Genomic DNA, 57671 nt, shown 5'->3' with positions numbered 1-57671 from the left:
GCAGGATATGAGTTGGATCTGATGGAAAACCATCAACGGCAATATAATTGGGCCGAGAACCGAAGCCGGGAACAGTATAGAGGCCATGGGCACACCAGAGGCTAAACTCTTTTTAGAACCGCAAAACAGAATGACGATACGATCCTTATGTGAAAAACCGAGCCATCCTGAAACATACCACGTGCCTGTTAGGATCAAGGCAAGCACACCACATGCGACCACCAGCACCGCAACCAGATCGCCAACGCTCACCTTCGACCACAATCCCTCGACGATCGAAGCCGAGAAAGCGGTGTAGACGACCAGAAGGATAGAGCTTCGATCCACACGTCCGATCCATAGCTTGTGCCGATCAATGAAACCGCCGGTCCATGGTCGTGACAAGTGGCCAAGTACAAAAGGCAGAAGCAATTGCGAGGCGATTTTCTGAACCGCATCGAACGACACACCGCCAACGTGTTCGGCGGTACCGGCCATCAGAGCGCCGGCCAGTATAGGTGTCAGAACGATACCCAGCAGATTCGACAGCGAGGCGCTGCAAACGGCTGCTGCGACATTTCCTCCGGCGATCCCGGTAAAGGCTATCGACGACTGTACCGTCGATGGCAACAGGCACAGGAATAGAAAGCCGCTCAGGAGCGACGGGGCGATCCAAGCCGCCAGCGTGGCGTTTAAGGCCAACCCGATTAGCGGAAATAGAATGAAGGTCGTCGCCAGCACGAGCAGGTGAACGCGCCAGTTGGCCAACCCCGCGACGACAGCCTCGCGCGATAACTTGGCTCCATGCAGGAAGAACAAAAGAAAAATGGCGGCGTCGGTAACAACTTCCATTGTCACCGCAGCCCGTCCCCGGACCGGCAGAACACTGGCCAGGATCACCAGCCCCAGCATAAGGACGATAAACGGGTCCAGGCCCTGAATGAGGGGTTTGCGAGGTGCAGCCATTTTGTGCCCCTTACAAATCGAGCACGAGGCGCGAAGACTTCGCCCCGGAACAACAGACCATCATGGTCTGGCCGGAGGCTTTTTCGGCATCGGTCAGGACGCTGTCCCGATGATCCGGTGTGCCTTCAATGACCCTGCATTCGCATGCACCGCAAATGCCTTCCGCACAGGAGTGCGGCACATTGATCCCATGCGATTTAAGGGTCTCAAGGATGGTCTGCCCCGCAGGCACGGTGAACGCGCCGCCCGTGCGCGCCAGTTCGACTTCGAAACCACCTTCCGTGACGGCCTCGGACGCACCGGCAAAGCGCTCTAAATGAATGGTTTCGGATGGCCGCACTGCCCCCGCCGCCACATAGGCATCCAGCATGCCCCTGGGTCCACAGGCATAGAAGTGAGTGCCTTCGGGAGCATTTGCGATAATCCGAGCCAGATCCAGCCGTGCCCCGCCATCGGCCTCGAAAGCCGTTTCGAATGCAATGCCGTTGGTGTCCAAGGTCTCACGCAGGGTATCGAGCAGCGGCGCGGTTGCCGCCTTACGTGCGCCATAGTGAAAACTGAATGGCTGCCCCAAGGCCAGCAGTCGCTGCGCCATCGCCCATAAGGGGGTAACGCCGATACCGCCTGCGATAAACACGGAAAACGGGGCGTCCTCGACCAGATGAAAGTGGCAGCGCGGCGCGCTGACAATCAGGATGTCGCCGCATTCGACCCATTCATGTAGATGTTTCGAGCCCCCGCGCGTGGCGGCGTCCAGCGCGACGGCGACCATATAGCGGTGGGTCTCATCCGGCGCATTGAAAAGTGAATACTGCCGCACCAGTCCTTCGCGCACCACGATATCGATATGAGCACCCGCCTCGAATGCCGGCAGGGAATGACCGTCTATTGGTCGCAAATCGAAAACGCGCACAGCCCCCGCTTCGCCCGCGGGGCCCGTATCCACAATGGCTTCTACCCGCACCCTCAAATCCGCACTCATGACACAACTCCGCATAGTCAGACGCTGTCACAGCATAGGCGCAACCTCCTGCGGATGACTTGTCGGTGCAGGCACTGAAAGTTGCCTGTAGACTTGCACCTACAGGATGGGCTTGAGGTAACAACCGAAGGCGCAAGTTTTGAAGCGCCTGTGATCAAGACGATAGCCGTGTTCAAATCCTAAAGCGTGATTACCGGACTTAATCCGGTGGTCACGGCGGGAGGGGCCTCCTTTTCACCCCCCTTTTATCGGCCCGCGTGTATCTCCCGCTGTGACGCTTTTTTGACGAAGCCATGTTGCACTGCCGCACGACGTCTTGTCTGTACGCGCACAGAAGCTGTTCAGGATTGACGGATTTTCCGTTTGCCCTGTCAATAACCCAACGGAACGAAGGCTTCTCGTTATCGGCCGCAACGCAGTCTTTGCTTCCTGACATTTCAAAGAAATCGTTACCAGAAAAGCCTTTTGCATGGCTTTTGACCGTCAATGCCCGCACCGGGGCAAGGGATCTGACATGTTGCGCTTTACGACCAATGCCTATCCTAAGGAGCAGCGCTGGGACTCCTGGCGTTTTGCATTGCAACGCAAATCCATCCTACTGGAGGCGATGAACGCGGACACGGCCTATGGCGAACTGGCCAGCTATCAAAGTCAGCAAAAGCTGGAATTCATCTGCGTTTCCTCAACGCCTCAGATCCTTAAAATCGACATGACCGAGCGCGCCGATCAGGTGTGGCTGCTCTCGCTGCTTGAAGGCGATCTGCGGCTCACTGACGGCGGTCAGGTGACGGTCGTCGCGGAAGGTGGTTTGATCTTTGGCGATGGCAATGCTGTGGCGGGTCTCGACCTCCACCGCGATCACCGTTTTCTGCTGGTGACGATACCCAAAAGCTTCCTGTCGCTGCGCGTGCGCAATCCCTTGCCCGGCGGCATCAACCCAATCGCGAGCGACATCGGCGCCGGGCGCATCCTGTCGGGGATGTTGCGTTCCGTCGCCGACACCATCAACGAGCTGAATACGGATCGTATCCGTCCGGTCGAACTCAGCCTACCCGAATTCCTCCTCACCGCCCTGATGGAGGATGCCCCTTCGAAGTCTCTGGGCGGGGCGGCCGGCGCACGCGCCATGTTGCTGGAGCGTGTGTTTCAGACGATCGAAATGCACCTGTCGGATCCAAATCTGAATCTGCAACAGGTCGCCGCCGAGCACGGCATATCCATGCGGTACTTACAAAAGCTGTTCGAAAGCGTGAATGAAAGCTTTGGTCATTACGTTAAGCTCCGACGGCTGGAGCGTTGCCGGATGGATCTGCTGAGCCCTCTCCATGCGCAGAAGTCAATCTCCGATATCCTGTTTCAGTGGGGCTTCAATGACTCCGCCTCATTCAGCCGGGCCTTCCGCGAACAGTACGGCATTTCGCCGCGCGAATACCGCAAATCTCCCCCGGCCCACGACAGCGCAGAAGCCCCACGCCGCGGTCGCCCACAGGAATCGAAAGAGAGCCGTTTCCGCGAAGACCTGGCCTTGAGCGACGAAGGCGAAGACGCTCTCGAAGACGGTGTCGAAGCGGTGGAGGTCGCGGAGGTCTACCCTCAGCGCAGCGTACGCCACCACCTCCTGCCGGCGACGCCAGAGACCATCCACTGGGGCTATCTCAGCCGACACCTGAAACCGGCGTTACGGGTGCAATCGGGCGATTACGTCACTATCGAAACCCTGACACACCATGCCGGCGACGATTACGAGCGCATGATCGAAGGGGATGCCGGTGCCGAAGCCGTCTATCACTGGACGGCGGACGAAAAGACCGTAGACCGTCGCGGCGCGGGCCCTATGGATGCCTCGGCGGTCGGACGCGGCGCGGGCGAAGGCTTCGGGGTGCATATCTGCACCGGGCCGATCGCCATTGCCGGGGCCAAGCCCGGCGATATTGTTGAGGTCCGGTTTCTGGAGATCAAAACGCGCCCCTCACACAACCCGAAATTCGCCGGGCGCAGCTTCGGCAGCAATGTCGCGGCCTACTGGGGCTTTCACTATAACGACCTGCTGGAAGACCCCAAGCCCCGCGAAGTGGTCACCATCTATGAGGTGGAAACCGGCCATGAGCGCTGTTGCGCCCATGCGGTGTACAATTTCCGCTATACACCTCAGACCGATCCCTTTGGCACGCGTCACGACCGCTACGACTATCCGGGCGTTGTCATCGATCCAGATACGATTGAGCGCAATTTCGACGTGTTGCGCAATGTCGAGGTGCCCGTGCGTCCGCATTTTGGGTTCGTCGCCCTGGCCCCGGCGCACGACGGTCTGATCGATTCGGTGCCTCCCGCCAATTTCGGCGGCAATATAGACAACTGGCGTCTGGGACCCGGCGCGTCGATCTACCTGCCGGTCAATGTCGCCGAAGGCCTGTTGTCGCTGGGCGACCCCCACGCCTCTCAGGGCGATTCCGAGCTTTGCGGCACGGCCATCGAATGTTCGATGACCACCCTGGTGCAGATCGTGCTGCACCCGAAGTCGGCTCAACGCGACCCTTTACGCGATCTCGACTACCCGTTGATCGAAACGAAGGACGAATGGATTGTGATGGGCTTTTCACAGCCCAACTATCTACGCGAACTGGGTGATAAGGCGCAGAGCGACATCTACAAGAAGGCCTCGGTCGAGGGGGCCCTGCGCGATGCGTTCCGCAAGGCCCGGCGCTTCCTTATGACCACACGCGGCCTGACCGAAGACGAAGCGGTTTCGCTTCTTTCGGTCGGGGTCGATTTCGGCGTGTCTCAGATGGTCAATGGCAATTGGGGCGCACACGCCATCATCCGAAAAGCCCTGTTCACGCACTGATCCGCGGCACACGGTCGCAGCAAGAGGTCGTGCGCGCCTGGACAAGACCCTTGGTGGTAATGGTCTTAGCTGAGACGCTGAGATCAGGAGACCACCATGACCGTGTCGCGTAAGATCGTCGTTGTCGGCAGCCTCAATATGGATGTGACGCTGGGCGTCAATCTGCTGCCAAAACCTAATGAAACTATCATGGGCCACGAGACGCGACAGGCGGTTGGCGGCAAAGGCCTCAATCAGGCCGTCGCGCTGGCGCGACTGGGCTGCTTTACGGCCATGATCGGTGCGGTCGGCGATGATGTGTTCGGCGCCCAGGCCCGGCAACACCTCATCGACAACCGTGTGGACGTCAGCCACGTGAGCACTCTTGCCGGGTTACCGACCGGCATGGCGCACATTCTGGTCGCCCGCGACGGTCAGAACATGATCACCGTATCGCCAGGTGCCAATGCCGGGCTTACGCCGGCAGCCGTCGAAGCCGCCGCCGACCTCATTGTTGAAGCCGACGCCCTTGTGGTGCAGCTTGAGGTACCGCTGGAAACGGTTCGCCGCGCGCTCGAAATCGCCCGTGCCCACAGCGTCCTTACCGTGCTGAACCCAGCCCCGATCATCCCGTCCGCCCTTAGCCTTCTGCCACTGGCCGATGTCGTCACGCCCAATGAGACCGAACTGGCGCAGCTGAGCGGCATAGACGGTCTGGGTGATGCGGCGCTGCACGCGGCCCTGCACAGCCTGATCAAGGCGGGGGCCGGTCGGGCGCTGGTCACCTTAGGGGGCCGTGGTTGCGCCGCACTGGTCGATGGCACGCTGGTGCACCTGCCCGCGTATAAGGTCTCTGCCGTCGACGCCACGGGGGCCGGTGATGTCTTCAACGGCGCGCTGGTTTCGCAACTGGCCGGCGGCGCGAAATGGCTTTTGGCCCTGCGCTATGCGCTTGCCGCCGGGGCCTTGTCGGTATCGCGTGCCTCCGCCGACGCCGCCCCAACGCCTGCGCAGATCGACGCCTTCATGCGCGAAGTCGCCTAAGCGTACCAGATAGGAAGAAAGCGCCTCTGCGGTCATCGCAGAGGCGCTTTTTCTTATTTAACAGTGGCCGCTTCCAACGCGTCCAGCCGCGCCTTTTCAAAATCGATGGCGGGGGCAATGCCATCTTTGGCAAAGTGCATCAGCGCACGCGACTTCACCGTATAGCGCGGCCAGTTTTTAAGCCCGTCGCCGTTCGGGTCGCCGGTCTTGGCGAAATTGGCCCAGTAGCGGTTCATGGTTCTGGCCATCGTCAGGTCCGCGGCGGTCCATACGTGGCGCTGAGTGCGGCTTTGACGAATATCGAAGACCATTTCGATCTCATTTTCATGCCCGGCTCCTGGCATTTTGGCTCGCAATGTCTCTGGTACATAAGAGAAGCGATAGAGCCAGACCTTGCCCTTATTCTGCGCTGTCTGCTCCGCGCGCCATCGCGCAGGAAGGGTCATGGCGTATTCGCCCCATAGCCGCTTTTCGGCTATTTCACGCGCCGTTCCGTCTGCCATGTAGAGCTTCACCACGCCCTCGCCCTTGGTCCCAAGACTCTCGATTAGCTTCTTCTCCGCCCCCGGCAGCCAGCGGATCAGACTTTCCTCGTAATCATTTGCCCCGACCAGATAGGGTATGTCAGCGACATGACCGGCCTTATAGGCCTCCGGTGTCGATTCACGGACGATCTGGCCGTCGGCTATGACGCTTTCGGGCACGAGTACGGGCGCATCAAGCACGGCGGCCGCCGGAAGAGCGCGTAAGGCGGCCAGCGTGGTTGCCCCCTTCTTGTCCCCCCACGCCTTCCCGTCGGCCCTGGCTTTGTCGAGCGGCTTGACGAATCCGTTGGTGCCGCCGGACTGGGCAATGGCTTTGTGGAACAGACCGCGCGCCTTCGGAGACGCCATCAGGAAGTTGACCGAGGAGGCCCCCGCCGACTCGCCGAAGATCGTGACATTGGCGGGATCCCCCCCAAAAGCGGCAATATTATCGCGCACCCATTCCAGCGCCTTGATCTGATCCATCAGACCGTAATTGCCGACATCCTCCCCCTCGCCTTTCAGTTCGGGGTGAGCGAAAAAGCCGAAGCGGCCTACACGATAGTTCAACGATACCATGACGACGTCCTGCCTGGCAAAGGCCGTGCCGTCATAGCTGGGGTAGGACGCCGCCCCCATGATGAAGGCGCCGCCATATATCCACACCATCACGGGGCGCTTGCGGCCTGACGTATTTTCGGGTGCCCACACGTTGAGATAGAGGCAGTCTTCGGACTCTGGATTGACGAAGCCTGGCCCTGGCGGGTTTTCCATATCCATCTGCACGCAATCGGGTCCAAAACTGCGTGCTTCGAGCAGACCACTCCACGGTTTGACGGGCTGAGGTGCACGCCAGCGTAAATCACCGACCGGGGGGGTGGCGAAAGGTATGCCGAGATATCGTGAGACGCCGTTTTCGCTGGTCCCTTCGATGCGCCCGGCACTGGTCGTCACAACAGGCCCCGCCAGGGCCGAGGAGGCCATGAGCAGATAAAGCGGTACACCAACGCGTTTGAACATATGAGAACCCTTGCATAGAAAAGCGGTTAAGCGGATCAGGGGGATGCCCCCGATCCGCTCAGCCGGACAGATTGCTGTGGCCGTGATCTGACAAACGGTCAGAACGTACGGCTGACCTTCAACGAGACGGTACGTCCGATGCCTGGGAGCACGTTGGCATTGGCATCCGTATCGGAATTGGCGAGGAAATATTCTTCATCCAACAGATTGTTGACGTTCAAGTCGAAGCGGTACGGACCGGAGATATAGTAAGCACCGGCGCGGACCAGCGTGTAAGCGGGAAGGACGATGGCACCGGGCAGGAAGCCGCCCGTTTCCGACGCATAGGTCACGCCACCGGTCACGCCCCATTTTCCGCGCACGTCGTAGGTGGCAAACAGCGAGCCACTGGTTTCCGGCGTGGCATGGAGGTAGTATCCGCCTTTAAGCTGCGGATAAAGGTTGGCATTTGAGAAGGCGTAACCGCCGTAGCCGTCGGTACAAGCGATCCCGGCCAGGCACGAGGGAACCGTAATAAAGAAGCCGTTGCCGGCGGTCGGCTGGATCTTGGTCTTCTGCTTCGTAAGCGTTGCCGTCAGGCCGAAGCTTTCAGTGACCAGCCAGCGCAGCTCGCCCTCAAGCCCCTGGGTGCGAAGCGCCACAACCGTCTGGACGCCTGACGGTGGGGTCGAGAGATACGAGCGGTCCTGATCGTAGGCCGCGATCGAGGCGAAGAGGCGACCGCCGTACTGCGAGGTCTTGGCGCCCACTTCGCGCAGACGCGATCCGCCGAGATAAGCGTCGTTGAGAATAAGGGCCGGCGCGAGTCCACCGCCCTGATCGATCTGCAGCGACTTGGCGCGGGCATAGGTGGTGTAGACCGTCGCCCAGTCGAACTTGTAGGCTAGGGATGCGTTGTAACTATAGGCGTTCTTCTCATCCTTACGGCGCGCGCGAGTTACGCCGACCTCGGTGCCGATATTCAGAGCATTGACCTGATATTCGTCGGCACGCCCTCCAAGCGTAAGGCTGACCGGACCCCATGTGCCATCGGCCAAGGTGAACAGGCCCATATTGTGGATCTTGGTGGTCACATCGGTCGCCCACTTGTAGCCTGCGACGAACGGATTGTTAAAGCGGTCGTCAGGCGTTGGCCCAACGCTCAGATCGCGGCGGTCTTCGGAGATGACGAAGTCGTTGAGCGACCCCTGGACGTGTGCATGGGTGAAGCGGTGGCTAACGCCCGATACCGTTTTCCATTCGATGGGGCCAGTCTCGAACTCTTTCAAATAGCTGATACGCTGTTCGCTGAGTGTCGACATATATTGGCTGCCGAAACCGTAGCTCTGGTAGTTTTTCGAATCCAGCGTATTGAGGAAACCCTCAATCTTCAGCTTGCCACCGAGAAGCTCGCGCGATGCACCGGCATAGAGTGTGTGGGTCGTCGCTTCGTTGAGATCGACGCCTTCATCGATGAAAGTGGTGCGCGGTGACAGTTTGACCAGCTTCACCGTCGCCGGATCCAGCTTGGTGAAGTTGTTCGGAGTGGGGGTAACCCCAAAGGCCGGCGCGGTGTAAAGAAGCGTGGAGCCCCCTGCCGTGCCGTAGAATTGCCCGGCTGTGATGAACGGGGTCGAACCATTGTTGATCTTGGCGATCGGACGGCCAGAGATATAAAGACCTTCGTCGATCAGTTGCTGGGTGACGCGGTTCCAGCCAATATTCTTCAGATAGCCATCCGAGTGGATAAACTGATAGCTTGTCTCCAAAGACCACTTTTCACCGAGTGCGCTGGCAAAGGAAATCTGCGCCACTTCGGACTTCGGGTGCATGCCCGTGTAAAAGCTGTCCGAATCCTCAACCTTGGCGAACAGATGCAAACCGGCGTCATTAGTGCCCCAGTTTGCGGGCAGAGACAGGTTCCCCGTCAGAACTTTTTCGCCATAGCTGCCAACAGTGACCGACACGTCACCGCCCGTCTTACTGACGTACTTAGTGTTCTCGCCATAGCCGGTCTTCGGGATGAAGTTCATGAAGCCGCCGACCTGCCCAGACCCATAGACCGGCGAGGTCGGGCCCCGCACAATTTCGATTGAGGACGTCGCGTCGACAGGGGTCGGATAGTTGGCGAAGTTCGACAAACCCTGAAAGCCGTTATAGTAATTGTCGGCCATGGTGCCGCGGATGTTCAGGCTGCCCGGGACGCCAAAATAGGATCCGGTATAGGTGCCGGCGGCTACGGCCGTGAAGTCGTAGACATTTTTGATAGAGTAGCGCGACAAAAGCTTGTCGGAAATTTCAGTCACCGCACGTGGCGTATCGACGAGCGGTTTGTCGATGCCAAAGACACTGGAAGTCGAGCGCTTTTGCTTGACGCCGCCGAGGTCACGCGCACCGGTGATGATGATCTCCGTCGGCTCTTCGCTTGTCGCGGCGACGTCCTGTGCCTGAACAGGCACCGTCATCAGGCCGGCCAGGGCCGACACGCTCAACAAATAATATTTTAACAAAGTATGCTTGCTGTTCATTGCCATATCCCCTTGGTCAAATTGAGCGTGTTTGCTGCGGGCGTCAGCCCTTTTTCCCCTTTGACCATCCCCACACACACAACGGCAGGCCTAAGGCTCGTCAGAAAAGTGTCACACAAAACCTTCACGGTCTTGAGGTGGCACGCCCTGTAACTTGCGATTTGCCTAAGCCCTGCAGCCCTATGGCTACTTTTTCAGCCGATACGCGCCGACTGGGTCCGTCACTCATGCGTCTGTGGACAAGTGCATCGGCCGAAACGGCGCGACCGCGACCTTGAAGCCCCTGTCTGTGGCACCGGCAGACAATTTTTCAGACGCCTTCCGACAAGACCCTTACTCATGGGTTAACGACAATCGCGCCCGCAAAAACGCGCATCGACAGCGCGGGCCGCGTCTAAGATTTTTTCGCTAATTCAGAGCATTATAGGCATGAAATGGTTTATTACGGGCGTTTCCAAGGGCATTGGCCTGTCTATTGCGCGCGCCGCCCTGACCCGCGGGGATCAGGTTGTAGGGACGGTGCGCGGTGCAGTTGACCAGATCGCATTCAATGCCCTGAGCCCCGGAAAGGCGCATGCCCTGCTTATGGACGTCACCCAGCCAGACGCAGTGGAGACCACTGTTTCCGCTGCTGAAACCGCTCTGGGCGGTATCGATGTTCTGGTCAACAATGCCGGTTACGGTCTGATCGGCGCGATCGAAGAGGCGAGCCCGGACGAAATTCGCAAGGTGTTCGACGTCAATGTGTTCGGGACTATCCACGTCCTTCAGGCGGTTCTGCCCTATATGCGCGGCCGCCGTTCCGGCCATATCATCAATGTGACGTCCGTATCGGGTTATGCGCCGTGGGCGGGTTCGGGCGTTTATGGGGCAACAAAATTCGCCATAGAAGGTCTGGGTCGCACCCTTGCCGAAGAGGTCGAGGAACTGGGGATCGGGGTGACGAATCTGGCGCCCGGCGGATTTCGCACGGATTTTGCCAAGGGTTCACTGAACATAGTCGGCCGCAAAATCGGCGATTACGACGGAAAGGCTCGCGAAGCGGAACGCACGCTGGCGGCGTATAAGGGTCATGAGCCGGGCAATCCCGAAAAACTGGCACAGGCCGTGCTTCAGATCGCCGGGATGAAAAGACCACCCCTTCACTTCCTGCTTGGGGCCGACGCCATCGGCTATGCCGAAGAGGAGATGGCGGAGATTCAGAAAGACATCGATGCGTGGCGCAGCCTGTCGGTGGCCACCGCCTTTTAATACTCGTCAGTTCGCCCTTTCGATCAGGCGCAAGTTCTTGTGCGCCTAAACACAAGACCCCGGCCCTGCGCCAGGGTTAGCTTTTCCCATGATGACATCCGCCCGGAAGAGGTACCTCCGGGGGCGCTGCCACGAAACGACGAAATCAGGTGATCGTCGCCATGTCTTTCAGATTACCCACCCGCGAATTTATCGACTCTCTCGGCTCTTCAGATATTGATCTGGCGGACGCCGAAACCCTGCCGCCGGAGTGCTACACCAGCGCCGACTTCTACGCCTTCGAAAAAGAAGCCCTCTTCTATCACGAATGGCTCTGTGTCGGCCGCGAGTCCTGGGTGAAGAACCCTGGCGACTATTTCACGACGAAGATCGCGGACGAACCGATCGTCGTGGCGCGAGGTCGCGACGGCAAGGTCAACGCTATGTCGTCTGTCTGCGCGCATCGCGCTATGCTGGTGGCGGAGGGGTCAGGCAATACTCGCATGTTCCTTTGCCCGTATCACCACTGGGCCTACGGCCTCGATGGCAAGTTAACCGGCGCGCCGGCGATGGAAAGGACCTGCAACTTCAATAAGGAAGAGCATGGACTCACGCCTTTTGCCGTGGAAATCTGGAACGGCTTTATCTTTGTTAATTTCGACCATGAAGCCGCGCCCCTGGCGCCGCGTCTAGCCGATGTCACCGAAGCGCTCAAAGGCTACGACTTAGCCTCGGCCGACGATCTGCGACCGCAGGCTCCCGGCACCTTCCCGTGGAACTGGAAGGTCATGTTCGAGAACAATAATGACGGTTATCACGCCTCGAAACTGCATCAGGGCCCACTGCACGATTTCGTGCCGTCGGATTTAGCCGAATTTCCAGACTCAGATCCCAGCGATGCTGGGTTCCTGCGCTTTAACGGCACCACGCACAAGGACGCCAGCTTCAACCCGACCCAGGTCGCGCAGATGCCAGTATTTCCCGGCCTGACCGAGGGCGACCGCAACCGTATGACCTTCGCCAACATCCCGCCGACCCTGTCACTGGTGATGATGAGTGACATGGTCATCTACCTGATACTTCGCCCGACCGGGCCTGAAACGATGGAGCAGGATGCAGGCACGCTGGTCGCGCCAGGCGCATCGAAACATCCGTCCTTCCAGCACAAGTTCGAGATGAACATGAATTCGGCCATGCATATCATCGATCAGGACATGCACGTCGACGAACTGGTGCAGGTGGGGCTACGTTCAAAATTCGCGCCGCGCGGCCGCTACTCGTGGCAAGAGGGCGCGCAGATCCAGTTCAATCGCTGGCTCATAAAGCGCTATCGGGAAACGTTTGACCGGCTGTCCGGCCCGCATCTCAAGGCGGTTAAGGGCGCGGCCTGATCCCCCGTCCTCTCTGAACGTCGAAACCCTGTCTACTGCGTGGACAGGGGCCGCACGTCTCTACCCTGTTGCCTACACCCCTCCCCACCCCATTTGTAAGCGCCCATTTTCGAGAGTCATCATGGCCTTTATCTGCACGCCCGGCGAAACCCGTCAGGATACCGAAGTCAAAAACCTGCATATCTTGCGCGCCACGCCAGAGACGATCCACTGGGGCTACTTCCACCCTGAGGTCAAACCGGCACTGACGGTGAAATCCGGTGACATGGTGATGGCTGAAGCGGTCACCCACCATGCCGGGGACGATCCCGAACTGATGTTCGACGACAATATCCGCCGTATATTCACCGAAGTGCCGGAAGCCGACCGTAATCCAGGCGTTCACATCATGACCGGGCCGATCTATGTCGAGGGCGCCGAGCCTGGCGACATGCTCGAGGTGCGTTATTTCCAGATGACGCCGCGTTTCAATTACGGCTCCAACCTCGCCGCTAACTGGGGGCACCTCTATGAGGAGTTCGGTAAGAAGGAACGCGTCACCATCTATCAGTTGAACCCGAATTCAAATACGGCCTCGGCCCTCTATGCCTATGATTTTCCGGGTACCTATCTGACACCGGGCACCATCACTCACTGTCCCGAATGCGACCGCATGCCTGCGCTCAAGGGCATATCGGTTCCGGCGCGGCCTCACCTCGGCACGGCAGGCGTCGCACCGGCGGTCGATCAGCGCGTATCGACCATACCGCCCGGTATTCACGGTGGTAACATCGACAACTGGCGCATCGGCGCTGGTGCGACCATGTACTACCCGGTTCAGGTCAAAGGCGGCCTTTTCTCAATTGGCGACCCCCACGTCTCGCAAGGGGATGGCGAGATCTCCGGCACCGCCATCGAAGCCTCACTCAACTGCCTGTTCCAGATCATTCTCCGCAAGGATTTCAACTTCCGCTCACCGCTCTTGGAAACGCCGAACCATTGGATCGTCCATGGTTTCGATGAAGACCTGAACAAGGCGATGAAGAACGCCGCAATCGACATGGTCGAACTGCTGAGTGAGCATCAGGGCCTATCGAAGGACGACGCTTATTCGCTGATGTCTGTCGCCGCCGACTTTGGCATTACTCAGGTCGTTGACGGCACACAGGGGATACACGTAAAAATCGATCGGAATCTGTTTCCGGCCAAAGGTGTGGTCAAGGACCCCGAATAAGCAACCCGATGCCTCTCTGGAAGTTCTCGGTAGATACGCTTCCCGAAGCGGAGCGGCAGGCGGCGTGGGTGGATGTCCTGCGCCGCCTGAAACTGCCTGTGGCCGACCTGTCGTCGCTGTCGCGCGTACGCGGCTCGGTCATGGTGACGACCACCCCGCTCGGCTGCGAATTCGCTGTGCTTGATTCCACGCCGCAGACCTATTCCGGGCGCAATCCCGACCACAGCTCCGCCGTCTGGCTGGCCGTTTTGGCACGTGGCGAAGGCATACTGGAATACAGCGGCGAAACGACGGTCCTCAGTCCGCGCTCAATTATTTTCGGGGCCTCCGGCGTCGATTCCACCCTGCGCCTGACCAGCGATTTCAGAATGCTGTTCATCAAGATCCCGCAACTGGCCGTCAGCCCGCGCATGATTACACCGCTGGGCCAGCGCGTCGGAATTCTTCCTGGCGGGTCCGGGCTGGAGAAAATGTTCAACGGCCTGCTGCTCAGTCTGGCCGACACGCTGGAGGCCCTCGATGGCGACCATTTTCAGCCGGTCGAGCAGTCGATGATTGAGTTCCTCGTCGCCTGTCTGGCCAGCGACGGCCGCATCGAGTCCAAGGGAGGGGCCGCCGGGGCGCGGGCGTTTCACCTGCGCCGCATCTGCCAGAAGATAGAGACGCTGCTGCACGATCCGGAGTTGTCCCTGCTCAAAGTCGCTGCCGAAAACGGTGTCTCCCCACGCTATGTACAGAAGCTGTTCACCGGCGCGCAGATGACCTTTTCCAACTATCTCAAGACTCGGCGGCTGGAGCGCTGCTACGCCGACCTGATTAGCCCCGTCCACGCGCAATTGTCGGTGTCGGAAATCTGCTTTCGCTGGGGCTTCAACGACGCGGCGCATTTCAGCCGCACCTTCCGCGAGCGCTTTGGACTTTCGCCGTCCAAGCACCGTCAATCCAGCCAACCCCGTTTATAGTTTTTTGTCGCGCATTTGATCCGGAAATGAAGTTCGGCGTTACCAATCCGCGAAAAAAACCAGACCCAGCGAGTGAACCGGATCTGGTAAAGGGTCTGAGGAGGTTTAAACCCTACAGTCCGCCGTGATTGACGCTGGCCACCTCGGCAGCCGAGACTTTCATGCGGTACGGCGGGAAGAGCATAATCAGCGCCGCGACGATCACCAGACAGACTTCGATGATCAGGATCGACCCGGCATAGGCCTTGTAATGGTCGAACCAGACATCCATCAGGAACGGCGTCAGGCCCTGAGCCAGCATGACCACCGCATAGATGACGCCGGTGATCAGGCCATACGCCTTAAGGCCGAAATAGCGCGAAATATAGTAGGGCAAGGCCCCGAACGCCGTGCCAAGCCCAATCCCCAGCAAGGCACCCGCCAGCAGCAGCATGGGCGTGTTCTGTGCCGCTTCCAACAACCACAGCCCCCCGGCGGCGATAACGAAGAACGGCGCGGTGACGCGGGGCGACTTGATCCGGTCGAGCAGTAAACCGACGACGATCTGCCAAACCGAGGTGACGAGCGCCAGCACAACCATCACGGTCGTCGCCAGCCCCATATCGATCTTACGGTCGGTCAGTACGGGGATGACGTGCGAAAATACCGCCGTCAGACACCCGGCCCCCAGACCGAGGCTGGCAATAATCAGCCAGAAGACCGGTGTTTTCGCCGCCTGGCTCAGGGTCAGGCCCTCGAGGCTCACCGACGGGGCATTGGGCTGATATTTATCAGCGCGCGGTGCTGGATCCTCGACAACCGGACGCGGTGCGTTTTTAAGCAGGAAGAAGGTTGCTGGAAAACCGACGGCGAATATGATGAAGCCGATGACCGCAAAGCTCATCTGCCAGCCGATGGCGCTCAGCAGCAGGGCCGCAACAATCGGCATGAAGGTCGCACCGATACCGTTGCCCAGCCCCGCCGAAATCCCCAGCATCAGGCCGCGGCTCTTGTCGAACCACTCCGAAACGACCTTCGAGAACATGGCCGTAGACGGAATGGCCCCGGCTAAGCCTATCAGGGCGAACAACAGATAGAAATGCAGCAGATTGTTATTGACCTGACTGATAGCCGCGACGCTTAGGGCGAACAGGATGTTACCGATGAGCAGCACCTTGCGCCCGCCGTACTTGTCCATAATGCGCCCGACCAACGGAAAGGCGACGATGCTGACTAGCGAAATGATCCCCAGTACGGCGGTGACCTGCGAGCGCTGCCAGTCAAAGCTTTCAGAGATCGGCACCAGAAAGACGCCGAACACAGAGCTGACCGTAGCGGTCAGGCAGACCATGTTACCTATGGTGCAGGCGACCACAACGCCCAGCGCCGTTTTGCGATTGTCCTTGGTTTCGATCGTCATGCCCACGCACTCCACATTACAGTCGGATCAGCAAAACTGGAATCCGCCGGCCCGTCAAAGCCAAACCCCCGTCTGCCAAAAAACAGGGCGCTAGGCGTCTAGTCCGCGCCGGGCGTCATTTACATCGCTGTCAAATTTTTCGACGCCGCCGGTCAAGACCCGCAGGGCCGCTCTGGCAAACATTAGCCATGCACAAACTTGCGAGAAGTCTATCGTATGCGCGGGCCCATACCCGCGCTCTTTTTCTCACCGTCCTGATGACCGGCTCGGCGCTCGTTTCACCCGCTTGGGCCGACGACGCCGTCAAACGCGCCGCCGAGATAGAGGCACAGATGACGCTGGACGAGCGCATCGCCATGGTCAACGGCACGTGGCCTGTGCCGTGGGTTACGCGCACTCGCGACAATCCGCAGCCCGAAGACGCCATCCCCGCCGCCGGTTATGTGCCGGGCGTCAAGCGCCTCAATATTCCACCCCTGTTCGAAACCGATGCGTCTCTGGGCGTGACCAATCCGTCGGATGTTCGCCCCGGCGACCACGCTACGGCCCTGCCCTCAGCATTGAGCACCGCCGCAAGCTTCAACCCGAAACTGGCTTATGACGGCGGCGCGATAATCGCCTCGGAAGCGCGCGCCAAAGGCTTCAACGTCCTGCTGACCGGCGGGGTCAATCTGGCCCGCGATCCGCGCAACGGGCGGAATTTCGAATATTTCGGCGAAGACGTCTGGCTGTCGGCCCTGATGGCCGGCGAAGCCATCCGCGGCGCGCAGTCGCAAAAGATTATCGCCACGATCAAGCATTTCGCCGTCAACGACTCCGAGACCAACCGCGACTGGTCAAACAGCGTCATCGGCGAACAGGCCATGCGCGAAACCGACCTGCTGGCCTTTCAGATCGCCATCGAACGCGGCAAGCCGTTGTCGGTCATGTGCGGCTACAACCTCGTCAACGGTCACTATGCGTGCGGCAACGACCATCTGCTCAATACAGTACTAAAAGGCGACTGGGGCTATACAGGCTTCGTCATGTCCGACTGGGGCGCGGTCAAGGCGACCGATTTTGCGGTCAAAGGCCTCGATCAGCAGGCGGCCAAGGAGTTGGATGCCCAGCCATGGTTCGGTGCCCCGCTGAAGGCCGCCATCGAGACCGGCGACGTTCCCGCGTCGCGCCTGTCGGACATGGTGCGTCGCATTCTGTATGCGCAGATTGCCTCTGGCATCTTCGATAGTCCGCCGCACAAGACAGACATCGATTACGCCGCCCATGCCCGCATCAGCCGTGCCGCCGCCGAAGAGGGCATGGTCCTGCTCAAGAACAGCGGCGATCTCCTGCCGCTGGGGCGTGAGGCACGCACTATCCTCGTTATCGGCGACTACGTCGAAAAAGGCGTTCTGTCCGGCGGCGGCTCGTCAAATGTTACTGCCGTATCGGGTCAACCGGGCGTGCCTATGAGCGGCGAAACCCTGTTCGCGCAGTATGTGAAAGAACAGTATCACCCCTCCGCGCCGCTGGCCGCCATTCGTGCCCGCGCGCCTCAGGCCACCGTCCTGTTCGACAATGGACGCAACACTGCCGAGGCCGCGCGCAAGGCGGTACAAGCCGACCTCGTCATCGTATTCGGCAACCAGTGGATGACGGAATCGCTCGACGCCCCGAACCTCGACCTGCCGCGTGGTCAGGACGCCATGATCAGTGCCGTCGCTTCGGCCAACCCTAAAACCGTGGTTGTGCTACAAACCGGCGGTCCGGTCACCATGCCCTGGCTGAGTAAGGTACCCGCCGTTCTTCAGGCTTGGTATTCCGGCGCGCAAGGCGGTGAAGTAATTGCCGATATTCTCTTCGGTGACGTCAATCCATCGGGCCACCTGCCGATGACGTTCCCGGTCAGCCTCGGCCAAACCCCGCGTCCGAACCTGCCCGGCATCGACCTGCCGGAAAAGGTCCAGTTCGACGTCGTCTATCATGAGGGCGCCGATATCGGTTACCGCTGGTTCAAACGCACGAAACAGACGCCGCTGTTCCCGTTCGGCTTCGGCCTCAGCTATACGACGTTCAGTTACAGCGACCTGAAACTGAGCGGCGGCGATCAATTGCGCTTGAGCTTCAAAGTCACCAATACCGGCCAACGTCCCGGCAAGGCCGTGCCGCAGGTCTATCTGACCCAGACTCCAGACGGGGCCACCCAGCGTCTGATCGGCTTCGACAAGGTCGATTTGAAACCGGGCGAAACGCGCACCCTCACCCTGGTCGCCGATCTCCGCATTGTGGGTCAGTTCGACACGCAAAGTCCCGGCTGGGTCATCAAGCGCGGCGTCTACGATGTGGCGCTGGGGCACTCGGCCGCCGACCTCATTGAGACGGGTTCGGTCAGGTTAGAAACCCGGCGTCTGAAGCCCTGATGCCACTTTGAGACAAGTTTCAAATCGCCATCAGACAAGACCGGCAATGATCGCGCCGCTACTCCTGTAATACAAATCTTTTCAATTGGATGCGTCATGCCTGATACAGCCTCCCCCCTCACGCCCACAGTACAGCCCACCCTGTTCATTCCGCACGGCGGTGGGCCTTGCTTTTTTATGGACTGGTCCATCATGGGCGAGCCCGCTGACACCTGGGACAAGACCGCCGAGTGGCTGAGGAATCTTGCCTCCACCCTGCCAGAAAAGCCAAAAGCCATCATCGTTGTTTCCGGTCACTGGGAAGAGACTGTCTTCACCGCCGCCACCTCGCCTCAGCCGGAAATGATCTTCGACTATTACGGCTTCCCAAAGCACACATATGAGCTGAACTATTCCGCGCCAGGCTCTACCCCACTGGCCGAGCGCATCGTTCAGCTTCTGACAGAGGCGGGCATTCCCGCCAGAACCGATGCGAAGCGCGGCTTCGATCACGGTGTCTTCATTCCGTTTCTGGTAGCCTTTCCGGACGCCGACATTCCGGTCGTCCCCCTGTCGCTGAAGCGGAATCTCGATCCGGCGGAACATATCGCCGCCGGGCGCGCACTGAAGTCTTTGCGCGAAGAAGGCGTCCTGATCGTTGGCTCTGGCATGAGCTATCACAATATGCACGCTTTCCGCACGCCATCGGCCACTGCGCCGTCCAAAGCCTTTGATGAGTGGCTCACCTCGTCCCTCGCGCAGGACAAGTCTGTGCGCGAGGATGCGCTGAACCACTGGTCGCAGGGCCCCGCCGCGCGCAACGCCCATCCGCGTGAGGAGCACCTTCTGCCGCTAATGATCGCCGCTGGCGCAGGCGAAGACGACAAGGGGACACGCATCTTCTCCGACGTTGTCATGCAGGCGACCATTTCGGCCTTCCGGTTCGGCTAGGCGCAAAAACCTGCATCCACCTTCTTCAATCGCACCTGCATGATCGGTACGATCAACTTACCGGGGTTCGGTTCGCCGCACCCCGGTTCATTTCTATGGAACGCCACATGACCTATCCCAATACGCTGATTTTCGTTGATCTGACCTCCGATGATCCCGAAGCCACCGGCCAGTTTTATGCCGAGGTGTTCGGCTGGACCAATGAAGGCCGCCCGGCGGGCGTCTATCATCGCCTCGTTCCAGGCGAGAATTTTAAGAACAAGGACGGCAGTCAGAGCCAGATAGGCAATCTGCATATCGGCATATTCAACGCCAACAATGCCCGACCCTACCCCACGCCTGAAGGCGCCGGCCCCAAGCCTCTGAGCCGCGGCACGCATAAGGCGCGCATCTGGGTGCTGGTGTCCGACGACGACACGCCGGAGCGCATTCTCGAAGCGGCAACAGCACGCGGCGCGACCATCATTTGGAAAAATCACTACTGGCATGAGTTCAACGGCTACAACTACGCTTTTGAAGACCCGTGGGGCAACGAAATCATCCTGTGGGGCAAGGCGGGCGAAAATCCGCAGATCCCGGATAACTACACCCGCGAATAACTAAAAAAGGGGTCGAAATCGGCCCCTTTTTCTTTACCCCAAAATTACCTGGCTTCAGGCGACACCCAGCCAGCTCGGTGCGATCGCGACCCCATGGCCAGCCCCATAGGCTAGGAAGACATTGAAGCCGGCGAGAGGTTCAAGATAGCGCGCATTTTTCAATCCGCCCGCGTCCACAACGGCAAAGCCCATCGACGTGGCCAGTTCTGTCACCTTCGCCTTGGCGTGTGCATCGTCCGTCGCGACAAAAACCGGCACTGTTGCCTCACCGATCTTCGGCCCTGCCGCCAGCACCTGTGCCAACAGCGTATTGAACGCCTTGACGAGCGTGACTCCCGGCACCGCCTTGGCGATCTCTTCGGCGGCCGATGTTTCATGCCCGATTGTCAGGCCCATATAGTCGGCCGTCAGAGGGTTGGAGATATCGACAACGATCTTTCCCTCGATACCGGGAATCCTATTAAGCGCTTCGACGGCATCGGCAAATGCCGTGGCGTTGATAATGATATCGGCGGACGCGATCCCTGTGGCTGAAACCGCGGTTGCACCTTCGGCAACGGCCAGAGCCTGCGCCTTAGCCTCATCGCGCCCGACGACGAGGACGTCGTGACCGGCTGCCACAAGATGTTTGACAAGGGCGGAACCCATATTGCCCGACCCGATGACGCTGACTTTCATGCAAGACTCCTTCCTCAAGTGACCGCTCAGGCGGTCCCTATTTAGTAAAAACAATGTGGATGAAACCTAATTTGCCACCTGCGCCCGCGCCGTCCGAACGACTGTGGCGATATCCTCTGCGCCATGCCCTTCGCCCACGACCGATTGAATGGTCGTCAGCGCCGCCTTCACCGTAGGCAGGTTAACATTCAGGCTCTCAGCGGTCTGGAGGGCATACACCATATCTTTGGCCTGTAGTGCCACCTGGAAGTTCGGGCGATAGTCGTCCGCCATCACGCGCGCGCTGACCATTTTGACCATCGGACTGCCGGGTGACCCGTCGAGGAGTGTCTCAATCGCCAGTTCGGTATCGAGTCCGGCGCGATCAATCATCGCGAAAGCTTCTGCCAAAGTCGCCAGTTGTACGCCTCCCATAAAGTTATTGATCAGCTTGAAAACCGACCCGCTACCCGTCGGACCCAGGTGGACAATCTTACGGCTCATCGCCGTGAGTGCGGGGCGAAGCGCATCTATAGCATCGGGATCGCCACCGAGGACGAAGACCAGTTGACCAGCCTCTGCATGGGATTTGGTGCCGGTCACGGGCGCATCGACAGGTATGCCGCCGGCCGCCGTCACCGCTTTTGCCCATTCGCGGATCCAGTCTGGTGACAGGGTAGAGGTTTCCAGACAGATAGTGCCCGGCCGCAGGTGAACCAATGCCCCCGCCGGTCCCATCCACACTGCGCGGGAGGCGTCGTCGTCTGTCACCATAGATATTACAATCTGCGCACCGTCGGCGGCTTCGCGGGGGCTGTCTGCAATACGGGCGTGGCGCTTGAAAGTCGATGAACGGCTCCGGTTTCGGTTGTACACGCGTAAGGCGTATCCGGCATCGATAAGGCGCTGGGCCATGGCCGCGCCCATGATGCCGAGACCTAGGAAGGCGATAGAGAAGGTCATGAATCGCTGTCCGTCAACCGTGGTCGGCGAGCAAACGCGGCACGGGTGCGTCCTTGATGCGAAAGAATCCGAGATCGTCCGTGGTTTGGCCGTCGCGCGGCTTGTGACGTACCTGAACGACGCCATTCTTGCCGAAGCCCGGTATGACCGGACGATCGCCCTGACGGCTCAACCACAGCCGCAGGAGGTGGCGCCTGCGCTGAGGTTCTGGATAGTCCTCGTAGCCCTGACGAGCGTGCAGCGCGGCGTAGTTGGACAACCACTGTATATCGCCGGGGCGGAAATCCATCTCGATGGCCATGCCAGGCTCATAAGCGATCTCGTCGAACAGTTTGAGCACTTCGATCTGCTCCGGACGCAGTTGCGGCACGCCGGGATATTCCTGCGCGGTCAGAATGTATAGCGAGCCCGCATACATGCTGAAGATCCCATCCGTCAGATCGATAATAGGAGAGGTATAGGTATCAGCTGGCGCATTCTTGTCCTGACGCCGCCAATCCCAGTGATAGGTCTCGAAAAGAAGTGGTGCCAGATCCGGACGACGTCGCAGGATCTCGTTGTAAATTTCGGCCCCCGAGACAAGGCACGACGCCCCCCCTCTGAGCGCTGGTCGCAGGCACATAAGGGCCACGATATCCGACGAATCCGAATGATATACGAGTTCGTCACGTACTTTTGACGATTTTGCGGTTGGGTCAGCCATGGTCTTGTCTGATGTGGCATAGACAGAGTCGATCAAGTCACCCTTTTCGTTCTGGCGGATCGGATCGCCCATATGCAGGCCTAGAATGTAGTAGATGGCCGCCGATAGGGCATCGGAATAGAGATGGGTGCGCAGGCCGCGCACCAACACGAATCCGCGACCAGAATCGACGTCCCGGCCCCATTCGCTCACCGCATCGGCGCAGGCCGTGAGAGGGTACTCTTCTTTCTGTACGAAACGCAGATCCGGGTCAGATTCGACGAAGCGCGTACCCAGTGCCTCAAGCTCGGCGATCTGGGCCTCGGAGAGCATATAGACCCAGCTATCCCCTTTGGAGAGCACATCACCTCGCCACGCGGCGGCGGTCGTGATCTCCGCCAAAGGCGCCGCAGCGGCGTGGGTCGGGACGGAAACATTCATGGTGCGGCTCCTTGCACTGGGACTTATATGATGAGGCGAACGCTACCAGAGAGGGCAGGTTGCCTTCTTGTCCCCGCAGGCATGATTAGTTGACGGCACCCGTATTGGTGCGCGTACACACAAGTGCAGCGCTCTGCTGGTCAAGCAGATTGAAAGGGTTGATCATCATTGCCATTGCAGGCCCGTTGGCTCTTCCGGTGGATACCTGACCAAGGGTATTGTCAACACCGCTTCAGGAGGGCAAGTCAGTGTCTTTCATTCGGAGACAGACCTATGAACACCTCTGACCTCATTGACAAAATCGCAACGGAACACGGCGTGACCAAAGTGGCGGCCAAGGCCATCGTTGACACGGTCTTTGGCAGCATCGTGGAAGCGGCGGTCCTGGGACAGGAAGTCAACCTTCCGAGCTTCGGCAAGTTCAAGGTTCAGGATAAGCCCGCACGCGAAGGTCGAAACCCTTCGACCGGTGCCACCATCCAGATCGCTGCTTCGAAAAAGCTGGTCTTCCAGCCGGGCAAGGCGCTCAAGGATCGCCTCAACGCGTAAACCATCCTTTCGAACGGCAAAAGCCCCGGGAAATCCCCGGGGCGTCTTCATGCGCAATGGGTCGAGGGATATCGCACGATAGGCCCCTACTGACACTGTGAGGCCTATGCCTTCGCCCGACGGCCAGGCTTCGGTGCCGCCTGAGATGTCGACTTGCGCCCCCCTTGTCCCAGTCCCATCTGCTTGGCCAGATTGGATCGGGCCTCAGCATAGGCCGGTGCAACCATCGGGTAGTCTTTGGGTAGGTTCCACCTAGCCCGGTATTCGTCGGGCGTCAGGTTGTATTTCGAGGCCAGATGTCGCTTCAGGGATTTGAAGCGGCGGCCGTCTTCCAGACAGATGATGTAGTCGGTACCCACCGACTTTTTTATGGAGACAGCGGGCGTCTTATTTTCAGGTTCGACAACGGGACCAGATGCCAGACTGTTTAAAGCCCCCGAGACGCTCTGTATCAGTTGCGGCAACTCGGCCGCAGGCACAGAATTATTGCTCACATAGGCCGTGACGATTTCAACGACGAGATTGGTCGTGTCTGTTTTTTGTTCCAATGTCTGTTGCCCTATACCGTCTGCAAGACGACTACTGTTAAAGGAAAGGTCAGTTACCTCTATCCTTTAGCCCGCCCTTCGTCAAAATCCATTCGAGCTAGATCCGCACGACAATCAGATCGACAAGGTTGGCGCCCAAGGCGGACGGGTGAGCGCGCGACCGGTAGCCACGGCCTTGCGCGAACTGGTCGAGTTCTCGCGCCTGACGGCTCCAGGTCAGAAGATCGCTATGGCCATCAAACAGACAGCTGTAATCGCCGGGATCCCCCGATGCGATCGCTTCGCGTAACGCCTGAAGCGTCACTTCCTTGACGCGGGTCTGCATGGTCACAGGGCGCTGCCTTTCGGTTTACACTGTGCCATACCTACGAGCGCGCGGCTACAAGGATCGTCCGCGACCCGTTCGCGTTAATCGATTTCCAGGCTACGCGAGCGACCGATGGTCCAGTTAATCCCCCCTTCGCGCATCAGGCCGGAGACTTCCTGCCCGATGTGCTTGTCAAGAACGGGCCGCCACGGCACGAGAGCGAAATCTTTAGCCCGCTCGACAACCGCGTACTTTTCCGACTCCGTCTCGATGATTTCCCGCAGTCGGCCCTCTACCAGGCCCCCTCTCGGTACGGTCCTACATGTCTTGCCGGTGCTGGCCTCCAGACCAGCGGCGACGTCGGTCATTTCCTGCTGACGCAAGGTCTTGAGAACCGACGGGTCCAGGGCCTCACCCCCCTGCCCCGTGACGGGCATCCAAAGGCCCTCCTCCAGCAGCCATTGACGGCGTGACTGCAAGGCGGAACGAAGCGCCCGTCCAAAGCCCGTGTGCGCATACTCAGTAGACGGGCCTGTGACCCATTGGCGGTCGAGCCAGGTCACGCCCTTATACCCGACCAGTTTATCCAGTGCCCGCGACGCCTGAACCGAGATCGAAACGGGCAAACGCGCCACGTCCTTGCGCTCATAGGCCAGAACCTTATCGAGGTGATCAGGGTCGATACGGAACCGACCGTCGGGTAGCCGTTCAATCGCCCCGGTCGTTCGGCGGATCGCCTCCAGACGCCGGGTGTGCGTTTCGGCGAAAGACCGGCGAGCGGACGGATCAAACCGCAGGTGTATCTCGGTCGTGTAGTAGCCGCCATTGGCTTGCGCCACAGCCAGCACCGTTCGATCAACCTCCCGGATGTCCGGCCGGCGAGGCGTCACCTGAAGGATCGCTTCTTTGGGCAACGGCTCTGTGTGGCTCCCCTGTCCTATATCGACATAGTGCGTCCGACCATCGATTCCCTCCAGAATAACGTAGTGGCGATCGCTGTGCTCCTCGAGTATCCCGCGCTCGATCAGGCGACCGGTCAGTGTGCTCGCCAATCCCGATGAAGACGCTGAGGGAAAATGCATCTGCGTCTCTGACAGTGACGCCTCCAGGCCGCGCTCTTTCAGGGCGCGGTGCAGGGTTTTGATGATATCGCCCCGCTCCCCCATCTGACGTAAGGTGGTTTCCAGTTCCGGGTCGAGCCGCCATCTCCCACCGGGCAGCTTTTCGGCGAGGCCGAGCGCTTCCAGTTTGACCAGCCGTCCGGAACGGGCGGCGCTCTTTACCGGGTCGCTATATCCGGCCAGAACATGCCCCCGATCGTCGGCCTCGCGGCGCAGCTGACGGTCGATGGCGGTTAGGCGTTCCTGAGTGACTTCGGCCTGCAGGGCCTGGGCGATTTCCCGCTCGGAGCGTGGCCCCAGATCGAGACTGACCTGGGCCTGCACCCGTTCGCGAAACCCTTCGCTCAGATATTCCCGGGCAATCACCAGATCCTTGCCGCGATCATCGCGACCACGGAGCACAATATGGGTGTGGGGATGGCCGGTGTTGAAGTGATCGACGGCCGCCCAGTCGAGCTTCGTTCTCAGATCCGCTTCCATCTGTTGCATGACGGTCCGGGTCAGGGGTTTCAGATCCTCATAGAGATGGGCGTCTTCCGGGGCGACGATGAAGCGAAACTGGTGGCGATCACCGTCGCATCGCGCCATGAAATCCGAGGCCTCAATCCGGTCGGCGTCGGGGCCGTAGAGGACGCCGCGCGCGCCCTCGCGCGTGACGCCGTCGCGTTGCAGATAGGTGAGGTGGGCCGTGGCGGCGCGAACCCCCTTCCCGGCGAGGCGCACAAACCGCGCCTTGACCACCACGCGTCGCGCGGTTCGGCCTCGCGCGGAACTGGCGGTCAGAACCCGTCCGACGCCCGCGCCGCGGCCATAGTTTCCCCCGCCTTTTGCCGCTGCGTTTCCGGCCCGCTTGAAACCACCGGCGCGCTGCACCGCCCCGATGACGCTCGATCGGAACGATCTGGGCGTTTTCGCCGTTTGGGACCGTATGCGCCCGAGTTTGGGCTCAAAATACTCTTCAGAGGCCATGTTTACGAGACTCTCCACCCAATGAGATCAAAGCCTTGCGCGACGCCCATCTCTTGTGACCGCGCCCCTGTCTCCCGATTTTCCGATGTGCAGACAAACACTTACCGTCGCGAAGAGACGGTCTTTTATCTTGCCTGTGTAATCGGCGTGGTTGAGTCAATACAAAGATGTTGTTTTGGTCTTCGTTTTCGCATGTTGATCTCCTGGACATAAACGGGGCAAGTTCATTTCGACGATGCGAGAAGGTCGCCTGAGGGGGTTGATACGGGATGCGCCGTGCATGTGTCCGCGCTCGTTGACGGTTATGAGGGCCCCGGCCTCGGCGTTTATGGGGGCGGGGATGCGTCCGTCACGGCGCACCTTTAGGTCGGGTTCACGGGGTATCATTACGAGCATAAGAGCGTGGTCCGGGGATCTTACGATCGGGTTGGCCACAGGCAAGATAGCGTACGTTCCGTGTCCAGGGTCTGCATCCGTATCCTCCGCCAGGGCGGCGGATTTCTATGTCGAAAAGGGCTCCATAGGTAAGTGCGGTGGGAGTGAGTTGAGTTAAGCTAGGTTTCCAAGCAGGCGTTTACGTTTTCCGGAGGCTTTCGCGGCGCGATCGCTTTCGCTGGCGCTGGAATCTCCGACATAGCAGGTGCCATCGGTCCACATGGCATGCATGATGACAGCCAGCTTGCGGGCCACGGCGACGGCGGCTTTGTTGTGGCAACCGCGTTTGGCGATCTCCTGCCCCCAGGATTTGACTTTGTCCTTGCCTTTGAAGCGCGTGAGCATGGCGGAGGCGGCTTCGTAGAGGGCGCGCCGGACATCCGCGTCCCCGGCCTTGGAGATACGTCCCTGGATATCGATGGAGGAGCCGGATTGCCAGCGTTTCGAGGTCAGTCCGAAGTAGGCGGCGACATCGCGCGAGCGTTTGAAGCGCGAGGGATCGTCGATCGCGGTCATGAAGGTCATGGCGGCGACGGGGCCGACGCCGGGGATTTCCATGAAGCGTGAGCAGACTTCGTTCTGAGCGACGAAGCGCACGACCAGGGCATGGAGTTTGGTATATTGCAGCCACAGCGCGGCACGGGCCGTCAGCATGGCGTCCATCAGCGTGGCGGTCAGCTCATCATCGGCAACGGCGCGGCGCACGGCATTGTCGAAACCGGCCCGGCCAACGGCGCCGAGACGGATACCGAAGGCCTTGAGCGAGTGCCGAATGGTGTTTTCGATATCGAGGAACTTGCGTTTGAGGTTACGGCGCTGGGTCAGCAGTAACTTCAGACGATAGCCGTTTTCTGACTTGATGTGTGCGGACCTGTACCACCCGGTCCGGACGATATGGGCCAGACCCAGGGCATCGGTGGCGTCGGTTTTGTTGCGCTGCGCCTTCAGGGCGTTGCGCACATGATGCGTCTCCAGACACACCGCCGGCAGTCCCCTGGCCAGCAACTCCGGATGCAGCCAGGGTGACAACGATCCGGCTTCGTGCCCCACGCGTTTGAGTTTACGCAGGTAGGGTTTGAGGCACCGGTAAATGGCCTCAGGGTCTGTGGCTATCGAGGCCTGACAGATAACTGTACCTTCGGTGTCCACGACGCACAAAGCCGTCGTTTCCGTCGCGATATCCAGTCCGCAGAAATAGTCCATGGCGCGTCTCCTTCCGGGGTTGACGCTCCCTACCTTACTCGATTTCGCCATCTCGGGCTCCCGCGCGGTTCTCACCGCCGATTACCCCAGCATATAGCCCACCCGTCCCTCGCCGAACCTCGTCCGATCTCGCCACGTCACGGTTTTGGGCGCCCCTCAGCTTCGGCGGTGCGTTTGATCGCAAACAGGCCTGAACCGGACGGGGTCAGGGACGGAACCTCGGGCACTGGGGGTTGGCTTTCAGGGACAAGCTTTTTGAAGTAGGCGCGCGTTTCGGCAGGGAGGGTTTCGCCCTTCAGACTGGCCGCATAGCGCGCGGGCCCGGCGTTATAGGCCGCAAACAAACCGGGATAACCGAACCGATCGAACATGGCGCGCAGATAGGCCGTGCCGGCCAGAATATTGTCGCGCGGGTCATCGGGATCGGCCCCGAGGTTATGGGCCCTGCGCATATCTGACCATGTTCCCGGCATCAGTTGCATGAGGCCCATCGCCCCGACCTTTGAGCGGATCGGTTGCCCCTTCAGGTGGGTTTGCCCGCCGCTTTCCGCCTGCATGACGCGATAAATCCAGTCCTCGGGCACCCCGAACCGCTGCGAGGCTTCCCGCACGGGTTCGACCCAGCGCGCCAGTGCCGGAGGTGCTTGGGCGTGGCTCTCTCCTGTCGACAAAAGGACGCCCAGCGCGCTGACGAGCGATTTCCAGCGGATCATAGGGGCCGCGCCTCTCCGATCACGTGATCGAGGCTGACCGGCCCAAAATAGCGGCTGTCAAAGGAGTCCGGCGCGGCCGTGTTGAGGAGAAACAGTTCCCCGGCATACAGACGCCTACAGCTCTGCCACCACGGCAAGGGCCGGTTCCGGCGGTCCCGCAGACGCCGCACCGTTACGCGCTTCCCATTGACTAAAATGCTGGCATCTATGGCACAGACCGCGTCGCCACCATGGGCCGCTACGTGTTTAAGTACCGGGACCGTTGCAGGCACGTACCGCCTTTCATCGGCTAGTTCACGAGTGGCTTGAGGTAGGCGTACCACCACCAGATCACCCGTCTTCACTTGCCGAACCGGAGAGACGGTATAAAATCCTATGGGCGCACTGGAACTGGCATTATAGATCAGCCAGGGCGTTTTCTGAGGTTGCGCGGAGAGACCCAAACCAACCAGAGCCGCGACGCTTAGACCAGCGACAAGCCCTCGTCTGAGGCGTAACCTTGTCGGACTCTTAGGGGCCGCCATCACACCCGCGCCTCGATATGCACGTCGGTCTGGCCCGAGGCGCGCGACCACCCATCGATGTCGTCGATATGGTAGCGAACATATCGGCCATGACGGCGATACATAGGCCCCTGTCCTTCGGCACGAAACTTTTCGAGGGTGCGGCGTGACAGGCCCATATAGTGGGCGGCCTGATCGGTATTGAGAAAGGGGCTGCCTTTTTTGGCGCTGGCAGCACGCGCGTTTTCATCGGACACGAGGGTCGCTTCCTTGCGAGAAAATAGCAAAACCACAGCGGTTTCGGGCGCAAGCATGTGGTCGGTTAACCCACATCGGGAGTGTCGAAATCCCCTCCCCCCCGATCCGACTCCCCTGTCTCTACGTGTGCCCCAATGCGCCCTATCGACCTCGCGAGCCATGCCGCAGGCATAGCGAGCCGCGGCCCCCGACCTCTCTGAGACCGGGCCAAAAATAGAGGCCGCGCGGCCAGTGAGACCGCGCGGCGGGGATGCGTCAGAGGACAGCGGCCATCAGTTTTCGGGCCTTGGTTTCGAGGTCGAGGCGCGCGTCCTGATGCGGCTTTGAACGCGCCAGAGCGGTCAGACCTTGCACAAAATCGAAGACGCTTTCGGGCTTTTTGCCCTCTTCATTGAGCACGGTTTCGATGATTTTCGCGGTCTCGGGCTTGGAGAACCCGCGCTTTTTCAGGAACTCTTCACGGTCTTCATCGGTCCTCGCGACGACGGTTTCACGCGCGGCCTTGATACCTTCGATGAAGGCCGTGGGCGAGGAATTGGCGAATTTCGTCAGGGCGGGAGCGGCCTCCCACGCCAAGCGGCTCGCGGCATTTTTGCTGTGACGAATGGTGATTTCCTGAAAGTTTACGACGCCCCAGAGATTGCGGTTCTGGCACACGGCGCGCAGATAAAAGGAGGCGATCCCGAGCGTTTTTGAGCCCACTTCGGAGTTCCATGCATAGAAGCCACGGAAATAAAGATCAGGCTCGCCATTGGGCAGACGCCCGGCTTCGATGGGGTGGGTGTCGTCCACGAGGAAGAGAAACACGTCGCGATCCGAGGCGTAAAGGGTCGTGGTGTCCTTGGTCACATCGACAAACGGATTATGGGTCATGGTGCCCCAGTCGAGCACCCCGGGGACCTTCCAGCGCGTATCGCCAAGACCATTTCCGGCAATCTTTTGCACGGCCTGCACCAGTTCATAATCCCAGATGCGGCCATAGTCCGGCCCCGTGACGGCGCGCAATTCAAGCCCGCCCGTGTCGGTTTCGAGCGTCTTGATCAGTTCGGCGCGGTGGTTCAGCAAGCCATGCTGCAGGTTGATGGCCGCAAGCGGGGCCGGAAGTTGACGCAGATAGCCGGACGGCGCGCCGACCAGTCCGCACAACTGACCAAATGACCAGTGTGTGGGGGCCGTCGAGGTGTCGCGTCCGGGGCAGACCAGCCGTAGACTCTCAAGGTCGTCACGCTCGGCAATGACGCGCACGGCGTCGGAGGCGACGGTGCGCACATGGGCGGTGTCACGGCGCTGGCGGGTATGGGCAAAGAGGTCATCGAGACTTAAAAACCGCTGATCATCAGGCCGTGAAAACCACTGACCGGAGACGCGGCTATTGACGGTGCCGCGATAGGGATTGACCTTGAAGGCCTCGGTTACGGGGGCGGAAATAGGGGTATCGTTCATCATGGAAAAGTCTCCTTTGGGCTTGGGTTGCAGCGCCTTTACCGCGCTGAAACCCTGCCCCTCGGCGAGAGCGGGGTCGCAACGGTCAGGGGCGATGGCGGCGGTGGGGGATCACCCAACCTGCACGCCGGCGTAAGCCAAGGAAGGTTGGGGAGACCGTCGTCATCGGGACCGAAGGGACACCCCCTTGACCGGCGCGAGGGCAGAGCCCTTAGCCCTTTTCCCGGACGCTCCCCTCACGCGCTTGTGTGTGGCCAGGGCGCGCGCCTTCCGTTAACGTCAGCCTCGTCATCGGGCTCATCCCCCCCCCTCGATTCCGGTGACGCGAGCGGCTCCGGGGACCGGGGCCGCTCCCTCCCTCCTCCCCTCTTTTGGCAGGACAAAAAAGGCCCCGCCGCGTGTGCGGCGAGGCCGATTGAGACCGGATGGGGGGCGGTTACTGGCTGCGCGGACGCGACCAGAGGAGGTTGAAGGTGTCGGGGTCTTCGCCTTCGAACAGGCTCGCATAGATCGGATGGGGGAAGGACGGATCATCGAGCTTGATCGAGATGTAGGCGCGGCTGTTTTCAGCGGTGCGTTTCCAGCCCGCGCCGACTTCGGCGGCGCCACTGTAGACGCGGTAGTCAGGGGCGTTTTCGGAGCCGCCTTCGGTTTCGACCAGACGCGCTTTGAAGTTCAGCGAGACGGTCTTGATGGTGCCGGTGAAGCCGGTGTCGGATTTTACAAACGTGCCGATGATGGACATAGGGGTGTACCTTTCTGTGGTCGGGGCCGCGCCAATCGCGACCGCGATGGGGTCGCTGCGAACGGGGCCGGACCGCGCGCACCCGCAGGGCCGAAGGACGGGCGGCGGGGCGCTTTTTTGCCTCGCGATGCAAAGCGCGAAGCGCGGCGGAAAAAAGCCCCCAAGGCCCGTTGCGCGCCTAAGGTCCGGTTGCGTTCAGACCTCCATCGTCGCGGTCGCCCTTGCGTCGGCCCGTCCTGAAAGGCGCATCCCGTGCCCCCTCAGAGACGGGCAAAATGAAAACCGGGACCGCTGACGCGGCCCCGGTCATACCTACTCCGCCGCGTCGGGCAGGTCGGGCGTTGCCTCCAAGGGCGGCAAGGCCAGAGGCCCTTGCGCTGCGTCTTCGGGCGCGCCGGGGGTGCGCAGGCAGGTGGGGAGCCAACCCGTGCCCTGCACCAGCTGCTCGGCGGCTTCGGCCATCTCGGGCTTTTTCAGCTTGTGAAGGCGGTTGGCGGCCTCATCGCCCACGGCTTCGCGCACGGCGGCGAGGATTTGCCCCTTGGTCACGCGGCTGAAATAACTCCGCGCCGTGGGTGTCCAGTGGTCGGCCATGTTCAGACGCAGGTCGCGCGCCATCCTCAGCGAGGCCACATACGGTGCGGCAGGCATATAGGCCTGACGCACGGCAAAGACCGTCAGGGCCGTACAATGGGCCATCAGCGACCCGAGGGTTTCGGGGCTGAGCGTCAGAAGATGGGCCCACAGTTCAGCGGGGTTGTCGGGCAGACCCGCCGCCCATGCCGCGTGCCGAGTGGCGAGTGCGGCAGCGGTTGGGGTGTCGTCGAGTCCTTCTGCGAAGCTCTCAATCGAGACGCTGCGCGCGGTGATGTCGAGACAGGTGACGCTGCGCTGCCGATAGAAGGTGTCGAGGGCCAGCTTATGGACGAGAAAGCGGGCGGCGAGTTCCGGCTGTTCGGCCAGCGTATAGCGCAGCGCCAGCGTCCAGTGGGTGGTCAGGTCCCGTAACAGAAGATCAGAAAGGGGCCCGGTTTCGCACGCGTCCTCGGTATCCTCAGTGTGCGGGGCTGCCCCTTCGCCTTCGCCTTCACCCTCCCCGTCTTCCGGCGCATCCTCCGGGTGGTGAGAAAGGTCTTCGGTTTCGTCAGCGGGGGTATCGGGTTCGGGCAGTTCGTCTTCCGGGCGGACCAGCCCGCGATGAATGGCCGCGCCACCGTCGCTCAGCAGGGTGACGAAGACACCGCCGCGCGCGATGTCTGACGGATCATAGGCGTCCTGAGGCGTTTCGAGGGCAGCGATCTCCGCTTCGAGGACGCCTGCGGCCTGATCGATCTCGTCGGGCAGTTCGTCGGCCCCTTCAAACGGGGCTAACAGGTCTTTGAGCGCCTTTTGCTTCGCCTGCAGTTGCTCTGCGACCTCAGGTGACAGGGGCACGGTTTGCGGGTAGACGCGCCCCCAACCGTGCGCATAGGGGTAGTCGAGCGCGGCAGCGGCCCATTTCCAGCCTTCGGCGGTCTGGGTTTCGGTCGCGAGCGCCGTCAGGCGGTCGAGGACCAGCTGATCGAGCAGGCCCGCATCGGTAAAATAGCCGCCGCCTTCTTCGGTGAAGAGGTCGCGGGCGATGACGCCGCCTGCGGCTTCATAAGCGCCTGCGCCTATAAAGCGGGCGCGGCGATCCTGCGCGGGGACCTGCCCTTCGGTGAGGAGGCGGCGGATATGGTAGGGATCGGCGTAACTGCCCTTGAGGCGGTCAAAGACGGCCTCTTGGCGGGCGTGATCGGCATTGACGGTGTAGGCCATCAGTTGCGTCAGGGTGAGTTTTTCATCACGCAGGGCCTGCAGGAGGACGGGCGACACCGCGCCGAGGCGCAGCCGTTGTTTGACGACGTGTTCAGAGACGCCGAAACGGGCCGCGATATCGGCAGCGTCCATGCCCCGCTCGATATTGAGGGCGCGGAAGGATTCGTACTGATCGGCGGGGGTCATGGCCTCACGGGTGACGTTTTCGTCCAGACTGACCTCGTGGGCGTCGTCGCTGTCGCGGATGACGCAGGGGATGAGGGTATCGCGGGGGATTTCGGCGTCCTTGGCGCGGGCAATCTGGGCAAGCCTGCGCCCCTCGCCTGCCGTGACGTAGTAGAAGCCGGTTTCGGCCCCCGCCTCGTTCACTTCGGGCTTGACGATGAGGTTTTGCAGGAGGCCCTTGGCGGCGATACTGGCGCGAAGCGCGGCCAGAGCGGCGGCGCTGTGCGGGGTTTTGCGGGCATTGTCGGGGGATTTGAGGAGGCGATCCAGAGGGATCAGGGTCTGAACCCCGGACGGCACAACGGCGGCAGACGTCAATTTTAAAGCCGATTTAGACATAGTCCGTTCCTTTTCAAGCTTGGGTTTCAGCGGGCACAACGCCGCGCTGAAACCCTGCCCGTCGGCGAGACCGGGGTAGCAACGGTCAGGGCCGTTCTGGCGGAGGGGTATCGCCCGGCTGCACGGACGTGGCGTCGTGCCGCCGGGACTCAGGTGAGCGAAGGAAGACGGGGAGACCGCCAGAAGGGTTCTTGACCGGCGCGAGGGCGGCGCCCTTAGCCCTTAAAGGTGCCCATCACGGACAAAATGGCGGGCCGCACCTCTGGATTGAACGCCTCTGGCATTCGTGTCATTGTGATGCGGCCCTGACCCTGAGAGCGTTGCCATGACTGACGTCCCGCCTCTGTCCCCGCACGGCTCGTTAGGCGAGGAGGCCCAGGTGACGGTGGCGACCGAGCGCCTGTTTTGCGAGGTGGTGAACGGGTTGCAGAATCCGCTGCTGTCACGGCAAATGGCGCGGATGAATGAGATCATGCGACAGGTCCGGCCCTATGAGGCGGCGCTGATACCGGATCGGGCGCAGGAGCTGGACGCTTTAGCCAGGGCCTGGGCGGATCGGGACATGGCGCGGCTGGAGACCCTGCTGCAGGCCTATTTTGACCGACGAAAGGCGCTCGTGCCGCAACTCGTGAACCTAATCAACCACCCCCATTAGCGGCTTGAACGGCCTCAACGTCATTTTATGACATGTTGATGACAAGACCCGTTTCCACTACCATGCCGCGCAAGAGGGGTTGCCGGACGCCTGCCGATGTCGGATCGATCTGACGGCAGCGAGCGACCGGAGGCCCCCATTTTCAGCCTCGCGCGTGTGAAGGGAGCGGGCGCATGTCCGTACAGGACTCCGTTGTTGATACGCTCTATCTGGAGGTGAAGCGCGAGCTGCTCTCCGGTCGCATACTGCCGGGCGAGCGCCTCAACATCAAAGCCCTGTGCGAGCAACACCGTGTCAGCAAGTCGCCGATCCGCAATATTCTGAACCGGTTGGTCGGAGAGGGCCTTCTGGCCGCTCAGGCGCATGATGGGTTTTACCGGCCGCGGGTGACGGTTCAGTCGCTGCGTGAGCTTTATAACTGGGAGCAGGACATTGTGCTTCTGGCGATCCGCGACGGTGGCCTGCCGCCCGCACCGCCAGAGCTGCCGCTTGAGCCCCTCACAGAGGAAAGCATTGAAGGCGTTCTTTCGCTGATTGCGGAGGGCAGCGGCAACACGGTGTACCGGGCCGCACTGGCCAATGTGTCGGCGCACCTGAGCGCTATTCGCCGCACCGCGCCCTCTCAGGCATTCACCCTTGAACCGGAGATTGCGGGCCTGCTTGAAGCCTTAAAAGAGACCAATCCCGACGCGCTGCGCCGGCGCCTGAAACGCTACTATCATCGACGCCTGTCGAAACTGTCGGACATTGTGGCTGACGCCTATCGGGGCCGGTCCCAGTAGCCTCTCCGACCCGGCACGTCCGCCACGTGCTGAACATTCGGGGTATCCCGGAAGTATCCCTGCCAGAACACTCGCCTCAAGGGCGTAATTTTGAGTTGGCCATGATCCCCATGGCTTTTCTAACTCAAACCTACAGGAGTGTATGATGACCAAGCGTACGACCATCGCCGCCCGCCGCGTGGGACTGATCGATCTCGGCAAGGCCACCCGCCAGACCAAGGGTCTGACGCAAATCCAGGCCCTCGACAGCGTGTCTGGCCAGTTCCGCGACCAGCTGGGTCTGTCGGCGGACTAACCCTCGGCGCGCGCTCCCACGGCGCGCGCCCTCTTCGCCCCCACCGTCAGCATTATCAGCTTCCGGCTTCGCCGCGGCGGGATCGCGTATCCACACTGAGCCCAGGGGCTCACTCTCAGGAGATCTATAATGCGTACTTATAATCGCAGCCTTCCCGCCCGCGCGGGTCTGACCGACCTCGGCAAGGTCACCACTCACACAAAGGGGCCGACCCCCATGGTTGGGCTTGATAGCGTGAGCGGCCAATACTGGGATCAGCACGCCCCGCTGGCGGACTGAGATGCAGGGCGCGCGTCACAACGGCGCGCGCCTTACCCTGTCAATCGCCGTTCGGGCGGCGGCCGCTTCGCCAAAACGAATTCTACTCTCGCGGCCTCGTCACCTAAGACACCCCATCTCGGCAACACACGTGACGGTCACACCCATGGCGGCTTCACCCCAGACTGAGACAGTTCACCCCCCTGCGGGCTATGCCTTGGCTGAAGGGCTTAGCTATTGTTTTGTGGATGGACGGGTCGTCTTCTTCGATCGATCGCAGAACCGTTATTTTGCCTCAACCTCAACCGGGGCCTCGGCCCTCTCCAGACTTTTGGAAGGCGAAGCGCTGACCTGCGAAGACGCAATGGAGATTGAGGCATTGGCGCGGAACGGCGTCCTGCGCCCGCAGCCCCGACAGGGCGTCATACCGCCCCCCACCGGCTATAACCTGCCCACACAGTCCGCTCCTTTATCCGACGCTCCGTCTATAGCGCCATATAGAGCACGTGTTCTTGGCACCCGGTTGCTCGTCGGGCTGGCGCTTCGTGTGCTGCCACTCCATACCAATCTGTTGTGGCTGATCCATCGTAAGCGGCGCGCGAAACGGAGGCCTGACACAGGCACTGACAGCGACCTTCACGCCCTGCTCGGCTGTTTTGGCGGGTCTCGTCACCTCCTGTCCATGAACGACCAATGCCTGCCGACGTCTTTGGCGCTCTGCCACTTTTTACTCTCTTACGGGCACACGGCAGATGTTGTGATCGGTGTGCGCCTGCGCCCCTTTGCGGCCCACGCGTGGGTGCAACGCGGCGAGGTGCTCCTGAGTGACACGCTTGAAAATGTCCGCCCTTTCACACCCGTCGCGGTGATCTGACATGGCCTTCCGTTACGTCGCCGTCGTTTATTCTGACCCAGACCGGTTGCCTGTGTTTCCCCCGTGTCCGGAGACGCACAACCTGACACGCGTGTTCCAGACGCGCCGATGTGCGGCCTGGGCAACCCACCCCGGCATCACCCTTGAACAGGATGGGCCGGGAGGTGTGATCCTTGGAAACCTCTTTCGTCGAACGACACCCGCACACGCGGTCAAAGCCCTTGACCGGTCATCGGCGGATCGGATTACTGGCTCGGGTGGGTCTGACCTGATACATTCCTATTGGGGCGGCTATGCCGCGCTTCTGAGCCCCACTGGCGGTGAGCGAACACACATCCTCCGCGATCCATCGGGTGCGCTGCCCTGCTATTATGTCACGACCGCCGACGGCACATGGATCGCTTCTGATATTGAGCTTCTGGTGTCTGTTGGCGGCCTCGTGCCTCAAATCGACTCCACCGGTCTGGCCCGTCACCTCTTTGCGGCTGACCTTCGCTCACCGCGAACCGCATTGATGGGCGTGCGCGAGCTTCTGGCGGGTCAGTGCCTCCACCTCCCTGAGCGCCAGACCACTGAGCTTTGGTCCCCGTGGTCCCATGCCATGGGTTTGGATGACCGCCCGCGAGATCAACTGGCCGAAGACTTGAAACGAGCTTTAGAGGGATGTGTATGCGGCTGGGCGGGTCTGTTTCAGCATGTCCTGCTGTCGTTATCGGGAGGTCTGGACTCGTCCGTCCTGGCCTGCGCGCTGGGCCGAAGCCCAGCCCGAACGACGTGCCTGACCCTTTCGACGGCCGATCCCGATGGGGATGAACGGACCTATGCGCGACTGGCCGCCACTTCTCAGAACCTGGAACTGCTTGAGGCAACTCATAATCTGTCAGATATCGACATCGAACAATCAACCTCAGCGCACCTGCCTCGCCCGGCCCAGTATCCGTTCGCACAAAGTGCCAACCGCGTGAAGTGGGCGGCGTCCCGAGAGATGGGCATTGACGCCTATTTTTCGGGCGTGGGCGGAGATAATGTCTTTTGCCATCTGCGCTCCGCCTCGCCGCTCGTTGATCGCTATCGCGCTAAAGGCAGCCTGCCAGACCTGTGGGCGACGCTTGCGGATATCTGCCGAATGACGGGCTGTAGCTATGGGGAGGCTTTACGCCATGCCGCAAAGCGTCAGCTCAGACCTTCACCGCGTTATGCGTGGCACGGGGTTGCGGGCTTTTTATCGAGGGCGGCGATCGATGAGATCGGCGATACGCTTTATCACCCGTGGCTGGAGGCCCCGACACAGGCCCTGCCGGGCAAGGCCGCGCACGTGGCGCACCTGACCCGCATCCAGGGGACAATCGATGGTTTCCCAAGGCACTGGCCACCGGACATCACACCGCTCTTATCGCAGCCACTCGTCGAACTGTGTCTGGGGATACCGACCTGGCGGTGGTGCGAGGCGGGTCGCGATCGCTCGGTGGCGCGACGGGCTTTTAAGACCGACCTGCCCGAGGCGGTCATCCACCGTACGTCCAAAGGCACCCCGAATGTCTTCGCGTTCGAGATTGTGGAACGAAACCGCGAGCGCTTACGTGCGGTGCTTCGGGAGGGCTACCTTGCCCGTGAAGGCCTGATCGACAGTGACGCTGTTGAGCGGGTCCTCGCGCCGGCTCACGTGCTGACGGCACCCGATCATATTTTGCTTCTGGGGCTGAGCGAAGCCGAAGTGTGGATTGCCCATTGGCAGACATACGGGCAACCGACAAAGCCGCCACGCGAGGTGATTACCCGCCAAAATGAGACCCCGCCCGACTCTCGGGCGGGGCCACCCTAGCCACCCGCCCTAAGGCGCCGGAGTGGGGCTTGGGGATTTCTGCCTGAGGGCGCGCAACGCCCGCCAGCGGTCGTACTGCGCGGCCTTGTCGGGTGCGGGATCTGACTGATCCATCAGCCAGAAGCGAAACCAGTCTATCGTGCGATTGTAGACCGCCAGCCGGTGCGCCGGCTGCCATTTGACGTGGTGCTCGTTGGGGTAAATGATGAGCTCAACAGGCTTTCTGGCTTGCTGCAAGGCGGTAAAGCCGGGAAGTGCGCCGAGATACTCCTCGTCTGCGGACTGGATTAGCAGGGGCGTATCCAGGCGGCTCGCATTCACGACAAACGATGTGGCGGCCCAGAAGGGCCCGTCATCGGCCTGATCCGTCTCAATGCCGTAGGCTTTCAGAGCCCCTGAGATCCGCGGTCCATTCATGACCGATGCGGTGAAGCTGTCCGTACAGCAACTGCTGGTCACGGCCGCGGCAAAGCGATGGCTATTGATCAGACCAAAGTGCACCGTTGTGGCCCCATCGCTCAAACCCGTTAGACCGACCCTTGCAGGATCGATCACGCCTCTCCGATCCAGATCATCAATCAGATCTTCGAGGGTGTGCAGGATGTTCCAGCGATTACGCCAGTTGCTGTATTCCGCTTTTGACTGCGCTATGGGCGACGTAAACCTCTGATACGAGGCTTCGCTGCGAGGACTATGGAAGCTCAATACGGCAAACCCAGCGGTGGCGAGCGGCAGGATCGGATTTTCATCGCCGGTGCCGCCCCGCAGAAAGCCGCGCGAACTGTATTGCACGATCACAAGCGGCAGCCGGGTGCCGAGCTGATAGTCGGGTGGAAGCACCAGATCACTGAACACCTCAATGCCGTTTCGATTCCGAAGAGTCAGACGCTCGACCTTTGGGAGACGATAGCGCGACAAGTCGGGATTGGGGTCATAGAGCGGCGACATTTGACCTGAGGTCAGATTGAGGGTCACCAAACGGCGGGGCTGAAGGGCGGACTCCTGCGCGCAAATGAGACGTTTCGCCTGACGTTCACAGCCCTGAAGGAGGCCCGTCGCGTGCCAAATCCGGACCGGTTTGAGCGCATCAGCGGGCATGCGGTAAAGGGCCATTTCGTTACTGGCCCAGCCCTCTCGACGCAGAAAATAAAGGACATTGGCGGTCTCATCTCCCCACATCCGGGTAATGTTCTGGCAAGCCTCTTCATCACAACGCACCGGTTCTCCCTCCCCACGTCGTGCGACGAGCGTGGTTGGCGCGTTGATATTTTGAGGGTCGGTTCGGCTGACGCTGAAGGTTGTCCGCCCCACCATCGCGCGCAATGGGTCTGGCTTTTCTCTGAGGCGCGCCACCTCTGTAGGGGTCGCCGCCCGGCGCGTACCTGTTTTGAGATCCAAGACCTGATAAACGATCGATATCGGCTCCAGCACACGCGGGCGTGCGCCGGTTAGAGGGTGAAAGCGCTCATCATACACCCAACCCCGTCGTCCCTCGCGTTCGATTTCGGCCTCAGCCTCGACGAAACCCGGTCGGCCCGAATAGATCAGCGTGTTGTCATCCAGCCATTGCACGTCCTCTATATCATAGGCGTCTTCGATGACAGGACTGGCCCCCTCCCCTTTGACGCTCGCACGCCAGACGCGCACCCTCCCCTGGTCCTGACGCAAATAGGCGAGGTGTGTCCCCGAGGGCGACCAGCGCGGCTGGATGGTGAGGTTGGCGCCTGACGGGGCGTTTCGGGCATACCCCCAACTGGGTATCGTCCAGAACAGATACTCGCCACCGACATCGACGTCGATGGCATCTGTGGCGCCATCCGTCGCTTTAACCACCATACGAAACACGTTTAGGTTCGTCACAGGGTCAGCCTGGCGGACCTGAAACGCGACATAGCGACCGTCCGGCGAGAGACTGAGGAGCGGTGTGGTTTCACTGGCGCTCATCGTACCGATGTCTGCCAGACGGACCAGAACTTCAGGCGTGACGGGGGGCGCCTCCCGCGCCGCCGCAAACGCGACGTGCGGGAGGCAGCCAAACGCCGTCACCAGGGTCCCGACGCGGATTGCGCCGGGACACCGGATCTTAGACGACCTCATCGCTTACCACGCCTTCACAAGAGTCAGGCTGATGACGCGCCCCACAATTGAGGCGTTGGTGCTGTCAAAATCGACACCGGGAAAATCCCGACTGGGGCTGGCGGCATAGGGCGGACGCCGATCAAGCAGGTTGGTAGCGGACAGAGCCATCCGCATGCCGCCAAGGTAGTCGGACCGCGGTGGGAAGGTGTAGGCGAGTTGGGCGTCGAGGGTTGTCCATGACCCAATAGGCTGGGTGGGTGTGACCCCGACATCGGTCGAGCCGGAGACGTAGTTGGCGGTAGCGTTCGCTGACCATCCGTCGCTTTGCCAGGTGAGCCCGGCCCGACCTTTGACCTCCGGGACGCGGAAGATCAGCCCTGATATGACCGTTTCAGCGGTCGTTGGCAGGGTTTGCTGACGCACTTCAATGCTGGAAATATTGGCGAAGGTGCCTATCTCTCCGATGTCCGTCGAGAAGGTTTGCCCATAGGAGACATCAACGCCTTTGGCCGTTTGAGACGTCGCGTTGGTGTACTGGTTGCGCACAATGGCGCGGACCGTTGACGGGTCATAGGTCACGCGCGCGTAATTGAGGAAGGTAACCGCCGATCCGACAAGCGCCTGAACTTCGCTGAGGGACGGATTATTCTGCACGAAGGGCGCGTAAAGCGGCGACGACAGGGACTGGCTATAGACGGCGATGGGCAAGACCACCCGGTCAGTATAATCGATGGAGAACGCGTTGAGCCCAAGACGCAGGCCATTGAAGCGAGACGTCTGGTAGTCAATGCCCACGGTCTTTGAGGTCGAACGTTCAGGCGTCAGATCATAGTTGCCGCCGAGCGAGACGAGCGCCTGCTGCGTGCCAGTGCCCCCGACAAAGGGCAGGTTGACGTAATAGACCTGTCTTGCCTGGTAGGTCTGCAAAAAGGATGGGGCTTTGAATGACTTCCCCCAGGAGGCGCGCACAGTAACCTCGGGAACGGGCACATAGCTCAGGCCGATCTTGGGGGTACTCGTCCCGCCGAAATCGCTATAGTGTTCGCTGCGCGCAGAGAAGTTCAGTTCCAGCGCCTGGAGGCCAATGCGGTCCGGGTTAGCGGATACAAGGGGCACCAGCGCTTCCCCATAAATAAAGCGGACGTCACGCGTTTTATTAAAGTAGGCGACATCGTTGGGGTCGAGGTTTCGGAAACGTTCCTTGCGGTAGCCCCCGCCCAGCGCCACCTTGAGGTCGCCGCTCGGCAGCGTAAACGCCCGTCCGTTCAGCGTGGCCTCAAACCCTTCGCTTTGCGAGCGGTAGTTTGTGCGGAAGAAGGTCGCCGCGGTCTCGTACTTCCCGTCAGAGATAAAGCGGCTGGATGCCGTCAACGCGGCCAAACGCAACGACCAGTCCGCCCCAAACTCTGTCTCAAGAGCCAAGGCCACGGAATGGGCCGGTGTGCGCGCACGGGAGATATAGGCGGGGTAGCCAACAAACTGGGACAGTTTGGCGAAGGCGGTGCGTTCACTCACAAGCGCGTCGAGGGTGATTTCGGTACGCGCCCCGGCGAACAGCCCCCCGGACAGATAGAGGGAATTGCGATCCTGCGGGCGCTGCAGGGTGGTTGTGGGCGTACCCGAGAGGTTTCGCTGACCAAAGGTGATGGCCTCCTGTTCCGAACGCTCGAGATTGGCGAGGAGATAGCCCCTGTCCCCTGCCCAGCCGGAGAGGATCGAATAGGTCCGCTCGGCGCCACCGCCTTGCGTGGTTCCGCCAAGGCGCAGGCTGGTGGTGGTACCGGAATAGTTTTTGCGCAGGATGAAGTTGACCACACCGGCCACGGCGTCGGAGCCATAGAGGGCGGACGCCCCATCGGGCACCACGTCGATACGCTGGATGGCCAATAGCGGGATACCGGAGATGTCTGAGGCCTGGAAATAGGTATCATAGGCCAGACGGTGGCCATTGACGAGAACAAGGGAGGCATCGGTACCCAAACCGCGCAGATTGACGGTCGAGGCATTGGAATGATTGACCTGATCGGGCCCACCGGCGCCGGTGCCGATGATACCGGGGTTCTGCCCACCCGAGAAATTTTCCGGCAATGCGCGGATGAGGTCACCGACCTGGCCGTACCCGGAATTATCGATATCCTTGCGGGTCAAGGTCCGAACCGGCGATGTCGGATTCGCCCCCCGGATGTGCGTGCCGGTCACAATGACTTCCACCGCCTCGTCAGCCGCCGCGGCCTCTGGGTTTTTCACCACCCGAAGCGAGATCGTTTTCTCATCCTGCCGGGCCACTTCGAGATTTGTGCCCGCGAGGATCAGTTTCAAAGCGTCTTCGCGCGTATATTCGCCCTTGATCGCGGGTACGCGGCCTACATCAGCGGCCTCATAAGGAAAGAGAATCTGCAGCCCGGCCTGCTGAGCAAAATCGTTCAGGGCCTTGGCCGCACTTTCAGCGGGAATGTCGAGCTTGTACTTGGGTGCCTGCGCAGAAGCGGGCGCTGCGCAAACCAACGCGGCCGCCAACGCAACGGCAGCCAAAGAGACTGACGAATGATACTTTCGGTTCGTGACAGGTGTCATATTTTTCCCCTAGCCCACGCCACAAGCGGCGTGTCAGGCGATGGCGTCCTGTCACAAATCCGTCTCCACACCTTCACATGGATTTTTACGCTTTAGTGTCCCGTTACCATTACCGCATCATACGACAGTCGCGTTTGCGCCCGTAGCGGAAATGGAACGGTCGATGTAGCATTTCGCTGTAAAGCGGGACTTCGCCATATCAGGCCCGTGAGGTATATCTCCTCGCTCCGGATGTCGTCCGCTCCGTTCCCTTCATCTGAAACTACGTTGGCCATGCGGTCTGCGCCGCGCCGTGCCAAGTCAACATCTTACAATAAGGTCCGCCAATATCGTCGTATTTCGCCTAAAACGGTGAGTCAAACCATGACGACAACCCTTCGGCTCGCGCACCATTGAGCTTGTGGCGGAGCAAAGCGAGACGTGGGAGCACCTTCGATAGCGGGCGAACGAAGGTCTCCCCGGCTTCGGCAAGTTCGTCGGCTAGTTCTGGATGCTAGACGTCTTAGTCGTAGTTTATCGCTTTCGTCTTGCGTCGTGTGAGCTCGCCTTCGCGAAATCCAAGCGTGACGGGAATGCGGTCTGCATTTTCAACTCGATCGCTTCGCCGAGCCGATGCGCGAGATGGCGACGACCAACGACCTCGTCGCATCAGCACATCATCACCGCCTGGCAGTCGTCGCAGCGATATTTTCGGATTAACTCAGGCTGGTTGAGGCACGTCAGAGCTTGGTGTTTGCAAGCTGGCGGGCCGGTCTCTTTCCCTGTGTCATCGTCAGCCATTTGGGGAATCAGACCGCGATCTTGGTTGTAGACGAGGGCTCAAACGCATTGATAAGTCGCAAGCACGTCCCGACGATGATGTGTAGTCCGTCCGGATCGATAGGGTCATCCGACAGCAGTGCCGCATTAGCTCCGTGGTGCTCGTTCATCGTCCCGGAATTGCAACTTTCGAGATCTGCGACATCACCCCAGCAAGGGTGGCCGGAGCCGTGCCCTTTGATCGAAAGGATGATCGGGCCGAGATTGTCGCCCGGCTTGAAATACGCCCTGTAGGTTCGACGGTAGTGCGTCTCAAGAACCTTGCGCACGGCAGGCGCGACATCGGAAGGCGTTCCGGCGCGGGTTTCGTAGTACGCGAGGAGCTGCCTGCGCTGCCGCTCGTCATCGCTCTCGCAAAGCTGGTCCAGATCGACATTCACAGCCTTCGACCAGGCTTCCGCCCCTTCGTAGATGATCTCGTAGCTCACCTGATCGACGGCCGCACACCGCTTGCTGACGCGGCGCAGAAAGTGCTGGTCGTGCGAGAGTACAATGACCTGGGATGTGCGCGGACACAGGCTGTCCAGCAGATCGATCGTCTTCGCCTGACGGTGGCTGTCGTGACTGCTCAGAGGATCGTCCAAGACGACGATCCTGTTGGCCAGGTCAGGGTGACGATCCAGGCTGGCAAGAAAGAACGCGAAGGCGAGGGTCGTCTTGTCCCCGGTTGAAAGCGTGTTCTTGAAAGTGGGCTCGTCGTCGTTCGCGCTACGACGGCCGCGCCCGACACTGTGGCCGCGCACAACGAGACCGTAGTCGATCGAGCCAACGTTGCCGGCCATGCTATTGGAGATTTTGGAGATCCGGAACGTCGCTCCGAACTGGGTCAGGTAAGCGTTGACCTGAGAGTGATAGTGCTCGGCTGACGCTTCGCTCGCAGTCTTCAGACGACCCTGGACCTCTGTCCGAACGCGCTTGGCTCTTGTGTCCTGACGCTTGGCTTTCAAAGCGCTGCTGATCCGCTTCTGCACGCCCGGATCAGTGCGGCGCTTGCGCTTGTTTAGGTTGTCCAGACGGGCTTTGGCCTGCTGCTCTGTCAGCGAGGCTCCGGATTTTCTGGCCTGTATCAACTTGTCGATCTGCTCAATGGCAGAGTTGTAGGCGGCCAGGGCTTTAAGCGCATCGGCATGATGCGAGAGCGCAGTTTCAACAGATGGCGGGTCGGAGATCGTAACAAGCGGGGTCTGCCGCTTGGTATCAAATAGTGACTTGAGAGCTTTATGAGCGCTCTCCAGCTTCGTGAGAGCTTCGCCTTGGTCGGGAAGCGTCACGGATGTCAGGTCACAAAACTCGGACCAGCTCCGCACCGCCTCTGCGTTCGTGGCAATCTGGGTCGATAGCGCGGCAAGCCCGTCGTGCCCGAGTGCCTTTTCTATCGCATCGGCAGCCGTCTTGATCGCTTCGAAGTGGGTCTGGTAGGCCGCGCCGAAGATCTGGCCGTAAAGCGTGACAAGTCCCTGATCGTCAACGCCTTCCTTTCCACAGAAAGGACACTCGTCGTCGTGAACATGTTCCAGACCAAATCTGACCCAGGCTTCACCCTGTCGTCCAAGTTTGAACCTGGTAAAGTGAGCCGCTAGCTGATCGCGCGCCGAGCTCTCGATATCTGCAAGCGTCTGGGCCAGCGTGGCAGTCGGGTCGCTCAGGAGCGGCAACTCCAGCGTTTGAAGTTTCGACAGCCTAGTAAGGCTGTCCGCCTGCTGCACCGCCTTTAGATCCATCTGCGCGCGTTTTATCTGTTCATCCAGATCGGCAGGCGGAACGTAGGCGAAGAAATCTTCCCGGCTCTGATCTGCTGGGATGTCGTCTCGCAAAGCCGCATCCGCGTCTTTCAGCCGGGCGGCTGCACGCCGCGCCACGCCATTGAAAAACTCCTGCTGGCGGACGAGGCGCACGCCGGCTTCGCCAAGGATGACCGTGAACAGGCCACGGTCATGCTCCAGATCGATCGCTTCTCCGGCGTAGAGATTGGAGGAGATGAAAGCCGCATCGAACACCTCGATAGGAAGGTTTTTAGTGCTCCACTTGCCCTTGGCAAACTGAACCGAGCCAGCCTCCATCACAAGGGTGACGGTCGCGTCCTCACTCGCAGTCCCCAAAGTTTTTCGGCCGTGCAGGAGTGACGAGTTGCCGGTCGCTGCGGATCTGAGAATGGACGACAGCGTGGTCTTTCCACGGCCGTTGCGAGCATAGATCGTTGTCAGTTTGCAAAGACGCGGCGAAGCCGGCGTGTCAAAGGCCTTCAAGACCCCAACGTTTCTGACCACGATCTTGCTTATTTTCGGCGGCATAGCGCATTCCCTCGACACAAACCTACCAGCCAAGGTTGTTCTGTCAAGGCTATCGAGCGCGGCGCTAGTGGTTATCCTCTTGTATCTTAGCGCCTATTCAGTGCGGCTTTCTCAAGCCGGCCAGGTTTTCAGGGCAGTGGCCGCAACGGCTTGCAGTTCTGCCAGCGTTGCGCCGTCTCGCGCTTGGACCGACATCCCGGCCATGACGCTGCTCAGAAACTTGGAATAGCCGGCAGCATCGAACTCCTTGGGCAGCTCACCACGCTCGACACCGCGAGCCAGACGCTCTGTGACCTCGCGCTCGGCAATCGTCCTCTTGCCGCGGAGCATCTCGGCGATATCCGTCGCGGCCGGCGAGACCGCTGCGCCAGCCGAATACATGAAGCAGCCAGCGGGCGAATCCGGGCCGGAAAAGGTCGTGGCCGCGCGCGCTAGCAGAGCTTCAATGGCCTCGCGCGTGGTGAAGGCCTCATCCCGCACAGGGGCATAGAGATAGGCGCTGAACGTCGCGCTGTAGCGCTCGGCTACCGCAGCGAAGAGGCCTGCCTTGTTGCCAAACGCCGCATAGATGCTGGGCGCAGTCAGGCCGAGCACGGCCACCATATCCGCCATCGAGGTCGCATCGTAGCCGTGCTGCCAGAAGAGGTGCACGGCCTTATCCAGTGCTTCCTCGGTCTGGAAAGTGCGGGGGCGGCCTACGCTGCGTTTGGGTGTGGCGGTCTCTGTCATCTCAAAACCTATTATATAACGACCTATAAAATAATTATTGCATTTTCGGCTCTCCGACCAATATATAGCGAACGTTATAATTTTAAGGGAGTTTCAAATGGCCCGTAGTGTCCGCATCCAAGAATACCTGGGTCGTGTCCCACCGGGTGGTGTAATTGGGTAAGAGCGAAGCGCTAGGCTCGCGGCCCCATTCAAGGGCCAGGCGAGCCTGAAGCGTCGCGGGTTGGTCATCAGTGATTTTCGGATATGGTTTGGGTTCCTACACTCATTCCAGAGACGAAAGAACCACCGATGACCAAAGAGATGATGGCCCTGAAAGGGCTTGTTGAAAAGACCTCCGACAGCGATTTGTTGCGTGAGATGATAGGTTTTGCCGCCGAGCGCCTGATGGCAATGGAGGTCGGCACTGTGACCGGCGCGGCTTACCACGAGAAGAGCGGCGAACGTATGGTCCAGCGCAACGGCTATCGCGATCGGGATTGGGAAACACGCGCCGGCACGGTCGAACTGCGTATTCCGAAACTTCGCAAAGGCAGTTATTTCCCGAGCTTTCTGGAGCCACGGCGCATGGCCGAGAAGGCACTGACTGCCGTTATCCAGGAAGCTTACGTTCAGGGCATCTCGACGCGGTCTATCGACGACCTGGTCAAGGCCATGGGCATGAGCGGCATCTCGAAAAGCCAGGTCAGCCGCCTTTGTGAGGAAATCGATGAGCGCGTGAAGGCGTTTCTCGATCGTCCGATCGAGGGGGAATGGCCTTATATCTGGATCGATGCCACCTACCTGAAAGTTCGCCGTGGGGCCCGGACTGTCTCCGTCGCCGTCATCATCGCTGTGGGCGTCAATACCGACGGCCGCCGGGAGGTTCTTGGCATGGAGGTCGGCACGTCAGAAGCTGAACCGATCTGGGCAGAGTTCTTACGCAACCTGACCCGTCGTGGTCTGCGCGGCGTCAAGCTGGTCGTCTCCGATGCACATATCGGGATCAAAGGCGCGGTATCGAAGGTTTTGAACGCCACCTGGCAGCGGTGCCGCGTACACTTCATGCGCAATGTCTGCGCCCATGCAGGCAAGAGTGGCCGCCGGGTCGTCTCGGCCTTCATCGGTACCGCCTTCGCTCAGGAAACGCCTGAAGCCGCCAGCGCACAATGGCGAAACGTCGCCGATCAGCTCAGGCCCAAAATGCCAAAGCTGGCAACGATCATGGACGAGGCTGAGCATGACGTCCTGGCCTACATGACCTTCCCAAAGGAGCACCGCATCAAGCTTCACAGCACAAACCCGATTGAGCGTCTCAATGGCGAAATCAAGCGCCGTTGCGATGTCGTGGGCATCTTCCCGAACGACGATGCCATTATCCGCCTCGTGGGCGCCATCTTGCTGGAGCAGAACGACGAGTGGACGGTTCAACGCGGCCGCTACATCACCCTTGAAACCATCGCACAACTCAGCGATGATCCCGTTCTCAGCATGCCAGCCGTGGCAAGCTGACGAAAATCCGGACCCGTCCGGAAACCACTGATGCCTAGCCGGTCTAATTCACGGTGGCGGCAAAAAGGTGCAGCGGGTGTAGCGTAAAGCGTTGTTTTGGAATAGATTCTGGTTACCACACCGAACTTAAACCAAAGACCGCCAAGGCCACACCCGCCATGGACCAAGATACCGATCTTCCGTTCGATTTGCCAAGCGTTTCGCGCAAGAAAATCACGGCTGCCTTTGATGGCGGACGCATCAGTTCGGATGGCGGTGTCATGCTGTTGTCTGCGGCTGAGCGCCGGATCGGGATCATTGATCGGCTTTGGCGGCTGATACCGGATCGACGCAACCCCTTCCTGGTAACCCATTCCCTTGCCTCGATCCTGAAGGCGCGGGTCTTCGCCATCGCCTGTGGCTATGAAGATGGCAACGATCTGGCTTTCCTGCGCACCGATCCGGCCTTCAAGCTGGCATGTGGGCGACTGCCCGAAGGCGGCAAGGACCTGTGCTCACAACCGACCTTGTCGCGCCTTGAGAATGCGCCGGACCTGCGTAGCTCGATCAAGCTGACCTACGGTCTTATCGACCAGTACTGCGCCAGTTTCGGGTCGGCTGTTCCCGCCGCCGTAACCCTCGATATCGATGACACGGTCGACGTGGTTCACGGCCGCCAGCAGTTGTCGCTCTTCAATGCCCATGAAGGGGAATACGTCTTTAAGCCCATCCACGTCTACGATGTGAGCACAGGCCGACCGGTCGTCGTCATCCTGCGACCCGGCAAAACGCCGTCAGGCAAGGAGGTGCGCGGCTGGGTCCGTAGGATGGTGCGCCAGATCCGCAAACACTGGCCCACAACCCACATTACCCTGCGCGGTGACGGCCACTATGCCCGCCCCGAAGTCATGGCCTGGGCTGAGCACAAGGGCGTTGACTATATCTTCGGGCTCGCCGGCTCAAAGCCTTTGCATGCTAAGGTCGAAGCCTTTGCTGACCACATCCGTGTCGTTCGGGCCGAACAGGACGCCGCGGCCGTGCGCGGCTACACCGAAGTCCGTCATGGAGCCAAATCCTGGGGCTGTGAGCGCCGCGTTATCGCCCGCATTGAAGCCACGCCTATGGGCCTCGACAATCGCTTCGTCGTCACATCCCTGACCGATCCCGATCCGGAAACCCTCTATGCCAAACTCTATTGTGCCCGAGGCAACGCTGAAAATCTGATCAAGCTCCACAAGACCCAGCTTAAAAGTGATCGCACCTCTTGTCGCTGCCCTCTGGCCAACCAGATGCGCCTGATCCTTCACACCGCTGCCTACTGGCTGATGCTGGCTGTCCGGGATCAGATCCCCAAGGCCCATAAGCTGGCGACCGCTGAGTTCAATACCATCCGCTTGCGCCTTCTGAAGATCGGGGCTCGGATCAAAGAGACCGCCCATCGCGTAAGGATTGCCTTCGCCGCAGCTTGCCCGGAGGCTTCGCTCTTGCGCCATATAATGGCGTCCCTCAAAGCCGCGCCCGCATAAACGACGGGGCTATGCCCTCAAAGCCGCCGCCATCACCGTCAACCCCCATCGGAGCAAAATCAAACCCAGCGCGTGGCGGAAAACACGACGCCAACAAGCGCGTCCGTGAAAAAGCCGTTCTAAACGGAAAGGCTAACACCGTTACGATGAATGAAGCGGGCTTCTGTAACGGACCATATGTCAACTCCCGATAAGGCTCAGTCTTCGTCGCCGGCTTCATGCTTCTGTACGTAGTCGCCGCCAGGGCGCTACAAGATGGTTGTCCTAACGAACCCGGCCGACCAATCTAGGAACGCGCAGTCACCCAAAGGGCTGCTCCCGCATCACCGGCCTGACCTGATCCGTGCGTCCCGGCGACGGGACCTTGCCATCAGGCGTGATGGTCTATCCGCCTGAATCTCTCGTCTTTAGCGCCCCTTATGCCGCTGCAAGGGCAGGATCAAAACATGTGCCGTCAACCAGCATCCTGTGCATTACGACGCAAAGCTTGCGAGCTAGGGCGACCTTGGCCTTTTTCATCCCAGACCTCTGCGCAACCTTCGCCGCCCAGCTCTTAAGCTGAGAGCCCTTCACTGGCCTGGTCAGGATAATGTTCGCCGCCTCGTAAAGGGCGGTTCGAACCTCCTGATCTCCGCATTTAGAGATGCGACCGGTGATGTCGGTCTCGCCCGACTGATACTTGCGTTGCGTCAGGCCGAAGTGCGCACCGACGGTTCGCGAAGATCGGAAGCGCCCCGGATCATCGATTGCGGACACAAAGGTGAGCGAAATCAGCGCACCCACGCCGGGAACCGTCATCAACAAGCCCGCACGTTCGTCCTTGCGTGCGTGCGCAATCATCCGCGCGTCAAGGACGCGGAACTGCTCGAACAGAACCGCCCGCGCTTTGAGGAGGGCCTCAGCGACTTCTGCCAGGCCTGGGACATCTGCCGCCAGTTCGCGCACCCTCGGCTCGAAAGTCTTACGGGTGGTCTCTCCTACCTTCAGGCCATAGCCGCGCAGGAGACCGCGCAGGCTCATCTCAAGATCATGGTACTTGCACTGCAGGACCTTCCGGGCGGCGAGAAGCGTGCGGTTATCCTGCGCATTGACCGACTTGCAGTGTACCTGCCGGTACCAGCCCAGGCGCATCAACTGCGCTATCCCACGGGCATCCTTGCGATCCGTCTTCACCGGCATCGCCCGAAACGCGTCACGAACATGCCGGGTCTCAAGAAGAGACACCTCCAGTCCCGCCGCCTTCAATCCCGCGTAAAGCCATTGCGATAAGGGGCCAGCTTCAAGCCCAATCCGCTTCACCGCAAAGCCCAGAGCCGAAAACCATGCCACCAGCGCTTCCGGCTCGCTCGCAACTCTGGCCTCCTTTATGACAGTCCCTGCTTCGTCAACCACGCACAGATGCGAGGCTTCCAAAGAAACGTCGATACCCGTATAGTACAACATGGTGGTCTCCTATGATGCTTGGCGCAGTCCAATCACTGACGCCGTTCAACCATCATACCGGGAGGCCACCACCCTTCACAGGGGCCGCAGCAACCGGGCCGTTACACCATCTAGCGCTCAGTTACACCACGTCACGGGACACGATCAATACCTGTAAAATTAATCACTTACTCTTAAGTGTCAGGCCCAGCCATTTTAGTAAGGGCAATGTCGCGTTTATTGATCTTGGAACGAGCGAAATTCATACGCCCAGCACCGGCTGTCTGGGACTACCACCATCGTCTCCTGAAACTGGTATCTAATTGTGCCCCTAGCCTACAGCCAGGAGGTCTCAAAATACTGTCAGAAGGTGCCGACGGGCAATCGTGCGAGCGAGATCTGTCGGAAAGGACCTACCAAGGTCGAGCCAATGCACGCTGTTATAATAGCGTTTGTCCTCGACTGTTAAATACCTGTCTAGCAGTGCCTTTAGCCGGAGTTTCGACAAAGCAAGTACGCATTTTAATGCAAAGATGACTCTGTAACGATCATCCTCGTTGTTGAACTGCTGCAGTAGAATGTCATCGTTTAACCGAGAGATCACGACTAAGGGCAGCACTCTCGCTATCGCCCGTCGGATGGACGGGTCAACCGTGAGCTTTAACACGTCCGAAACACGTTCCTTACCCACTGCCACAATGGCGGCGGCCTTATTCTCTGGCATGCTGGGCATTCGTGTAATAAGTATCCCAGATGGAGCTTGGTTTCCGTCTCCTAGCGCGCTGATTCGCGGCACATCCGACCATTGGCCGAATTTTCCCAAAAAGGTCAACACGCTGTCTGACGCATCAACTTTCATAGTGTCGATCACTTGTCGCACGAGCGGAAGATCTTCTCTCTTGCCCAGACTGCAAAGCGCCTCAAGCGCGTACGTGGTGTTCGTATTACGAGTGAAATCTTCGAGCTTACGCATCTGTTCACTTCGCGTGGCAGACGGCCCCAGCGCCGCCTCCATCGTTGCGATGCCGTCGGCGTAGTAGGCTGCAAATCCATCCTGGAGGTTTTGCCGGATTTCCGGAGCCAACGTGCGAGCGTAGGTTTTGTACATCGCCCCCAAATCGCGCCCCGCCAACGCGCCGTTGTTATATGTTTCCTTCCGAAGATCCTGTAGTGTCATTTCAGAAAGGCGGTTGAATTCGTATCGATTCAAGAAGGTTGAATCGGTCTCACGAGGGGCAAAGGCGTTGAATAGCAGGGCGTTTCTCTGCCGCTCCACGGTCAAAGCTTTTTTGAGGAGGTCCGCGCTTAGCGGGTGGCCGAGCTTTCGCAACCGTTCTGCGGCGACAAATCGAATTTCCAAGCTACCGTCGCTCACAAGTGCCTGCGCCTGATCAAGGGGGATTTCGTCGCGCAAGAACAGCAGCTTTGCGGCCTCCAGCCGCAGGTTGTCGGGTTTTGCTGCCAGACACTCAATCAGGGTCCCTGTGTCCAACAATTCGGGTTGTGAGAAGATGGCGCCGACGACATCAGAGTCCAGAAGGCTTATCCCAACGCTCAACACGCGATTTATGGCGGCGATCGCGCTTGACTTGGCGAGGATACCGACGACCGCCGCTTCCACTTTTTCTTTTCGTCCCTCCGACAGGCTTGCGCTAATGCCGTCAATCAGCGGGATGTCTTCCTCTCTGGCGTTGCTCGTTAAGAATTGAAGTATAGCCGTGAAGGCACTTTCGTCTTTTTCCCCAAAAAACCAGGCATTTAGCGTGTCGCGTACGGTCAGGTCACTGAGTGCCGGAATGGGTTGCGCCGCCCTATCTAGGATTTTCAGTGCCTGTTTTTGTTCCTGCTTATCGCCTACGATCGCGTGCCATCGCACCCGCTCGAAGGGGTCATCGCCATCGACGGCGGACGCCGCTAGCCAGCGCCACAAAGGCACGTTCTGATTTTCGAAGCCATGGATGCCGCAATCAACAAGTGCGCGGTATTCTTGTCGAGAGAACGTGCCGTCTTCTGCAAATCGGTATATTAGGTTGGCGTCGTGATTGCCGATCGGCCGATCATCGTTGCCTTGCCGGGATACGGCAGACGCGATCAACCTGAAACGGGCGACGTCGAAAGGCTGGGTCTGGTCCCAATCCGAACTGCGTTTGCAGATATCTGACAGGAAGACAATCGCCTCGGGATCCAAGAGATGGTAGTCGGTAGATGAGGATGTATCCACCGCGTCGGCAGTCGGCGGCGGTGTTTGTTCCGCGTCATTATTTTTTTGACTTCCATCGGCGAAAATTTCCGTTTCCTGCCATCCTATCTCGATCAATTTCTCGCGAACCAAATCGCGAAACTCATTGAGGTCTGAAAAATCCTTAAAAAACGGGCGCTTCTCATCAATACATTTCTGGCGGAAAGTTATGACCTTTTCGAGTTCGTCGTCAGGCTTGAAACCGGTCGGGACGTCAACATGCTTAAAATATAGGGCAAGGTCCTTCATCTGACCAGCATGGATCCGTTGTTCCGCCCTCACATACTCCTCTTCGAAACCTGACGTATAGCCGTCCGGATCAGTGGACGGTTTCGAGCCCCAACGGTTCCATAGGACACCGATGAAGTACTTACACTTGTCGAGATCCTCATTGATTTTACTTTGAGGCCTGACATACCCCGGGATCGTGTTTTCCCAGCCGAAGAGTTTGAAATGGCACTGCCAATGTTCGGAGTTGGCGCGATTTACTTCGTCCAGAACCTTCAATGCGGCTTCGCGCTCTTCCGCCAGACCTCCTGGCGAGCCAATGAAGATACGGATAACCTTAAATTTGTCCACGTTTACCCTACCGCTTCCAGCACCTACTTCACATGTAAATGAGTCCGTCGGGACACGCTAGACTTGAGTTAAGTCGGCACCGGTTTCAGGGGCGAACCAACGTTAATGTGCACCGCTTGTCCTCACACAGACTATTCCACGGCAACTCCGACGTAAAAAAATGCTGCGTAAAGTGATGCTCCCGATAGGCTATCCCGACCGTCCACTGCCGCACTTAGGAGGAATAGTGTCTGACGCCCCGAAGCGGTCAGGCAATGTCCGCTTATTGCGCTCGACGCAAGATCGTCCATGTCGGCTTCGGGCCAACTCCGGAAGCCCAACCGTTGGCATGTTGAAATCACTTCATCCCCCGCGGCCCCAGTGTTTTTCAGCATCCTTTGGCAAGGTCGTACCGTCACTTCGACAGCAACCTCGATCCATCGTTGGCGACCGTCACATGAATCGAAAAGCTCGACTGCAGGTTTTCTAAAAAATCCGCGGGATCACGCGTGCTGAAGCGCCCGCCAATCCTCAGTCCTGCCAACTCCGGATCTACGATGACAATGGGGCGCGGCAGATAGCGATTGTACTCCTCGACAGCGACGCCGAGGGTCTGACCGTTGAACACGACCGCGTCCTGCCGCCAGGCTGTCGTAAAATCGAGGTCGCGCTCATTGATCGGCCTTACCCGCGTCTCCGTGCCACTCACGAGGGCCCCCTGCCCTGCCTCGACCTTTTGAGGCTGGGAGACGCCTTCGATCGTACAATCGCCTTTGACGACGGTGACTTCCAGCGCTGATGCGCGCAAACGGACATTCACATCCGCGGCCGTCATGAGAATCGCCCTGCCGGCAGCGGTCACCTTACAGGGCTTGACGCTGGGCGGCACAACGACACTCAGTTCGCCCTGCTCTAACCAGACCTGACTGCCGTTACGCCCCGTTTTCCACGCAATGCGCGTGCTGGTATTGAGCTCAAGGCGAACCCCATCCGACAACGTGAGGCTCCGGCGCTCCCCGACGCGGGTTGAGGCTTCCGCCCGGCTCTGGGTCAAAACCCACGCGCCGGTTCCCGCTGCGATGACCAAGGCGCCAGCGCCCGCTTGCAGCCAATGGCGGCGCGTCGGGGTTCGCCGCGGTCGCAAGCCTGGATCCTTGCTGAAATCAACGTCCTTCAGCGCATCTATCGAATCCGCCGTGTCGAGAATACGAGCGTAGGCGACGGCATGGTGCGGGTTGGCGTCCCTCCAGGCTTCAAAAGCACCGAGGTCAGCCGTGCCATCTTCTAAACGGGCATGCCAACGGGCGGCTTCCTCCATCAGGGCCGTCCAATCGGTCGCCTCGGGATCATCTACGAACACGGAGCCCTCCGCCCAGCTGACGTGAGGCCAGACACTACGAAAAAATACATACAGCGTCTATTCGCTCGCCGCCGTTTCCCGCCGGGCCTGACCGCTTTTCAGCGGCGGTGGCTCCTGATCGGCCAGACGTGCCGCGACAATCGCCATGCCCTTGGCGAGATGCTTTTCGACCATAGAGACGCTGATGCCTAGCTCTTTGGCTATGGCCGGTGGCCGCATTTCCTTCAGGCGACGCATTTTCATAACCTTGCGGCACTGGGGTGGCAGCCCCTCGATTGCCTCCAAGACAATGCGTCGGCGTTCCTTGGCGGACAGGATTTCATGTGCGTCCGGGCCGATATCGGCGTGGTCGAAGGTTTCCATATTGGCCACCAGTTCAATCGACACGATCTTTGAACGTTGAAACAGGCTGGCCGCGACGTTTCGGATGGCGCGCAGCGCGTAGCTTTTCGGATGGGTGATCGCCCGCCATTTATCGGCCGTCACGAAGTCGGCATAGATATCATGGAGGATTTCGCGTGCGGTCTCGGTGCTTCCCGTCATGCGCCTTCCGACAGACAAGAACAGCCCCTCATGCGGAAACAGGTTAGCCGAAAACCAGCTATCCATCTCGCGGCGGGGTGCCCGGGTTGGGTCGGGCGCGTTCCCGCCCTGACCAAACCCCATGTAAAAGTACCGTTCGGGGACGTCGAGCGCCTCTGCACACAGGAGCAGTTCGCGATTACCAATCCGGGCACGCCCCTCTTCAATCTTCCGAAGTTGAGCGGAAGTGATGCCCAGATGTCCTGCCAGCCAGTCTTCGGACATTTGCACCAGTTCGCGACGAACACGGAGTCGCAACCCGACGTGCGTATCAACCTCATTCAGTGGAACAACTTCGTCTTCCATAAAGAAAACAACCCCCTGAGCGCATTTCATACACTCAATTGTATAGCGTGAAGCGGCAACAAAATTCCTTCTGAGGGCATGGATGTTGAAGCTCTCGTCGGATTGAATGTTGCCCGTTTAAGGACGGAAAGAGGGCTTTCGCAGCTGGAACTCGCACTGCGCTGCGAAATCCTTACGCAGGGATACATCAGCAAACTGGAGGCTGGAAAACGCAACCCAACCGTGGTCATCCAGTACTTGCTGGCGGAAGCGCTTGGGGTCGAGGTCGGCGCGCTTTTCTCTCGGGAAAATGTTCCCGCAACCATTCTGGCAGGACCGGTGATCATTCGAAGCACTCGGTCAAAGAAGGCGTTTGTCGATACCAAACTCAATCGTTAGGCGTGAATATATACTCGATTATATAGTCAATCAACGACATTTCCGGTTGCTCAATCGGTATGGACGTGCAGGCGCTGATTGGGTGGAATGTTTCCAGATTGAGAAAGAAAGCCGAGCTTTCTCAAGAGGAGCTTGCACTGCGCGTAGAGGTCGTCGCTCAAACCTACATCAGCAATCTCGAAGCCGGTAAATGCAACCCTACGGCTGTGACACTATACCTGATCGCAAGGGCGTTGAGTGTAAACGTCAGCGAGCTTTTCGCCACCGATGGGGTCCCTCTCACCCTGACTGAAGGTCCGGTCAAAATACGCAGCGGTCGGTCAGGCAAGAAGACCATCTAAGACGCTGTGGATCCCGGCGACAGCCGCGTCAGGGACTTAGGCCGCAGGCTGGAGACCCGAAAGGGGCTCCATTCACGACAGGCCCGGTTCGCACGAACGCGCGAAGACGCTATTGTTTACCTCCCTCACTCCTCCTCGCGTACCCAAAGCCCGGCATAGGCCGGTACCGTCTCTATAAGTTCGTGATGACGTCCGTACGCTTCCAACCGGCCTGCCGTCATGAACAGGACACAATCAGCCGTTTGCGCCAGCCGCAGACGGTGCGTGACCATCACCACCGTTGAGCGTCCCTCAAAGCTTTGCCGCAGGTCTGACAGGATGCGCGCTTCACTCATGGGATCCAATGCCGACGTGCTTTCATCAAGGATCAGGACGGGAACCTTTATGCCTGTGACACGCGCCAGTTCCAGCTTCTGGATCTGACCGCCTGAGAGGCGCTCC

The 57671-nt window shown here is 59.8% G+C and carries 47 protein-coding genes (2 of these 47 cut by a window edge); 20 read left to right on the top strand and 27 right to left on the bottom strand.

Translation table 11 applies throughout. From position 1 onward, the window contains the following. A protein-coding gene (locus tag ASTEX_RS12240; RefSeq protein ID WP_013479953.1) for a bile acid:sodium symporter family protein crosses the window boundary here: on the bottom strand, positions 1-945 show its 5' portion. It extends 48 nt beyond the left edge of the window; only the first 945 of its 993 coding nucleotides appear in the window; its start codon is at positions 943-945; its stop codon lies off the left edge, out of view. A gap of 10 nt (positions 946-955) precedes the next feature. After that, complete coding sequence (locus ASTEX_RS12235; RefSeq protein ID WP_013479952.1) at positions 956-1927, bottom strand: PDR/VanB family oxidoreductase; 972 nt, start codon at positions 1925-1927, stop codon at positions 956-958. Positions 1928-2441: 514 nt separating this feature from the next. On the opposite strand from ASTEX_RS12235, the gene ASTEX_RS12230 reads away from it, so the two are divergent. Both ASTEX_RS12230 and ASTEX_RS12225 read left to right on the top strand, forming a co-directional pair. After that, on the top strand, positions 2442-4772 hold the full coding sequence (locus ASTEX_RS12230; RefSeq protein WP_013479951.1) for an acetamidase/formamidase family protein: 2331 nt from the start codon (positions 2442-2444) through the stop codon (positions 4770-4772). A gap of 96 nt (positions 4773-4868) precedes the next feature. Further along, complete coding sequence (locus ASTEX_RS12225) at positions 4869-5795, top strand: ribokinase (RefSeq protein WP_013479950.1); 927 nt, start codon at positions 4869-4871, stop codon at positions 5793-5795. A gap of 53 nt (positions 5796-5848) precedes the next feature. Here the strand turns inward: ASTEX_RS12225 and ASTEX_RS12220 are convergent, their stop codons facing one another. Further along, a complete protein-coding gene (locus tag ASTEX_RS12220) occupies positions 5849-7339 on the bottom strand; it encodes a carboxylesterase/lipase family protein (protein ID WP_013479949.1) in 1491 nt (496 codons plus the stop codon). A gap of 98 nt (positions 7340-7437) precedes the next feature. Next, a complete protein-coding gene (locus tag ASTEX_RS12215; protein ID WP_013479948.1) occupies positions 7438-9846 on the bottom strand; it encodes a TonB-dependent siderophore receptor in 2409 nt (802 codons plus the stop codon). Positions 9847-10275: 429 nt separating this feature from the next. Between ASTEX_RS12215 and ASTEX_RS12210 the strand changes: the two genes are divergently transcribed. The 4 genes from ASTEX_RS12210 to ASTEX_RS12195 all read left to right on the top strand — a co-directional run bounded on the left by ASTEX_RS12210 (position 10276) and on the right by ASTEX_RS12195 (position 14642). Next, positions 10276-11097 carry an oxidoreductase gene (locus ASTEX_RS12210; protein ID WP_013479947.1) on the top strand — a complete coding sequence of 274 codons (822 nt, stop codon included), beginning with the start codon at positions 10276-10278 and terminating at the stop codon, positions 11095-11097. Positions 11098-11258: 161 nt separating this feature from the next. Continuing rightward, a complete protein-coding gene (locus ASTEX_RS12205; protein ID WP_013479946.1) occupies positions 11259-12467 on the top strand; it encodes an aromatic ring-hydroxylating oxygenase subunit alpha in 1209 nt (402 codons plus the stop codon). Between the two features lie 121 nt (positions 12468-12588). Beyond that, the gene (locus tag ASTEX_RS12200) at positions 12589-13680 is read left to right on the top strand and encodes an acetamidase/formamidase family protein (protein ID WP_013479945.1); all 1092 of its coding nucleotides are present in this window, start codon (positions 12589-12591) and stop codon (positions 13678-13680) included. An 8-nt stretch (positions 13681-13688) separates the two neighbouring features. Next, positions 13689-14642, top strand: coding sequence for a helix-turn-helix domain-containing protein (locus ASTEX_RS12195; RefSeq protein WP_013479944.1), 954 nt, complete (start codon positions 13689-13691; stop codon positions 14640-14642). A 112-nt stretch (positions 14643-14754) separates the two neighbouring features. Here ASTEX_RS12195 and ASTEX_RS12190 read toward each other — a convergent pair whose 3' ends face one another. Continuing rightward, positions 14755-16041, bottom strand: a complete 1287-nt coding sequence (locus ASTEX_RS12190) for an MFS transporter (RefSeq protein WP_013479943.1) — start codon at positions 16039-16041, stop codon at positions 14755-14757. Between the two features lie 188 nt (positions 16042-16229). Between ASTEX_RS12190 and ASTEX_RS12185 the strand changes: the two genes are divergently transcribed. The 3 genes from ASTEX_RS12185 (at position 16230) to ASTEX_RS12175 (ending at position 19969) form a co-directional block, all read left to right on the top strand. Further along, a complete protein-coding gene (locus tag ASTEX_RS12185; protein ID WP_013479942.1) occupies positions 16230-18440 on the top strand; it encodes a beta-glucosidase family protein in 2211 nt (736 codons plus the stop codon). A 96-nt stretch (positions 18441-18536) separates the two neighbouring features. Then, positions 18537-19370, top strand: coding sequence for a DODA-type extradiol aromatic ring-opening family dioxygenase (locus tag ASTEX_RS12180; RefSeq protein ID WP_013479941.1), 834 nt, complete (start codon positions 18537-18539; stop codon positions 19368-19370). Between the two features lie 107 nt (positions 19371-19477). Further along, positions 19478-19969: a VOC family protein gene (locus tag ASTEX_RS12175; RefSeq protein ID WP_013479940.1), complete on the top strand. Its 492-nt coding sequence runs from the start codon at positions 19478-19480 to the stop codon at positions 19967-19969. Between the two features lie 54 nt (positions 19970-20023). On the opposite strand, the gene ASTEX_RS12170 is transcribed toward ASTEX_RS12175, so the two are convergent. The 3 genes from ASTEX_RS12170 to ASTEX_RS12160 all read right to left on the bottom strand — a co-directional run bounded on the left by ASTEX_RS12170 (position 20024) and on the right by ASTEX_RS12160 (position 22712). Then, entirely contained in the window at positions 20024-20647 is a 624-nt protein-coding gene (locus ASTEX_RS12170; protein ID WP_013479939.1) for an NADPH-dependent F420 reductase, read from the bottom strand. A 66-nt stretch (positions 20648-20713) separates the two neighbouring features. Then, positions 20714-21589: an NAD(P)-dependent oxidoreductase gene (locus ASTEX_RS12165; protein WP_013479938.1), complete on the bottom strand. Its 876-nt coding sequence runs from the start codon at positions 21587-21589 to the stop codon at positions 20714-20716. A gap of 13 nt (positions 21590-21602) precedes the next feature. Further along, on the bottom strand, positions 21603-22712 hold the full coding sequence (locus ASTEX_RS12160; RefSeq protein WP_013479937.1) for a TauD/TfdA family dioxygenase: 1110 nt from the start codon (positions 22710-22712) through the stop codon (positions 21603-21605). A 273-nt stretch (positions 22713-22985) separates the two neighbouring features. On the opposite strand from ASTEX_RS12160, the gene ASTEX_RS12155 reads away from it, so the two are divergent. Then, positions 22986-23261 (top strand): HU family DNA-binding protein, encoded by a 276-nt coding sequence (locus tag ASTEX_RS12155; RefSeq protein ID WP_013479936.1) that lies wholly within the window; start codon positions 22986-22988, stop codon positions 23259-23261. 104 nt (positions 23262-23365) lie between these two features. On the opposite strand, the gene ASTEX_RS12150 is transcribed toward ASTEX_RS12155, so the two are convergent. The 10 genes from ASTEX_RS12150 to ASTEX_RS12105 all read right to left on the bottom strand — a co-directional run bounded on the left by ASTEX_RS12150 (position 23366) and on the right by ASTEX_RS12105 (position 33870). Continuing rightward, positions 23366-23809 carry a Ros/MucR family transcriptional regulator gene (locus ASTEX_RS12150; RefSeq protein WP_013479935.1) on the bottom strand — a complete coding sequence of 148 codons (444 nt, stop codon included), beginning with the start codon at positions 23807-23809 and terminating at the stop codon, positions 23366-23368. 97 nt (positions 23810-23906) lie between these two features. Further along, on the bottom strand, positions 23907-24134 hold the full coding sequence (locus tag ASTEX_RS12145) for a hypothetical protein (protein WP_013479934.1): 228 nt from the start codon (positions 24132-24134) through the stop codon (positions 23907-23909). An 83-nt stretch (positions 24135-24217) separates the two neighbouring features. Beyond that, positions 24218-26206: a relaxase/mobilization nuclease RlxS gene (rlxS, locus tag ASTEX_RS12140; RefSeq protein ID WP_013479933.1), complete on the bottom strand. Its 1989-nt coding sequence runs from the start codon at positions 26204-26206 to the stop codon at positions 24218-24220. 549 nt (positions 26207-26755) lie between these two features. Then, positions 26756-27844, bottom strand: coding sequence for an IS110 family RNA-guided transposase (locus ASTEX_RS12135; protein ID WP_013477612.1), 1089 nt, complete (start codon positions 27842-27844; stop codon positions 26756-26758). Between the two features lie 137 nt (positions 27845-27981). Next, the gene (locus tag ASTEX_RS12130) at positions 27982-28557 is read right to left on the bottom strand and encodes a lytic transglycosylase domain-containing protein (RefSeq protein ID WP_013479932.1); all 576 of its coding nucleotides are present in this window, start codon (positions 28555-28557) and stop codon (positions 27982-27984) included. Further along, positions 28554-29081 carry a S26 family signal peptidase gene (locus ASTEX_RS21130; protein WP_013479931.1) on the bottom strand — a complete coding sequence of 176 codons (528 nt, stop codon included), beginning with the start codon at positions 29079-29081 and terminating at the stop codon, positions 28554-28556. Before ASTEX_RS21130 ends, ASTEX_RS12130 begins: the two co-directional genes overlap by 4 nt. After that, positions 29081-29317 (bottom strand): helix-turn-helix transcriptional regulator, encoded by a 237-nt coding sequence (locus ASTEX_RS12120; RefSeq protein ID WP_041659459.1) that lies wholly within the window; start codon positions 29315-29317, stop codon positions 29081-29083. The genes ASTEX_RS21130 and ASTEX_RS12120 overlap by 1 nt, the downstream gene beginning before the upstream one ends. Before the next feature lie 256 nt (positions 29318-29573). Continuing rightward, complete coding sequence (locus tag ASTEX_RS12115; RefSeq protein ID WP_013479929.1) at positions 29574-30764, bottom strand: hypothetical protein; 1191 nt, start codon at positions 30762-30764, stop codon at positions 29574-29576. Positions 30765-31197: 433 nt separating this feature from the next. Next, positions 31198-31506, bottom strand: a complete 309-nt coding sequence (locus tag ASTEX_RS12110; protein ID WP_013479928.1) for a DUF736 domain-containing protein — start codon at positions 31504-31506, stop codon at positions 31198-31200. 312 nt (positions 31507-31818) lie between these two features. Continuing rightward, a complete protein-coding gene (locus ASTEX_RS12105; protein WP_013479927.1) occupies positions 31819-33870 on the bottom strand; it encodes a ParB/RepB/Spo0J family partition protein in 2052 nt (683 codons plus the stop codon). Between the two features lie 325 nt (positions 33871-34195). Here ASTEX_RS12105 and ASTEX_RS12100 point away from each other — a divergent pair, with 325 nt between their 5' ends. The 6 genes from ASTEX_RS12100 (at position 34196) to ASTEX_RS12085 (ending at position 38556) form a co-directional block, all read left to right on the top strand. Continuing rightward, positions 34196-34525 (top strand): hypothetical protein, encoded by a 330-nt coding sequence (locus ASTEX_RS12100; protein WP_013479926.1) that lies wholly within the window; start codon positions 34196-34198, stop codon positions 34523-34525. Between the two features lie 173 nt (positions 34526-34698). Further along, entirely contained in the window at positions 34699-35307 is a 609-nt protein-coding gene (locus ASTEX_RS12095; RefSeq protein WP_013479925.1) for a GntR family transcriptional regulator, read from the top strand. A 145-nt stretch (positions 35308-35452) separates the two neighbouring features. Then, on the top strand, positions 35453-35602 hold the full coding sequence (locus ASTEX_RS20335; RefSeq protein ID WP_013479924.1) for a lasso peptide astexin 2: 150 nt from the start codon (positions 35453-35455) through the stop codon (positions 35600-35602). Positions 35603-35731: 129 nt separating this feature from the next. Next, positions 35732-35881 (top strand): lasso peptide astexin 3, encoded by a 150-nt coding sequence (locus ASTEX_RS20330; RefSeq protein WP_013479923.1) that lies wholly within the window; start codon positions 35732-35734, stop codon positions 35879-35881. Between the two features lie 145 nt (positions 35882-36026). After that, the gene (locus ASTEX_RS19405; RefSeq protein ID WP_049781719.1) at positions 36027-36734 is read left to right on the top strand and encodes a lasso peptide biosynthesis B2 protein; all 708 of its coding nucleotides are present in this window, start codon (positions 36027-36029) and stop codon (positions 36732-36734) included. 1 nt (position 36735) lies between these two features. After that, positions 36736-38556, top strand: a complete 1821-nt coding sequence (locus ASTEX_RS12085; protein WP_013479921.1) for an asparagine synthase-related protein — start codon at positions 36736-36738, stop codon at positions 38554-38556. Positions 38557-38565: 9 nt separating this feature from the next. Here the strand turns inward: ASTEX_RS12085 and atxE2 are convergent, their stop codons facing one another. The 4 genes from atxE2 to ASTEX_RS12065 all read right to left on the bottom strand — a co-directional run bounded on the left by atxE2 (position 38566) and on the right by ASTEX_RS12065 (position 47048). After that, positions 38566-40653, bottom strand: coding sequence for a lasso peptide isopeptidase AtxE2 (atxE2, locus tag ASTEX_RS12080; RefSeq protein WP_013479920.1), 2088 nt, complete (start codon positions 40651-40653; stop codon positions 38566-38568). 3 nt (positions 40654-40656) lie between these two features. Beyond that, positions 40657-43209, bottom strand: a complete 2553-nt coding sequence (locus ASTEX_RS12075; protein WP_013479919.1) for a TonB-dependent receptor — start codon at positions 43207-43209, stop codon at positions 40657-40659. A gap of 788 nt (positions 43210-43997) precedes the next feature. After that, positions 43998-46319: an AAA family ATPase gene (locus tag ASTEX_RS12070; RefSeq protein ID WP_013479918.1), complete on the bottom strand. Its 2322-nt coding sequence runs from the start codon at positions 46317-46319 to the stop codon at positions 43998-44000. A 111-nt stretch (positions 46320-46430) separates the two neighbouring features. Then, positions 46431-47048 carry a TetR/AcrR family transcriptional regulator gene (locus ASTEX_RS12065; RefSeq protein WP_013479917.1) on the bottom strand — a complete coding sequence of 206 codons (618 nt, stop codon included), beginning with the start codon at positions 47046-47048 and terminating at the stop codon, positions 46431-46433. 291 nt (positions 47049-47339) lie between these two features. Between ASTEX_RS12065 and ASTEX_RS12060 the strand changes: the two genes are divergently transcribed. Both ASTEX_RS12060 and ASTEX_RS12055 read left to right on the top strand, forming a co-directional pair. After that, positions 47340-48539, top strand: coding sequence for an IS256 family transposase (locus ASTEX_RS12060; protein WP_013478932.1), 1200 nt, complete (start codon positions 47340-47342; stop codon positions 48537-48539). A gap of 158 nt (positions 48540-48697) precedes the next feature. Further along, entirely contained in the window at positions 48698-50044 is a 1347-nt protein-coding gene (locus ASTEX_RS12055) for an IS1380 family transposase (protein WP_013479916.1), read from the top strand. Between the two features lie 417 nt (positions 50045-50461). On the opposite strand, the gene ASTEX_RS12050 is transcribed toward ASTEX_RS12055, so the two are convergent. The 4 genes from ASTEX_RS12050 to ASTEX_RS12035 form a co-directional block, all read right to left on the bottom strand. Beyond that, positions 50462-51487, bottom strand: coding sequence for an IS110 family RNA-guided transposase (locus ASTEX_RS12050; protein WP_013478925.1), 1026 nt, complete (start codon positions 51485-51487; stop codon positions 50462-50464). Positions 51488-51818: 331 nt separating this feature from the next. Beyond that, the gene (locus tag ASTEX_RS12045) at positions 51819-54284 is read right to left on the bottom strand and encodes a DUF4062 domain-containing protein (RefSeq protein WP_013479915.1); all 2466 of its coding nucleotides are present in this window, start codon (positions 54282-54284) and stop codon (positions 51819-51821) included. A 394-nt stretch (positions 54285-54678) separates the two neighbouring features. Next, the gene (locus ASTEX_RS12040) at positions 54679-55623 is read right to left on the bottom strand and encodes a FecR family protein (RefSeq protein ID WP_013479914.1); all 945 of its coding nucleotides are present in this window, start codon (positions 55621-55623) and stop codon (positions 54679-54681) included. A 57-nt stretch (positions 55624-55680) separates the two neighbouring features. Continuing rightward, complete coding sequence (locus tag ASTEX_RS12035) at positions 55681-56511, bottom strand: sigma-70 family RNA polymerase sigma factor (RefSeq protein WP_013479913.1); 831 nt, start codon at positions 56509-56511, stop codon at positions 55681-55683. Between the two features lie 78 nt (positions 56512-56589). Between ASTEX_RS12035 and ASTEX_RS12030 the strand changes: the two genes are divergently transcribed. Together ASTEX_RS12030 and ASTEX_RS12025 are read left to right on the top strand one after the other, a co-directional pair. Next, complete coding sequence (locus ASTEX_RS12030) at positions 56590-56889, top strand: helix-turn-helix domain-containing protein (RefSeq protein WP_013479912.1); 300 nt, start codon at positions 56590-56592, stop codon at positions 56887-56889. Positions 56890-56948: 59 nt separating this feature from the next. Then, the gene (locus tag ASTEX_RS12025; RefSeq protein ID WP_013479911.1) at positions 56949-57230 is read left to right on the top strand and encodes a helix-turn-helix transcriptional regulator; all 282 of its coding nucleotides are present in this window, start codon (positions 56949-56951) and stop codon (positions 57228-57230) included. 125 nt (positions 57231-57355) lie between these two features. Here ASTEX_RS12025 and ASTEX_RS12020 read toward each other — a convergent pair whose 3' ends face one another. Next, positions 57356-57671: the 3' end of an ATP-binding cassette domain-containing protein gene (locus ASTEX_RS12020; RefSeq protein WP_013479910.1), read on the bottom strand. The gene runs 1445 nt beyond the window's last position; the window shows 316 of its 1761 coding nt (coding positions 1446-1761); the start codon falls outside the window, past its right edge; it ends in the stop codon at positions 57356-57358.

Origin of the sequence: Asticcacaulis excentricus CB 48 (assembly GCF_000175215.2) — a bacterium.
GTDB lineage: Bacteria > Pseudomonadota > Alphaproteobacteria > Caulobacterales > Caulobacteraceae > Asticcacaulis > Asticcacaulis excentricus.
This window is presented reverse-complemented; position numbering and strand designations above follow the sequence as displayed.

Excerpts from the sequence above, each read along its gene's own strand:
- ASTEX_RS12235 (WP_013479952.1), bottom strand. The coding sequence starts at position 1,927 with ATGAGTGCGGATTTGAGGGTGCGGGTAGAAGCCATTGTGGATACGGGC.
- ASTEX_RS12230 (WP_013479951.1), top strand. The coding sequence starts at position 2,442 with ATGTTGCGCTTTACGACCAATGCCTATCCTAAGGAGCAGCGCTGGGAC.
- ASTEX_RS12225 (WP_013479950.1), top strand. The coding sequence starts at position 4,869 with ATGACCGTGTCGCGTAAGATCGTCGTTGTCGGCAGCCTCAATATGGAT.
- ASTEX_RS12220 (WP_013479949.1), bottom strand. The coding sequence starts at position 7,339 with ATGTTCAAACGCGTTGGTGTACCGCTTTATCTGCTCATGGCCTCCTCG.
- ASTEX_RS12215 (WP_013479948.1), bottom strand. The coding sequence starts at position 9,846 with ATGAACAGCAAGCATACTTTGTTAAAATATTATTTGTTGAGCGTGTCG.
- ASTEX_RS12210 (WP_013479947.1), top strand. The coding sequence starts at position 10,276 with ATGAAATGGTTTATTACGGGCGTTTCCAAGGGCATTGGCCTGTCTATT.
- ASTEX_RS12205 (WP_013479946.1), top strand. The coding sequence starts at position 11,259 with ATGTCTTTCAGATTACCCACCCGCGAATTTATCGACTCTCTCGGCTCT.
- ASTEX_RS12200 (WP_013479945.1), top strand. The coding sequence starts at position 12,589 with ATGGCCTTTATCTGCACGCCCGGCGAAACCCGTCAGGATACCGAAGTC.
- ASTEX_RS12195 (WP_013479944.1), top strand. The coding sequence starts at position 13,689 with ATGCCTCTCTGGAAGTTCTCGGTAGATACGCTTCCCGAAGCGGAGCGG.
- ASTEX_RS12190 (WP_013479943.1), bottom strand. The coding sequence starts at position 16,041 with ATGACGATCGAAACCAAGGACAATCGCAAAACGGCGCTGGGCGTTGTG.
- ASTEX_RS12185 (WP_013479942.1), top strand. The coding sequence starts at position 16,230 with ATGCACAAACTTGCGAGAAGTCTATCGTATGCGCGGGCCCATACCCGC.
- ASTEX_RS12180 (WP_013479941.1), top strand. The coding sequence starts at position 18,537 with ATGCCTGATACAGCCTCCCCCCTCACGCCCACAGTACAGCCCACCCTG.
- ASTEX_RS12175 (WP_013479940.1), top strand. The coding sequence starts at position 19,478 with ATGACCTATCCCAATACGCTGATTTTCGTTGATCTGACCTCCGATGAT.
- ASTEX_RS12170 (WP_013479939.1), bottom strand. The coding sequence starts at position 20,647 with ATGAAAGTCAGCGTCATCGGGTCGGGCAATATGGGTTCCGCCCTTGTC.
- ASTEX_RS12165 (WP_013479938.1), bottom strand. The coding sequence starts at position 21,589 with ATGACCTTCTCTATCGCCTTCCTAGGTCTCGGCATCATGGGCGCGGCC.
- ASTEX_RS12160 (WP_013479937.1), bottom strand. The coding sequence starts at position 22,712 with ATGAATGTTTCCGTCCCGACCCACGCCGCTGCGGCGCCTTTGGCGGAG.
- ASTEX_RS12155 (WP_013479936.1), top strand. The coding sequence starts at position 22,986 with ATGAACACCTCTGACCTCATTGACAAAATCGCAACGGAACACGGCGTG.
- ASTEX_RS12145 (WP_013479934.1), bottom strand. The coding sequence starts at position 24,134 with ATGCAGACCCGCGTCAAGGAAGTGACGCTTCAGGCGTTACGCGAAGCG.
- rlxS (WP_013479933.1), bottom strand. The coding sequence starts at position 26,206 with ATGGCCTCTGAAGAGTATTTTGAGCCCAAACTCGGGCGCATACGGTCC.
- ASTEX_RS12135 (WP_013477612.1), bottom strand. The coding sequence starts at position 27,844 with ATGGACTATTTCTGCGGACTGGATATCGCGACGGAAACGACGGCTTTG.
- ASTEX_RS12130 (WP_013479932.1), bottom strand. The coding sequence starts at position 28,557 with ATGATCCGCTGGAAATCGCTCGTCAGCGCGCTGGGCGTCCTTTTGTCG.
- ASTEX_RS21130 (WP_013479931.1), bottom strand. The coding sequence starts at position 29,081 with ATGGCGGCCCCTAAGAGTCCGACAAGGTTACGCCTCAGACGAGGGCTT.
- ASTEX_RS12115 (WP_013479929.1), bottom strand. The coding sequence starts at position 30,764 with ATGATGAACGATACCCCTATTTCCGCCCCCGTAACCGAGGCCTTCAAG.
- ASTEX_RS12110 (WP_013479928.1), bottom strand. The coding sequence starts at position 31,506 with ATGTCCATCATCGGCACGTTTGTAAAATCCGACACCGGCTTCACCGGC.
- ASTEX_RS12105 (WP_013479927.1), bottom strand. The coding sequence starts at position 33,870 with ATGTCTAAATCGGCTTTAAAATTGACGTCTGCCGCCGTTGTGCCGTCC.
- ASTEX_RS12100 (WP_013479926.1), top strand. The coding sequence starts at position 34,196 with ATGACTGACGTCCCGCCTCTGTCCCCGCACGGCTCGTTAGGCGAGGAG.
- ASTEX_RS12095 (WP_013479925.1), top strand. The coding sequence starts at position 34,699 with ATGTCCGTACAGGACTCCGTTGTTGATACGCTCTATCTGGAGGTGAAG.
- ASTEX_RS20335 (WP_013479924.1), top strand. The coding sequence starts at position 35,453 with ATGACCAAGCGTACGACCATCGCCGCCCGCCGCGTGGGACTGATCGAT.
- ASTEX_RS20330 (WP_013479923.1), top strand. The coding sequence starts at position 35,732 with ATGCGTACTTATAATCGCAGCCTTCCCGCCCGCGCGGGTCTGACCGAC.
- ASTEX_RS19405 (WP_049781719.1), top strand. The coding sequence starts at position 36,027 with ATGGCGGCTTCACCCCAGACTGAGACAGTTCACCCCCCTGCGGGCTAT.
- ASTEX_RS12085 (WP_013479921.1), top strand. The coding sequence starts at position 36,736 with ATGGCCTTCCGTTACGTCGCCGTCGTTTATTCTGACCCAGACCGGTTG.
- atxE2 (WP_013479920.1), bottom strand. The coding sequence starts at position 40,653 with ATGAGGTCGTCTAAGATCCGGTGTCCCGGCGCAATCCGCGTCGGGACC.
- ASTEX_RS12075 (WP_013479919.1), bottom strand. The coding sequence starts at position 43,209 with ATGACACCTGTCACGAACCGAAAGTATCATTCGTCAGTCTCTTTGGCT.
- ASTEX_RS12070 (WP_013479918.1), bottom strand. The coding sequence starts at position 46,319 with ATGCCGCCGAAAATAAGCAAGATCGTGGTCAGAAACGTTGGGGTCTTG.
- ASTEX_RS12065 (WP_013479917.1), bottom strand. The coding sequence starts at position 47,048 with ATGACAGAGACCGCCACACCCAAACGCAGCGTAGGCCGCCCCCGCACT.
- ASTEX_RS12060 (WP_013478932.1), top strand. The coding sequence starts at position 47,340 with ATGACCAAAGAGATGATGGCCCTGAAAGGGCTTGTTGAAAAGACCTCC.
- ASTEX_RS12055 (WP_013479916.1), top strand. The coding sequence starts at position 48,698 with ATGGACCAAGATACCGATCTTCCGTTCGATTTGCCAAGCGTTTCGCGC.
- ASTEX_RS12050 (WP_013478925.1), bottom strand. The coding sequence starts at position 51,487 with ATGTTGTACTATACGGGTATCGACGTTTCTTTGGAAGCCTCGCATCTG.
- ASTEX_RS12035 (WP_013479913.1), bottom strand. The coding sequence starts at position 56,511 with ATGGAAGACGAAGTTGTTCCACTGAATGAGGTTGATACGCACGTCGGG.
- ASTEX_RS12030 (WP_013479912.1), top strand. The coding sequence starts at position 56,590 with ATGGATGTTGAAGCTCTCGTCGGATTGAATGTTGCCCGTTTAAGGACG.
- ASTEX_RS12025 (WP_013479911.1), top strand. The coding sequence starts at position 56,949 with ATGGACGTGCAGGCGCTGATTGGGTGGAATGTTTCCAGATTGAGAAAG.